This is a genomic window from Pseudomonas sp. 13B_3.2_Bac1 (genome assembly GCF_025466205.1).
In the GTDB taxonomy this organism is placed as follows: domain Bacteria; phylum Pseudomonadota; class Gammaproteobacteria; order Pseudomonadales; family Pseudomonadaceae; genus Aquipseudomonas; species Aquipseudomonas fluorescens_H.
In genome coordinates this window covers 57672-115342 of the sequence record NZ_JANLOG010000046.1, presented here as the reverse complement: position 1 = coordinate 115342, position 57671 = coordinate 57672, and the positions used below count along the sequence as shown (strand labels likewise).

Annotated in this window: 55 protein-coding genes (2 of these 55 cut by a window edge); 22 read left to right on the top strand and 33 right to left on the bottom strand. The window is 60.3% G+C overall.

Translation table 11 applies throughout. The features are described from left to right. From NTD85_RS07115 to NTD85_RS07080, 8 genes are all read right to left on the bottom strand, one after another. On the bottom strand, window positions 1-314 hold the 5' end (the start) of the coding sequence (locus NTD85_RS07115; RefSeq protein WP_003225006.1) for an HlyD family type I secretion periplasmic adaptor subunit. The gene continues 1036 nt to the left of window position 1, outside the view; the window shows 314 of its 1350 coding nt (coding positions 1-314); the start codon lies at window positions 312-314; its stop codon lies off the left edge, out of view. Continuing rightward, window positions 311-2086, bottom strand: coding sequence for a type I secretion system permease/ATPase (locus tag NTD85_RS07110; protein WP_262141798.1), 1776 nt, complete (start codon window positions 2084-2086; stop codon window positions 311-313). Before NTD85_RS07110 ends, NTD85_RS07115 begins: the two co-directional genes overlap by 4 nt. Window positions 2087-2290: 204 nt before the next feature. Further along, entirely contained in the window at window positions 2291-2719 is a 429-nt protein-coding gene (locus NTD85_RS07105; protein WP_158547274.1) for an AprI/Inh family metalloprotease inhibitor, read from the bottom strand. 93 nt (window positions 2720-2812) lie between these two features. Further along, entirely contained in the window at window positions 2813-4276 is a 1464-nt protein-coding gene (locus NTD85_RS07100; protein ID WP_003225012.1) for a serralysin family metalloprotease, read from the bottom strand. A gap of 460 nt (window positions 4277-4736) precedes the next feature. Next, window positions 4737-5822 (bottom strand): polyamine ABC transporter substrate-binding protein, encoded by a 1086-nt coding sequence (locus NTD85_RS07095; RefSeq protein ID WP_262141797.1) that lies wholly within the window; start codon window positions 5820-5822, stop codon window positions 4737-4739. 55 nt (window positions 5823-5877) lie between these two features. Further along, window positions 5878-6222, bottom strand: coding sequence for a cupin domain-containing protein (locus NTD85_RS07090; RefSeq protein ID WP_003225018.1), 345 nt, complete (start codon window positions 6220-6222; stop codon window positions 5878-5880). A gap of 31 nt (window positions 6223-6253) precedes the next feature. Then, entirely contained in the window at window positions 6254-7660 is a 1407-nt protein-coding gene (locus NTD85_RS07085; protein ID WP_103483489.1) for an NAD(P)/FAD-dependent oxidoreductase, read from the bottom strand. Between the two features lie 52 nt (window positions 7661-7712). Further along, window positions 7713-8528: a helix-turn-helix domain-containing protein gene (locus NTD85_RS07080; protein ID WP_262141796.1), complete on the bottom strand. Its 816-nt coding sequence runs from the start codon at window positions 8526-8528 to the stop codon at window positions 7713-7715. Between the two features lie 263 nt (window positions 8529-8791). Here NTD85_RS07080 and NTD85_RS07075 point away from each other — a divergent pair, with 263 nt between their 5' ends. Beyond that, a complete protein-coding gene (locus NTD85_RS07075) occupies window positions 8792-9064 on the top strand; it encodes a DUF1652 domain-containing protein (RefSeq protein ID WP_045122460.1) in 273 nt (90 codons plus the stop codon). Window positions 9065-9121: 57 nt separating this feature from the next. Here NTD85_RS07075 and NTD85_RS07070 read toward each other — a convergent pair whose 3' ends face one another. Beyond that, the gene (locus NTD85_RS07070) at window positions 9122-11596 is read right to left on the bottom strand and encodes a UvrD-helicase domain-containing protein (protein WP_262141795.1); all 2475 of its coding nucleotides are present in this window, start codon (window positions 11594-11596) and stop codon (window positions 9122-9124) included. Window positions 11597-11875: 279 nt separating this feature from the next. On the opposite strand from NTD85_RS07070, the gene NTD85_RS07065 reads away from it, so the two are divergent. After that, window positions 11876-12571 (top strand): pirin family protein, encoded by a 696-nt coding sequence (locus NTD85_RS07065; RefSeq protein ID WP_262141794.1) that lies wholly within the window; start codon window positions 11876-11878, stop codon window positions 12569-12571. A gap of 186 nt (window positions 12572-12757) precedes the next feature. On the opposite strand, the gene pgm is transcribed toward NTD85_RS07065, so the two are convergent. The 4 genes from pgm to NTD85_RS07045 all read right to left on the bottom strand — a co-directional run bounded on the left by pgm (window position 12758) and on the right by NTD85_RS07045 (window position 18980). Continuing rightward, window positions 12758-14404 (bottom strand): phosphoglucomutase (alpha-D-glucose-1,6-bisphosphate-dependent), encoded by a 1647-nt coding sequence (gene pgm / locus NTD85_RS07060; protein ID WP_262141793.1) that lies wholly within the window; start codon window positions 14402-14404, stop codon window positions 12758-12760. Window positions 14405-14500: 96 nt separating this feature from the next. Next, window positions 14501-15901: a PLP-dependent aminotransferase family protein gene (locus NTD85_RS07055; RefSeq protein ID WP_262141792.1), complete on the bottom strand. Its 1401-nt coding sequence runs from the start codon at window positions 15899-15901 to the stop codon at window positions 14501-14503. Window positions 15902-15949: 48 nt separating this feature from the next. Continuing rightward, a complete protein-coding gene (locus NTD85_RS07050; RefSeq protein WP_262141791.1) occupies window positions 15950-17410 on the bottom strand; it encodes a hypothetical protein in 1461 nt (486 codons plus the stop codon). Window positions 17411-17957: 547 nt separating this feature from the next. Continuing rightward, complete coding sequence (locus NTD85_RS07045) at window positions 17958-18980, bottom strand: zinc-dependent alcohol dehydrogenase family protein (RefSeq protein WP_103483494.1); 1023 nt, start codon at window positions 18978-18980, stop codon at window positions 17958-17960. 270 nt (window positions 18981-19250) lie between these two features. On the opposite strand from NTD85_RS07045, the gene NTD85_RS07040 reads away from it, so the two are divergent. Continuing rightward, window positions 19251-20180 (top strand): LysR family transcriptional regulator, encoded by a 930-nt coding sequence (locus NTD85_RS07040; RefSeq protein WP_007963542.1) that lies wholly within the window; start codon window positions 19251-19253, stop codon window positions 20178-20180. Between the two features lie 50 nt (window positions 20181-20230). On the opposite strand, the gene NTD85_RS07035 is transcribed toward NTD85_RS07040, so the two are convergent. Then, window positions 20231-21409 carry a sugar transporter gene (locus tag NTD85_RS07035; RefSeq protein ID WP_003225034.1) on the bottom strand — a complete coding sequence of 393 codons (1179 nt, stop codon included), beginning with the start codon at window positions 21407-21409 and terminating at the stop codon, window positions 20231-20233. Window positions 21410-21683: 274 nt separating this feature from the next. Between NTD85_RS07035 and NTD85_RS07030 the strand changes: the two genes are divergently transcribed. Continuing rightward, the gene (locus NTD85_RS07030; protein WP_003225036.1) at window positions 21684-22052 is read left to right on the top strand and encodes a hypothetical protein; all 369 of its coding nucleotides are present in this window, start codon (window positions 21684-21686) and stop codon (window positions 22050-22052) included. A gap of 32 nt (window positions 22053-22084) precedes the next feature. On the opposite strand, the gene NTD85_RS07025 is transcribed toward NTD85_RS07030, so the two are convergent. Both NTD85_RS07025 and NTD85_RS07020 read right to left on the bottom strand, forming a co-directional pair. Further along, window positions 22085-22369: a hypothetical protein gene (locus NTD85_RS07025; RefSeq protein ID WP_003225039.1), complete on the bottom strand. Its 285-nt coding sequence runs from the start codon at window positions 22367-22369 to the stop codon at window positions 22085-22087. Between the two features lie 66 nt (window positions 22370-22435). Further along, entirely contained in the window at window positions 22436-22846 is a 411-nt protein-coding gene (locus tag NTD85_RS07020; RefSeq protein WP_262141790.1) for a hypothetical protein, read from the bottom strand. A gap of 99 nt (window positions 22847-22945) precedes the next feature. On the opposite strand from NTD85_RS07020, the gene argP reads away from it, so the two are divergent. Next, window positions 22946-23872 carry an HTH-type transcriptional regulator ArgP gene (argP, locus tag NTD85_RS07015; protein WP_103483496.1) on the top strand — a complete coding sequence of 309 codons (927 nt, stop codon included), beginning with the start codon at window positions 22946-22948 and terminating at the stop codon, window positions 23870-23872. A 77-nt stretch (window positions 23873-23949) separates the two neighbouring features. Here the strand turns inward: argP and NTD85_RS07010 are convergent, their stop codons facing one another. Continuing rightward, on the bottom strand, window positions 23950-24498 hold the full coding sequence (locus NTD85_RS07010) for a GNAT family N-acetyltransferase (protein ID WP_103483497.1): 549 nt from the start codon (window positions 24496-24498) through the stop codon (window positions 23950-23952). Beyond that, on the bottom strand, window positions 24495-25052 hold the full coding sequence (locus tag NTD85_RS07005; RefSeq protein ID WP_262141789.1) for an RNA polymerase sigma factor: 558 nt from the start codon (window positions 25050-25052) through the stop codon (window positions 24495-24497). The genes NTD85_RS07010 and NTD85_RS07005 overlap by 4 nt, the downstream gene beginning before the upstream one ends. Window positions 25053-25317: 265 nt before the next feature. Between NTD85_RS07005 and sctW the strand changes: the two genes are divergently transcribed. From sctW to NTD85_RS06940, 13 genes are all read left to right on the top strand, one after another. After that, window positions 25318-26427, top strand: coding sequence for a type III secretion system gatekeeper subunit SctW (gene sctW, locus NTD85_RS07000; RefSeq protein ID WP_003225051.1), 1110 nt, complete (start codon window positions 25318-25320; stop codon window positions 26425-26427). Further along, window positions 26424-28517, top strand: a complete 2094-nt coding sequence (sctV, locus tag NTD85_RS06995; RefSeq protein WP_003225053.1) for a type III secretion system export apparatus subunit SctV — start codon at window positions 26424-26426, stop codon at window positions 28515-28517. Before sctW ends, sctV begins: the two co-directional genes overlap by 4 nt. Window positions 28518-28529: 12 nt before the next feature. Then, entirely contained in the window at window positions 28530-29462 is a 933-nt protein-coding gene (locus tag NTD85_RS06990; RefSeq protein WP_103520932.1) for an FHA domain-containing protein, read from the top strand. Beyond that, entirely contained in the window at window positions 29462-30817 is a 1356-nt protein-coding gene (locus tag NTD85_RS06985; protein ID WP_262141788.1) for a FliI/YscN family ATPase, read from the top strand. Before NTD85_RS06990 ends, NTD85_RS06985 begins: the two co-directional genes overlap by 1 nt. Further along, entirely contained in the window at window positions 30804-31256 is a 453-nt protein-coding gene (locus NTD85_RS06980; protein ID WP_262141787.1) for a type III secretion protein, read from the top strand. The genes NTD85_RS06985 and NTD85_RS06980 overlap by 14 nt, the downstream gene beginning before the upstream one ends. Next, window positions 31253-31804, top strand: coding sequence for a type III secretion system HrpP C-terminal domain-containing protein (locus NTD85_RS06975; protein ID WP_262141786.1), 552 nt, complete (start codon window positions 31253-31255; stop codon window positions 31802-31804). Before NTD85_RS06980 ends, NTD85_RS06975 begins: the two co-directional genes overlap by 4 nt. Before the next feature lies 1 nt (window position 31805). Continuing rightward, the gene (gene sctQ / locus NTD85_RS06970) at window positions 31806-32837 is read left to right on the top strand and encodes a type III secretion system cytoplasmic ring protein SctQ (RefSeq protein WP_262141785.1); all 1032 of its coding nucleotides are present in this window, start codon (window positions 31806-31808) and stop codon (window positions 32835-32837) included. Beyond that, window positions 32834-33487 carry a type III secretion system export apparatus subunit SctR gene (sctR, locus tag NTD85_RS06965; RefSeq protein ID WP_003225064.1) on the top strand — a complete coding sequence of 218 codons (654 nt, stop codon included), beginning with the start codon at window positions 32834-32836 and terminating at the stop codon, window positions 33485-33487. The genes sctQ and sctR overlap by 4 nt, the downstream gene beginning before the upstream one ends. A 7-nt stretch (window positions 33488-33494) precedes the next feature. Continuing rightward, entirely contained in the window at window positions 33495-33755 is a 261-nt protein-coding gene (gene sctS, locus NTD85_RS06960) for a type III secretion system export apparatus subunit SctS (protein ID WP_003225065.1), read from the top strand. A gap of 1 nt (window position 33756) precedes the next feature. After that, entirely contained in the window at window positions 33757-34557 is an 801-nt protein-coding gene (gene sctT, locus NTD85_RS06955) for a type III secretion system export apparatus subunit SctT (RefSeq protein ID WP_262141784.1), read from the top strand. After that, window positions 34554-35645, top strand: a complete 1092-nt coding sequence (gene sctU, locus NTD85_RS06950) for a type III secretion system export apparatus subunit SctU (protein ID WP_003225071.1) — start codon at window positions 34554-34556, stop codon at window positions 35643-35645. Before sctT ends, sctU begins: the two co-directional genes overlap by 4 nt. A 114-nt stretch (window positions 35646-35759) precedes the next feature. Then, a complete protein-coding gene (locus NTD85_RS06945; RefSeq protein ID WP_262141783.1) occupies window positions 35760-40721 on the top strand; it encodes an AvrE-family type 3 secretion system effector in 4962 nt (1653 codons plus the stop codon). 78 nt (window positions 40722-40799) lie between these two features. Next, on the top strand, window positions 40800-41411 hold the full coding sequence (locus NTD85_RS06940) for an aspartyl/asparaginyl beta-hydroxylase domain-containing protein (RefSeq protein ID WP_262141782.1): 612 nt from the start codon (window positions 40800-40802) through the stop codon (window positions 41409-41411). Window positions 41412-41466: 55 nt separating this feature from the next. Here the strand turns inward: NTD85_RS06940 and NTD85_RS06935 are convergent, their stop codons facing one another. The 15 genes from NTD85_RS06935 to NTD85_RS06865 all read right to left on the bottom strand — a co-directional run bounded on the left by NTD85_RS06935 (window position 41467) and on the right by NTD85_RS06865 (window position 51720). Beyond that, the gene (locus NTD85_RS06935) at window positions 41467-41784 is read right to left on the bottom strand and encodes an HrpW-specific chaperone (protein WP_262141781.1); all 318 of its coding nucleotides are present in this window, start codon (window positions 41782-41784) and stop codon (window positions 41467-41469) included. Between the two features lies 1 nt (window position 41785). Continuing rightward, on the bottom strand, window positions 41786-43126 hold the full coding sequence (locus NTD85_RS06930; RefSeq protein WP_262141780.1) for a pectate lyase: 1341 nt from the start codon (window positions 43124-43126) through the stop codon (window positions 41786-41788). 132 nt (window positions 43127-43258) lie between these two features. Next, complete coding sequence (locus NTD85_RS06925) at window positions 43259-43657, bottom strand: type III secretion system chaperone (protein ID WP_262141779.1); 399 nt, start codon at window positions 43655-43657, stop codon at window positions 43259-43261. Between the two features lie 98 nt (window positions 43658-43755). Next, window positions 43756-44106, bottom strand: a complete 351-nt coding sequence (locus NTD85_RS06920; protein WP_003225079.1) for a hypothetical protein — start codon at window positions 44104-44106, stop codon at window positions 43756-43758. Further along, entirely contained in the window at window positions 44099-44293 is a 195-nt protein-coding gene (locus NTD85_RS06915) for a hypothetical protein (RefSeq protein ID WP_262141778.1), read from the bottom strand. The genes NTD85_RS06920 and NTD85_RS06915 overlap by 8 nt, the downstream gene beginning before the upstream one ends. A gap of 100 nt (window positions 44294-44393) precedes the next feature. Further along, window positions 44394-46379, bottom strand: a complete 1986-nt coding sequence (sctC, locus tag NTD85_RS06910; protein WP_262141777.1) for a type III secretion system outer membrane ring subunit SctC — start codon at window positions 46377-46379, stop codon at window positions 44394-44396. Between the two features lie 13 nt (window positions 46380-46392). Continuing rightward, window positions 46393-46803 (bottom strand): type III secretion system chaperone, encoded by a 411-nt coding sequence (locus NTD85_RS06905; RefSeq protein ID WP_003225083.1) that lies wholly within the window; start codon window positions 46801-46803, stop codon window positions 46393-46395. Further along, complete coding sequence (locus tag NTD85_RS06900) at window positions 46790-47011, bottom strand: HPr kinase (protein WP_003225084.1); 222 nt, start codon at window positions 47009-47011, stop codon at window positions 46790-46792. Before NTD85_RS06900 ends, NTD85_RS06905 begins: the two co-directional genes overlap by 14 nt. A gap of 63 nt (window positions 47012-47074) precedes the next feature. Beyond that, window positions 47075-47680, bottom strand: a complete 606-nt coding sequence (gene sctL / locus NTD85_RS06895; RefSeq protein WP_262141776.1) for a type III secretion system stator protein SctL — start codon at window positions 47678-47680, stop codon at window positions 47075-47077. Beyond that, on the bottom strand, window positions 47649-48278 hold the full coding sequence (locus NTD85_RS06890) for a hypothetical protein (RefSeq protein ID WP_262141775.1): 630 nt from the start codon (window positions 48276-48278) through the stop codon (window positions 47649-47651). The genes sctL and NTD85_RS06890 overlap by 32 nt, the downstream gene beginning before the upstream one ends. After that, entirely contained in the window at window positions 48275-49069 is a 795-nt protein-coding gene (gene sctJ, locus NTD85_RS06885; RefSeq protein WP_103483513.1) for a type III secretion system inner membrane ring lipoprotein SctJ, read from the bottom strand. The genes NTD85_RS06890 and sctJ overlap by 4 nt, the downstream gene beginning before the upstream one ends. A gap of 9 nt (window positions 49070-49078) precedes the next feature. After that, entirely contained in the window at window positions 49079-49435 is a 357-nt protein-coding gene (sctI, locus tag NTD85_RS06880; protein WP_201137602.1) for a type III secretion system inner rod subunit SctI, read from the bottom strand. A gap of 32 nt (window positions 49436-49467) precedes the next feature. Next, entirely contained in the window at window positions 49468-50385 is a 918-nt protein-coding gene (locus NTD85_RS06875) for a DNA-binding protein (RefSeq protein WP_003225093.1), read from the bottom strand. Between the two features lie 68 nt (window positions 50386-50453). Then, entirely contained in the window at window positions 50454-50660 is a 207-nt protein-coding gene (locus NTD85_RS06870) for a hypothetical protein (protein ID WP_003225095.1), read from the bottom strand. 118 nt (window positions 50661-50778) lie between these two features. Next, window positions 50779-51720: a sigma 54-interacting transcriptional regulator gene (locus NTD85_RS06865; RefSeq protein ID WP_003225097.1), complete on the bottom strand. Its 942-nt coding sequence runs from the start codon at window positions 51718-51720 to the stop codon at window positions 50779-50781. Window positions 51721-52303: 583 nt separating this feature from the next. Here NTD85_RS06865 and NTD85_RS06860 point away from each other — a divergent pair. The 4 genes from NTD85_RS06860 to NTD85_RS06845 form a co-directional block, all read left to right on the top strand. Further along, a complete protein-coding gene (locus NTD85_RS06860) occupies window positions 52304-52651 on the top strand; it encodes a hypothetical protein (protein ID WP_003225099.1) in 348 nt (115 codons plus the stop codon). 15 nt (window positions 52652-52666) lie between these two features. Then, window positions 52667-53119 (top strand): DUF805 domain-containing protein, encoded by a 453-nt coding sequence (locus NTD85_RS06855; RefSeq protein WP_103483515.1) that lies wholly within the window; start codon window positions 52667-52669, stop codon window positions 53117-53119. 273 nt (window positions 53120-53392) lie between these two features. Continuing rightward, window positions 53393-54646 (top strand): multidrug efflux RND transporter periplasmic adaptor subunit MexE, encoded by a 1254-nt coding sequence (gene mexE, locus NTD85_RS06850; RefSeq protein ID WP_262141774.1) that lies wholly within the window; start codon window positions 53393-53395, stop codon window positions 54644-54646. Between the two features lie 15 nt (window positions 54647-54661). Then, window positions 54662-57671, top strand: the 5' portion of a protein-coding gene (locus NTD85_RS06845; protein WP_003225105.1) for an efflux RND transporter permease subunit. Its footprint extends 179 nt past the window's final position; 3010 of the gene's 3189 nt are visible here — the first part of the coding sequence; the start codon lies at window positions 54662-54664; the stop codon falls past the right edge of the window.

The window sequence follows — 57671 nt, the reverse complement described above, 5'->3', positions numbered from 1 at the left end:
TGGGTCTGATCGAGGCGGAACAACGGTTGCCCCTGCTTCACGATTTCGCCTTCACGTACCAGAATCCGGCTGACCACGCCGCTGCTCATCGACTGCACAGCCTTGCGCTTGCCGGACACCACCACGGTGCCCTGCACCGGAATGCCTTGATCCAGCGGCGCCAGTGCGGCCCAGGTGAAGAAACTGCCGGCGCCGACGATGGCCAGAATCCAGCCCATGCGCGCGAAAAATTTCGCATCGCGCTCCGGGCGCTCGGTGACGTACGCGTGTTCCATGGAGGCTTCGTTTTCAGTGTTCATGCTGGCGCTGCTCATACACCCGAATTCCTTGTCGTGGGCTGGTACTGCCGGCTCATGCTGAGCCCGCCCGGTGCCTGCGCAGATTTTTCCCGTTGTTGTTCCTGGGCGCCTGACAGCGCCTTGAGGACATCCTGACTGTTACCGAACGCCTGCAAACGACCATCGTTGAGCACCAGCAACTTGTCGGCCTGGGCCAGTACCGAAGAGCGGTGCGTGACCAGCACCACGGTGGTTCCCTTGGCCTTGAGCTGGGCGATGGCGCTGGCCAGCGCGGCTTCGCCAACGGTATCGAGGTTGGAGTTCGGCTCATCGAGCACGACCAGACTCGGATCGCCATACATGGCGCGAGCCAGAGCGACGCGCTGCTTCTGACCACCGGACAGACCACTGCCGTCCTCGCCCAATTGCGTGTCGTAGCCCTGTGGCATACGCAGAATCATCTCGTGGACACCGGCCTGTTGCGCGGCGGCCACGACTTTTTCCGGGTTGGCTTCGCTGAAACGGGCAATGTTCTCGGCGATGCTGCCGCTGAACAGTTCGATGTCTTGTGGCAGGTAACCGATGTATGGGCCGAGTTCATTGCGGTTCCAGCGATGGATATCCGCACCGTCCAGACGCACAGTCCCGCCAAGGGTCGGCCACACGCCGACGAGTACCCGGGCCAGGGTCGACTTGCCGGAACCAGAGGCGCCGAGCACGCCCAGCACTTCACCCGCGCCGATGCTGAAGTTGACCATCTGCAGGGTCGCCGCGCGCTGCCCCGGAGGGCCGGCACTGACTTGCTCAAAGGCAATCTGGCCTTTCGGCGCCGGCAACGCCATGGCGTCATCGCTCGGCGGGAACGCCTGCAGCAACGAGTCCAGACGACGGTAGGCCAGCTTCGCCCCGCTCCACTGTTTCCACACGGCGATCAACTGGTCGATCGGGCTCAGCACCCGGCCCATCAGGATCGAACCGGCGATCATCATCCCGGCGGTCATGTCGCCCTTGATCACCAGCAACGCACCCAGGCCGAGCACCAGCGATTGCAGGCACAGACGCAGGGTCTTACTGATCGAGCTGATTACCGCGCCAGTGTCGCTGGCCTGATTCTGCAGGCCAAGGAAGCGCGAATGCACACCAAACCAGCGCTTGCGCAACGCGCCAAGCATGCCCATGGCCTGAATGGTTTCGGCGTTATGCAGGTGGCTGGTCGCCAGTTGGCTGGACTTCTGCGAATAACCGGCGGCTTCGCCCAGCGGCTTCTTGGTCATGTATTCGTTGAGACATGCCAGCGCGATCAGCAGCAGCGCCCCAGCGGTGGCGAGCACGCCCAGCCAGACGTTGAACAGGTAGATGACGAACAGATAGACCGGGAACCACGGTGCGTCGAAAAACGCAAACAGCGCCGGCCCGGTGACGAATTGGCGAATATGGGTCAGGTCGCCCAGCGATTGCCCGGCATTCCCCTCGCCCTTGAACAGGTTGCGTTCGAACGCTGCCTGATAGACCCGCAGGTTGAAGCGGCGCTCCAGTTGGCTGCCGATGCGGATCACGATGAAACTGCGCACTACCTCCAGCATGCCGATGAACGCAAAAAATCCAACGACCATCAAGGACAGCATCGCCAGGGTGGTTTCGTTCTGCGAAGACAGTACGCGGTCGTAGACCTGCAGCATATAAATCGAGGGCACCAGCATCAGCACGTTAATCAGTGCAGTAAAGCACCCGACGCTGATCAGAATGCCTTTATAGTCACCCAAAGCCTTGAATAAGGGAGCGGTGGCTGGGGCCTTCGCCATCTTCATTGATTATTCCTGAAATTATTCCCCGCCATTCTTTGACGAGGCGCTTCCATTAATTATCCGCGCACATGCCGGACTAGTTCTTGCAACTTTCACTGACACTTCAATAACAACTTCCGTCATTTAAACGGCCATTCGTTGTATTGAGCTGTTGCTTATAACTGCAACGCACAACCTTATATGCAACTGCTCAGTCGGTGGCGCTGTTCACGGCTGCGGCGTATGGCGCGTGAGCGTAATCACCAGCCCCGACTTCAAAGTGCTCAGATAAAGCCCATCACGTTGTCGGCTGAAGAACTGGATTCTTGAACCTTCCTTGCCGGTAATCGACAGGCCGTCCGGATCAGGAAACCAGCCGATCGGCGCTTGCTCAAGCCATGCCCCCAGGCATTCGGCGCCCTTGCCCAGCGTCTGGTTCGGTTCAAGATCGATCAGGCAGGTGTTCGACGGTTTGTCTTGCAATGCCTGCGCCTGCGGGGCGTCATCAGGCGCAGTCAATACAGCCTGCCATTGCCCGGCAAAAACCAATGGATCTTCGAGTCTGAGGCTGCTTGCCATGGTTGTTTCTCCAGAAATCATGATGAACGCCGCCGAAAGCCACGCCATTGCCTTGTAGGTAAAAGCTTTATAGATCATGAGAATATTCGCTCCGGCACGTAGCCTTGCCCAGCGGCCAGGACGATGCAAGTAAAGAAAGCGGCGCATTGAGCGCCGCTTTCCCGTTTCACATCACGCCACGATGTCGCTGGTCGCTGCCTGGCCAACGGTGCTGACCTGGAAGTCCGCCACGCCGTGCCCGGAGAAGTCCACCGACAACAGGCTGTTGCCGCCCGACGAAGTCAGGATCGCGTCGCCGGCTGCACCGGTGAAGCTGCTGACGAAGTGCAGACCGGAACCGTTGGTGATGGCGCTCAGGTCGATTTTGTCCAGACCGCTGACGAAATCGAGGATCTGATCGATGGCACCCGGCTTGGAGTCGGAGCTGGCTGCGAACACAAAGGTGTCCGAACCGGCGCCGCCCCACAGTTTGTCCGCACCACCGGCGCCGTAGATGATGTCGTTGCCGGCACCGCCCTTCAGCTCGTTGGACGCACTGTTACCGATCAGCAGGTCGTTGCCCGAACCGCCGATGGCGTTTTCGATGGTCACGCCCTTGGCGATGGACACGTTCCCCACCATGCCGCCAACGTCGGAGAACGAGGCTTCATTGAGGTTGATCTTCTGGTTCTGGGTGAAACCCGAGAAGTCGAAGGTGTCCTTGCCGCCCGCGTCCCACACCGAGAACACCAGCTTGTCGCTCGACGACGAGGCGCTGAGGAAATCGCGACCGGCGTTGGAGTTGAAGCCGTAGGTGGTGTCACCGGCACGGGTGCTCATATTGGCGCCGTACAGCTTCTGGATCGCCGCAATGTCATCCATCAGCGGGCCGGAGGCATAGGCTTCCACACCGCCCTTGCTGAAGTTCTGGGCGGTGTTGCTTTCGCTCCAGTAGCTCATGAGGCTGTAACCGCGGGTGTCCTGACCGTAGGACGCATCCTTGTAGGTCGGGTTGCCTTCGCCGGCGTTATAGTCGCCAGGGTGAGACAGCCCCAATGTGTGGCCGATTTCGTGCGTCAGGGTCTGACGCCCGTAATTGTTCACCCCCGGGGTTTTGTTGACGTCGTAGCCACTGCCGGTCAGGTACCAGGATTGACCGTCATAACCAGGCTCGGTGCCTGGCAGGAAAGCAAACGCCGCCGCACCTTCCTGGCCACCGCTGTAGTTACCGAATGTCATGTGACCGTCGCCACCTTTGGCAGCCTCGGTAAACGTGACATTGGCAACGTCAGCCCAGGATTGCATGGCGAGCACGGCCTGAGCTTTTTGCAGGGCACTGAACTGACTGAAACCGGTGACGCCCAAGCCGCTGAAGTTGGCGGTTTTGGCGGTCAGAAAGGTGTAAGTCAGTTCGATCTTGCCGCTGTTGTCGAGATCGTGCCAGGAAGCACCGTCTCGCAACAGTTGAGTAGCGGCTTGATCCACCGAGAAGGAGGGTTTGCCATTGACCGTGAGGTTGCCGCCACGATCGTACTGATGGCTGAAGCTATTGATCTGGTTCCAGGCGGAGCTGGATGCAGCCAGAGACTGCGCTGCGCCGACAGGTACGAATGTATCTGCGGTGGTATCAATAGCGTTAGCTTTTACTTTCGACATAAACACACTTCCTTGTTTAGCAATGGAACAGTTTTTGTCAGATAGCGACAATCCCTGGCGAGATCGTCCTATCACTCGCCCAATGAAGGCGTAAGAAACCTGACACAATTTGAAATCTGTCGTCTAGCGTTTTTTTGAGATCAAATTGAACTGTTGCGTAAAACTGCCGAAAACAAAGCCTGCGGGGTCGAAAGATTGTTTTACCGGGCATCACCACGCCCAATTGTCTGACGATTTTCTATTTAAATATTAAATATTGGTAAGTTGTTTTTTGTTAGACGCGTCTCACTTTCCTGCACTCTATTAGTGCGATGCCAGTGTATTGATATCAAATAAAATGCTGCGCTGAAAACACATAGTGGGAGCGGGCTTGCTCGCGAATGCGGCTTATCAATCAACATAATTGCTGACTGAACGGACGCATTCGCGAGCAAGCCCGCTCCCACAGGAATGAAGTGAATCAACTACCCGTTCGAATTTTGTTCCACACCCGCGTACGAATCCGGTCGATGTTCAGCGGCATCGCTTCCAGCGCGAACAGCTTGCCCATCATCTCCGGGCTCGGATAGACCTTGGTGTCGCTCTTGATAGCCGGGTCGATCAGACTGTCAGCCTGCTCGTTGCCGTTGGCGTAGTGCACGTAATTGCTGATGCCGGCCATCACGTCCGGGCGCAGCAGGTAGTTCATGAACGCGTAACCGGCCTTCTCGTCCGGCGCATCGGCCGGCATGGCGACCATGTCGAACCAGATCGCCGCGCCTTCCTTGGGAATCGCGTAACCGATGTCGATGCCGTTCTTCGCTTCCTTGGCGCGGTTTTCCGCTTGCAGGATGTCGCCGGAGAAGCCGACCGCCACGCAGATGTCACCGTTGGCCAGGTCACTGGTGTATTTCGAGGAATGGAAGTAGCTGACATACGGCCGCACTTTCATCAGCAGCGCTTCGGCTTTATTGTAGTCTTCCGGGTTCTTGCTGTGGGGCGGCAGCCCCAGGTAATTGAGGGCCGCCGGCAGCAATTCCGGGCCGTTATCGAGGATCGCCACACCGCACTTCTGCAGTTTTTCCATGTACTCGGGCTTGAAGATCAGATCCCAGGAGTCCACTGGCGCGTTGTCACCCAGCACCGCTTTGACCTTGGCGATGTTGTAGCCGATACCCGTGCTGCCCCACAGGTAAGGAAAGCCGTGCTCGTTGTTCGGATCGTTGACCTGCAAGGCCTTGAGCAATACCGGGTTGAGGTTCTTCCAGTTCGGCAACTGGCTCTTGTCGAGTTTCTTCAGCGCCCCGCCCTGGATCTGCCGGGCCATGAAGTGGTTGGACGGGAATACCACGTCATAACCGGATTTGCCGGTCATCAACTTGCCGTCGAGGGTTTCGTTGCTGTCGTAGACGTCATAGGTGACGCCGATGCCGGTGTCTTTCTGGAAGCTTTTCGTGGTGTCCGGCGCGATGTAATCGGACCAGTTGTAAACCTTGACCGTTTCGGCGGCATGGCTGATGGAGGCGGCCAGCAGCAGCGGCGCCAGAGCGAGGGTTTTCTGGATCATGAGGTGATTCCTGTAGTGGCTATTTTTGTTGGCAGGCAATCAAAGGATCAAACAATCAGAAAATCAGCACGTAGGTCTTGCGCACGGTCTCCTGGATATCCCAGATGCCGAGCGTATTGGCCGGCAACATCAGTGCGTCGCCACCTTGTATGTGCAGGGTTGCGCCGCCGTCGTCCGGGGTGAACGTGCAACGCCCGGAAATGAAATGGCAGAATTCCTGCGCGGTGATCTGCCGGCGCCAGCGCCCCGGGGTGCATTCCCAGACGCCGGTTTCGACGCCGTCGTCGCGTTCGACGCTGGTGGTCGAGGCAATGGCGACCGGCTCACCGAGTGGCACGGCGACCGGGTTGGACTCGTCCAGTTGCAGAGTGGCGGTGTTCTTGAACTGCGTAATGCTCATGGGGGGACCTGTCTTTTGAAGAAAACGGCGGTTAGTGCATGAAACCTTCCATGAAACCCGCGACCTGGCTGGCAAGCTTGCGCCGCCACGGTGCAGTGGCCGGGTTGGCCAGGGTCTGGTCTTCGTGGACAAAACTTTTGATGATCGCGTTGTAGCCAAGCCAGCGGCACGGCTCCGGTTCCCAGGCGCGCAGCGCATGTATCCCGCCATCCGGCAGCACCCACGGCTGATGCACCAGTTCGGTGTCACGCTCCAGAATCAGATCGGCCAGGGTGCGGCCGCCAAGGTTGCTGGCACCGACACCCTCCCCGCCATAACCGCCGGACAGCGCGATGCCATTGGCGCGATCGCAGAGCATGTGCGGCTTGAAATGCCGCGACATGCCGAGGTTGCCGCCCCAGGCGTGGGTGATCTGTACGTTTTTCAGTTGCGGGAACAATTCGCCGAACAGATAGCGGCGCAGCTCGACTTCATCGCGGGTCAGATCGAAGTTATGCCGCAGCTTGCCGGCGAACTGGTAACCACCGCGGGCGCCAAAGATCAGGCGGTTATCAGCACTGCGCTGGCCGTAGGTGACCTGGCGGCTGAACTCGCTGAAGGCCTGGCCACGGTTGAGGCCGATTTCATCCCAGGTCGCTGCCGACAACGGTTCGGTGGCGACAATCAGGCTTTGCACCGGCAACTGATAGCGGCCCAGCGGCGGCAACGTCACCGAATAACCTTCGACGGCTGGCACGATCCAGCGACTGCGCACACTGGCCTTGGCCGTGCGCAGGCTGCCGGACTGCCAGTGCGTGACCGGGCTGTTTTCGTAGATCTTCACGCCCATGTTCTGCACGGTGCGCGCCAGACCGCGCACCAGTTTCGCCGGGTGAATGGTCGCCACATGCGGCGCATAGATGCCGCCGTAGGGTTTTGCCACACGAATCTGTTGCGCCAGTTGCTCGGGGCTGAGCCAGCGATAATCGTTGTCGGTCAGGCCCTGAGCATGCAGTTTGTCGAGGTATTCACGCAGGCTGGTTTCCTGCTCCGGATAGCGTGCGGCGCAGTACAGCACCCCGCCTTTGCGGTAATCGCAGTCGATGCCCTCACGTTCGAGCACAACTTCCACTTCATCGGGGATGCTGTGCAGCAGATCGAACGAAGCGCGGCGTTGTTGTGGCGAGAGCCCGGCAAGCAGTCGATCCTCGCCCAGCAGGTTGCCCATCAGCCAGCCGCCATTGCGCCCGGACGCACCGAAACCGGCGGTTTGCGCCTCGACGATGGCGATATCCAGACCGGGAGCGAGTTTTTTCAGGTAGTACGCGGTCCACAGCCCGGTATAACCGGCGCCGATGATTGCCACGTCGACATCCAGATCCCGCTCCAGCGCTGGCCGCGCGGTTAGCGGCTCGTCGAGTTGATCCATCCACAAACTGATAGTGCGCCACGCCGGCATGCAAGACTCCGCCACTGAAAACCTTCGATGGCGCCGATCCTAGTGCGTGCCTTCAGCGAATGTCTTGCGCGCGTGCCCGCAAAGAAATTTGTTTGGCGTAAGCCTTGGGGGATTGGCCGGTGTGCTGGCGGAAACAGCTGTAGAACGCTGACAGCGAGTTGAAACCGGCCGCAAACGCCAGCTCGTCGATACGCAGCGGCGGCGTGGCCTGATCCAGTGACTTGAGCAAGTGCTGCAAGCGTGCCTGGTTGACGTAGCGATAGAAGCTCTGGCCCAACACCTGATTGAGCAGATAGGAAATCTGATTGCGGCTGTACCCGCACTCCTTCGCCACTCGTTGCAGGTCCAGTTCCGGATCGAGGTACGGCTGCTGGCGTTCGAAATACTGCTGCAGATCCTCGGCCATGAAACTGATCTGGCGCGGCGACAAGCCCAGGCGACTCACCGCCGGGCGCTCACTCGGTGCGGCGGCGCCATTGGTTTGTGCGCGAACCAGCGAAGCGTATTCGTTGACCCGCCAGATCAAGCCGTCCTTGACCGTGAGAGCTTCACTGGAACGGAACGACACCAACCCGTCACCGCCGCGCAGGGTCACTTCGTACTGAATGAACGCAGTGTTGCCATCCACGCGGATCCGGTCGCAATGCTCCAGCGCTTCGTCGGATTCTCGTGGCATGCTCACGCGCACGTACTCGCGCAGTTCGTCGAGGCCGAGGACCCGGTTCTGAAAGAAATCGTTGTACTGGACGTCCGGGTGATACAGCGCCATGACGCTGTCCAGATCGCGGTGCTTCCAGCTCAGGTGGTAGCGCATGACCGTGGCGGCCGTGGCCGGGGTCTGTTCGGGGCCGTCATCGTCGGCGTGCATAAAGGGCTCGATGCAAAAGAGTCGAGCTTGCCCAACTTCATGAAAACGATCAACGAGCAAACCGTAGTGGCCTTTTGGCGATCACTGACCAGAGCGTGACTTACATCAAAAAACGCGAAGCAATCGCAAAATGAACTGAAAAATCTCACAGAGATTTCACATCCGGATGCTACTTTTAAAGTCACTGAACGGTTGAGCCAATGAAGGCTCTTCCCACCTAACATGAGCAAAAGGAAGCGCTCGATGAAGAAGGCGGGCAACACATGAATAAAGCTTCGAGCAAAGTCACCTTCCCCAACGCGTGCCAGCTGATGCGCTGGCACTTTCATCCCATGGGTTTCGAAGCAACGATGGATGCACCGGGCAGCATGATTGCCCGTCTGTTTGATCGCGCCAGCGGTGAAACCATGATCGCTATCGCCGGCATTCCATGTGCCACGGTGATGAACGCGGCCGATGTCGAGCGCATTATCGAGGCCGTAGAGGATGAGCTGGAGGCATTCATTCCTCCGGAATCTTTCAGGAGTTACGCATAAGTTGTTGTTTTGAATAAAAAAGCCCGCCGTAAAGGCGGGCTTTTTTGTGCGCGGCGGTTATCCGGTTTTTGCTTGCGAGCGGTGATCGACAAAGAACGCCTTGCCCTGCGCAACCCGATCGGACGCCCTCGGCATGTTTACTGCCTGGTTGTCCTGCGGTTCGACGTACCAATAGCAATGGCTGACCGCCCGAGTGATGCCGACATAAGCCAGACGCAGGATCTCGTCCTTTTGCGCCGTGTCATAAGGCTCGCTGTCACCGGCCTTGCCCAGCCCGGCCATGCGGTACACCTGATTCTTGTACGGCGAACTGGTCAGGTGCTGGCAATCACCGAGCAGGAACACGGCGTCGGCTTGCAGACCTTTGGCGCTGTGATAGGTCAGTTGCTTCAGGCGTCGAGCCTCGTAGGGCAAGCTCGAATCCACATTAACTACAGACTGTATATGCTGTTCTATCAATGACTTATCACTGCTTTTTCGATAAAGCATCAAGATTGAATCGCCGCGATTGTAGTGTTCGGCCAGGCGCTGACCCAAAGCCTGATCATCGCGCTCCAGCACATTTACCGGCTGCAATGCCTTGGCTGCGCCACTGGCCTTGGCCTTCTTGCCCGGAATTGCCGGCGCGGCGCGGACGATGTGTTCGGCGGCATCGATGATGTGCTGATGGCTGCGGTAATTGTCACTGAGCATCACCCGCGTGGTGCTCGGCGACGGGAATTCCTTGTTGAACTCCATGAAGTAACTCGGCGAACTGCCCCGCCAGCCGTAGATCGACTGCCAGTCGTCACCCACGCACAGCAACGACGAACGCTGTGCGCCCCGCCCGACATGCATGGCCGGGCCACGACTGCGGATTTCCGCAAGGCTGGCGCGGATCCATGAGACGATTTGCGGCGATACGTCCTGAAACTCGTCGATCATCAAGTGCGACATGGGCCGCAGCAGCTCATCACTCAGCAGCTTGAGATTTTCCGGCGAGTGTTCGCTGAACAGCGCGAACATCCGGTTGTAGGTCATCACCGGCGGCTTCTGATCAAGCAAATGATCTTCCAGGGCACGCCAGAACAGGCTCAGCGCCTCGAAGAAAAACCGATCCGGATCATCCTTGGCAAAACTCATACGACCGACAGCGTCCGGCACATCCAGCCCGAGGTTTTCGATGAAACCGGCCGCCGCAACAAAACAGTCCAGCAGCGGCGCTGAGACCAGTTCACCTTTGACCTTGTAATCGAACCCGGGACCCGCGCTCGCATCGCCGGCCAACGTCGACAGAACTCGCTTTGACATTTCATAACTATCTAGCCAAATCAATGGCTTACGGCAGAAAGCTTGAAACAGGGTGCGTTTTACAGCCCACTCGGCGCGTACGCTGAGCTTGGCGTTGGGCCGGCAGATCTGCGGGTTTTCCCGGGGATCGAAGCCAAGCACCACCCAGGCATCGAGGCTGGGGATGTAGCCATGACAATGAAAGGTCGAACCGTTGATCTCGAACGTCTGCCGGTTGGGCTCAATGCCTTTGATCGGCCAGGCACCGGCGCGAAACCACAGGTCTTCGATGGCGTCGCACAGTTCTTCGTCGCGTTTGGATGCCAGTTCGGTCACCGCCATGCGCTTCTGCACGTCCGGGTGATCGCGCTCCAGTTCCTTCAACTGCAAGGCAGCCTTGGCCAACGGCTGAATCAACGGGCGAAAACGCTCGTCTTCATTGAATAACCGGTGGTAGCAGGCGTTGAGCTGCTGGCGCTGGGCATCGTTGATCCGCAAATCGAACGGGTTGCTGTCGACGTCCTCGTCAGCCCCTTGTGGTCGATTGCTGAGGTTTTCAAAAGCCTGCAAACGCTCGAAGCCCGGCAGGCTGCGAACCATCGGCAGAATGCGCGAGTGAAAGGTCCGCACCAGATCCCGCGCCTGTTTCAGACTCAATATCTGTCCCCAGAGCGCGAACATCTCGATCAGTTTATTGATGAAATCCTTACGTGATTCGCGCGTGAAGGTCACCACGGTCATCGAGTCGAGTTCAAAGCCCAGATAATGCGTGAGCAACAGAATACGCAGCACCAGCGTCGTCGATTTACCCGCACCGGCCCCGGCAATCACCGAGGTTGAGGGTGTATCACTGAAAATCATCTTCCATTGCGCGACGCTTGGCTGGGCGTGCTCGGGCAGCAGGCGTGCCACATCGGCCTTCATGCGTTTTTTCAGTTCGGCGCTGAGTGGCAGACGCCAATCATCGAACAGATGGTTGTCGACGCTCGGCGGACGATGCTCGGTGCTGCGGCTGTCACGAATCAGCAGGACCTGGCGACCTTCCTCCAGCCCTTCGAGTTTTCCTTCTTTGAAACCGTACTCCACACCCGCGGTGTGCCCGCTGCGAAACCCGTCAGCCTGACCGTGCAGCCAAGAGGCACGGTGCTGGGCGCGCAAACGCGTCAGGCCATGGCCGAAGAAACGCGCGGCCAGACGTTTGAACCAAGGCATCTCGGCCAATGGACGCAGTTCGGGAGGAAGATCGGGAGTGTGTTGCGCCACGCTGATGGGCTCCAGGGTGTGAGGCTGTTGGGGGCTATGGTGTCTTTATTTGCCCATGAGTTCTAGCGAAATGCTTACAGGTCATTGGTTTAGGCGATGAACTGAAAGTTGGGTGAGATCGTTTCGAGCCTGTTTCCCATCAATAGATTCGATGAGAATGCCGCACTTTTTACGCTTTTTCTCGATGATTGACTGAAGGATGATGCCCGTCATTAACCAACGGTCTCGCTTCGTGGCTCTGGCGTTGCGCCCCATGACGAACCTTTTGAGGAGACGATCATGCTTGAACTCAGACCTTTCAACACGCTGGGCGGCGCTCATCACGGCTGGTTGGATGCCCATCACCACTTTTCGTTCGCCGAATACTATGACCCGCAGCGCATGAACTGGGGCAATCTGCGGGTGTGGAACGATGATGTGATCGCCGCCGGCACCGGGTTCCCACAACACCCGCACCGCGACATGGAAATCATCACTTACGTTCGCGAAGGTGCGATTACCCACCAGGACAACCTTGGCAACAAGGGCCGTACCGAGGCTGGCGACGTACAGGTCATGAGCGCCGGTACGGGCATCGCTCACAGCGAGTACAACCTGGAAGACCAGGAAACGCGGATTTTCCAGATATGGATTCTTCCAACCGAAACCGGTGCACCACCATCGTGGGGCGCCAAACCGTTCCCCAAAGGCCAGCGCGAAGGGTTCGTGACCCTGGCCAGCGGCAAGGACGGTGACGACCAGAGCCTGCGCATTCGCGCCGATGCGCGGCTGGTCGCGGCGAATGTCAAGGCTGGGGAAACGGCTGAATATCGTCTGGATGCCGGACGCCGAGCCTATCTAGTGCCTGCCACCGGTTTGATTGAAGTCAATGGCTTGCGTGCGCAAGCTCGAGACGGTGTTGCTGTGGAACATGAGTCGGTGCTGACCGTGACCGCGCTCGAAGACAGCGAAATCGTGTTGGTGGATCTGGCTTGATGGCATGAACTGCAGGCGAAAAAAAGGGGCGACCGTCATGGTCGCCCCTTTTTTGTAACCTTTGTGGCGAGGGGATTCATCCCCGATTGGCCGCGAAGCGGCCCTTCTTTACCGTTGGAGCGGACGGCTACGCAGTCCATCGGGGATGAATCCCCTCACCACAGAAAGAACTCACCTCCCTGAAGATCACTTGTTGCTGATTGCGCCATCCACCAGCGTTTGCGCTTCGGCCACCAGTTGCTTGAGGTGATCGTCGCCAATGAAGCTTTCGGCGTAGATCTTGTAGATGTCTTCAGTACCCGAAGGACGCGCGGCGAACCAGCCGTTTTCGGTCATCACCTTCAGGCCACCAATGGCCTGATCGTTGCCCGGCGCGTGGCTGAGAATGCTCTGAATCTTCTCGCCTGCCAGCTCGGTCGAAGTCACTTGCTCCGGCGACAGCTTGCTCAGCAGTGCTTTCTGCTCAGGGTTGGCTTTGGCATCGACGCGCACCGAGAACGGTTCGCCCAGTTCATCGGTCAGGGCGCGATAGGCCTGGCTTGGATCACGGCCGGTACGGGCGGTCATTTCAGCCGCCAACAACGCCGGAATCAAACCGTCCTTGTCGGTGCTCCAGACGCCGCCATCCTTGCGCAGGAACGAAGCGCCAGCACTCTCCTCGCCACCAAAACCCAGCGAGCCGTCAAACAGGCCATCTGCAAACCATTTGAAACCGACCGGTACTTCGTACAGACGACGTCCCAGACGCTTGGCCACGCGATCGATCAGACCGCTGCTGACCACGGTTTTACCCACGGCGGCATCGGCGCGCCATTGCGGACGATTCTGGAACAGGTAGTCGATGGACACCGCCAGGTAGTTGTTCGGCGCCAGCAGACCACCCGAAGGGGTGACGATGCCATGACGGTCGTGATCCGGGTCGCAGGCGAAGGCCACGTCGTAACGTTCCTTGAGACCGATCAAACCTTGCATGGCATGGCTGGACGATGGGTCCATGCGGATCTGCCCGTCCCAATCGACCGTCATGAAACGGAAAGTCGGATCGACCTGCTTGTTCACCACGTCCAGATCAAGACGGTAATGCTCGGCAATCGCCGACCAGTAGCGCACCCCTGCTCCGCCCAGCGGATCGACGCCCAGACGCAGCTTGGCGTCACGAATGGCATCGAAGTCGATCACGTTGATCAGATCGGCAACGTAGGTGTTCAGATAATCGTGACGGTGAGTGGTGCTGGCCTTGAGCGCCTGCTCGTAGCTGATGCGTTTGACGCCGGCCAGTTTGTTGGCGAGCAGTTCGTTGGCCTTGGCTTCGATCCACTTGGTGATGTGGGTATCGGCCGGGCCACCGTTGGTAGGGTTGTATTTGTAGCCACCGCTTTGCGGCGGATTGTGCGACGGCGTAATCACGATGCCATCCGCCAGGCCCGAAGTGCGGCCACGGTTGTAGCAGAGAATGGCGTGCGAGATCGCCGGGGTTGGCGTGTATTCGTCACCTTCGGCGATCATCACGGTCACGCCGTTGGCCGCCAGCACTTCCAGCGCGCTGGCCCCGGCCGGGGTCGACAGTGCGTGAGTATCAATGCCCACAAACAACGGGCCATCGATGCCCTGGGCTTCGCGGTACAGGCAGATCGCCTGGCTGATCGCCAGAACGTGCCACTCATTGAAACTCAGGTCGAAGGAGCTGCCGCGGTGCCCGGAAGTACCAAACGCCACACGCTGGGTGGAAATCGAAGCGTCCGGTTGGCCGGTGTAATAAGCCGTTACCAGTCGCGGGATGTCGACCAACAATTCTGCCGGTGCCGGTTTGCCCGCAAAAGGACTGATAGTCATGCAAAACCTCTGAAATAGAGTGGTTCAGGAAATACAGCGCAGTTTACTGGCAGTTTGACCACAGCGCGACGGGATCTATCCGACAGATTTCAACGTTCATTCAAGAGGTGCCAACCGCAGTGCATCGCCCAGCAGTGCAATCGCCCCCGCCAAACCGCTGTCACTATGATCCAGCAGGTTCAGGCGCAGATGACGACGGTGCAATCCCTGCAAACTGAACAGTTCGCCCGGCGCAATCAATATCTGTTGCCGGAGCAGGCGCTGGAACACATCGCGCATGTCCACCGGACGCAGTGCCCGCACCCAGACGGTCGCCCCGCCTTGCGGTTCGACGACCTGAAGTACATCGCCCAAACGCTCGCGCAGCAAGTGAATCATCGGGGTCCGACACTCCCTGAGGAGCCTGCGAAGTACATGCAGGTGCTGGTCGATCCGGCCGTTTCCAAACAGTCGGGCAATGGCTTTCTGACGAATCGGGGACAGTCGGAACGATCGCATCAGAAAATGCCGCAGCATTTCGTTTTTCCATTGGCGCGATAACACGAACCCGTAAGGCGCCTCGATGCCAATGATTTTCTCGAAGGAGGAGAAGATCAACAGCCGGTCAGGATCCAGCCGATCACGCAAGCGCTCGCCGTCCACTCCCTCGCCAAGCTCGCCATAGCAATCATTTTCCAGCACCCAGGTGCCATGCTCGCGAAGCAGTCCGGCAATGATGTCGCGGTTATCCGCAGGAACCTGCGTGCCACGGGGCATGCTCAGGCCCGACGACAGGAGAATCAGCCGCACGCTTTCAGTCTTGAGCAGTGTTTCCAGAAGTTGCGGCTCCAGCCCGCCACAGGCCAGCAACGGCAGCTCGATCACGCGCACCTCTGCCGCCTGCAGCAACCGCAGTATCAACCAGTCACAAGGCGACTCGACCAGAACGGTTGCGTGTTTGAGTTGCAGAACGGCAACCAGGATTTCCAGTACCCCGCGCAGATCCGCACCGATGTAGACATCCTCGGCATGCCAGCATTGCCTCGGCGAGGTGGTGTAGCGGGCCGCCAGCGCAGCGCGCAACTCCGAGTCACCACAGGGCTGACCGAGCAACAGTGGCTGCCGGGGGTACTGGCGCAGCAGTTCGCGCTCCATCAACAGCAAAGGGCTGTCCAGCGATTGGAGTGAAACCGGATCTTCGGCACTCAACAATCGCATCCCCGGGCGCCGCGCATTGACGTAGACCGTTTCGAGCAGATCATTGCCAAACGCTGGCTGCGTAACCTGCGCCACCGCCCGGGCGTAGTACCCGGACTTGGCGACTGAATAGATCCTGCCTTCCTTCTCCAGCAACGAATACGCGTATTGAATGGTCGAGATCGATACGTTCAGACGATTGGCCAACTGGCGCAACGACGGCAGTCTGGCATTGCCGTCGCCAGCCGACTCCGCTATCAGCCGCATCAGGTAGCGATAGACCGCCTGATAAGCAAAACCGGGCTCCCGCGCAGTCTTCATGAGCCCAATACCGTTGACACAGATGCGCCGAAGAATGGAGCGCTCACCTCAACGTTCCGCTGATCTCTCACCCACACTGGCGTCGATAGCCGTTTGGTGTACGGCGTCTGCTGCGTGCGGGGCGGCGCCACGCACCGGCAATGACTCCATGGCGTAGAGACGACTGATCAGCCTGACCGGCAAACCACTGACATCCGTCATCCATTGCAGCACTTGCTCCGGGCCGTGCAGACCCTGCATGGCACGATGCAAATCGGGCATCGCCACCAACATGCCGGGATGACAACGGCGCAGGAACCGCTCGAGGCCGGCACCACGGTCAATGAACGGCGTGAACAACAGGCAGACCCATTGGGTTTCATTCAAGCCGTAGGTCGCGTGAATGCAGTTCGCCGCGGCCTCGCGCAGTTCATCCAGCGCCGGGTGTTGCCCCAATCTGGCAATCATCTGCTCGCATACCGGTTCCGGCACCCGTTGCTGCTGCATGGTCGCCAGCATGTGCTGAACATGTTGGGAAAACCCGGTTTCATAGCTGCGGCCGTCGAGGAACTCCGCCTCCAGGCCGCGCAAATGGGCCTCGATCAACGGGTCGGCGTATTCGCCCTCGCCCTGGTGGAACACCCACTCCTCTGCCTGAAACCCGAGAAACTCGCTGAGCAGTGGCCAGCGTTCTTCCAGGTTGCCCACCGCCATGTCGTGAATGTCGACAAACGTTGTACGACGGCATGACTCGAACCCGTCTTCCGGACGCCAGCAGCGGCGCTCGGATTCGGCGTAAAAACCACGATATAAGTCCCCTCCCAATCCGTCGAGCAAGGCGAACAGCTCATCGAATGTTCCGGCATTGGGCGGCAGCGCACCGAGACCCGCCTTTTGCACCGCCCGATCGAGGTTATCGATGAATTGCTTTTGTCGACGCGGCGACTCGCTGGCAACCCAGGCGTCGACACCATTGCCCCAGCGGGCGATCTGGCCGCAAAACTCCGCCCAGGCCAGGCATGCGTCATCCCACAACTCAAGCTTTTCGTCCGAGGCCCGTCGATGCCCCATCATCAGAAGGTTGGTGCGATTGGCTTCCGTACTGTCCTTGTCGGGTGGCGCCAGGTGATTGAATGGCAACACCTGACGATGATCCACCATCAGCAACTCGACCCGGGGATCGTCGTACAGAAACAGGGCGGCGAAGCTGCGGTGCATATTTCCGGGCGCCGCCCCCGCTCCGCTCCAGCGCAATGTGGCCACACGCAACTGAAAAGTGGCCGGCGCTCGACCAGCGATACTCAGCTGCGCGGCGCGCAGCAACGCCAGGGTATAGCAACTGTCACGGGTACCGGACGGCGTCACCATGACCTTGTATTCACCCATGCGCTCCATTCCACCGGCGGCGACCACCAGCCGCTGAATCAGCAATTGCAATGCTGTACGTTCGGCTCTGGAAAAGAAGCTCAGCAGACGCTGCAATACTTGCTGATAGACATAGTTCATTGCCTGATCATGGATCGTGCTCATCAGTACTTTACCCGGCGTAAAAAATTCATATCGCGCATCAGCAGTGAAGCTGGCGCAATAAATTCATCAATAAGTAATAGACGATCAAATACTAACACTTATGCTTTTGAAGTTATTTGAAACACTTGACGCATGGAAGTCGATATCTTCGCCACTCTAGGTGACGTAAACCCGCGTCACCATTGAGTTTTTCCTGAGCGAAAAATATCTGAGGAAACTTCTTACAGCGTCCCACGAACATTGAGTACAAGAAAAGCAGAACGACAATAGGAAATAACCTACAGCCATTAAACAGAAACCGGTATATCGCCCACAGGAGGAAATATTAAACACGGCAAACAAAACAGAATGCACAGACATGGCTCATTCCTTGAGATGAAAGTAATCATTCAATTATCAGGGCTTAAATGCCGATTAGAAGATACAGATAGCGGACAAAAACCGGTTCAGATGCACAACCGGCCACGCACCCTGTCCGGTATGTCTGATTATTGGCGAGGGATACAACGCAAGAGTCCGTGGGGCCACGGACTCTGTTTGGAGGGCGTTACGCAGGTTCGACCTGAAGGGCGACCCGTTCGCGGCATGGGCATTCGTCCATGTAGCGATGTGCTTCGACGAACTCGTTGAACGGGAAGACCCGAGTCTTGAGTGGCAGCAGTACGCGGTCGGCGGTGAGCTGATTGATGTCACGCAGGGCACGCTGCAAGGCGACGTGGTCCTGGGTGATGCCCAGCTCGGGCTTACCGGTGAAGTTACCGATGCAGTGTACGAAGAACTGAATGTTTTTCTGGAACGCCGCACACGCCGGGAATGGTGTCTGGTTACCACCCTGCAGACCGTACAGAACCAGGCTGCCACGTGGCGCGAGCACATCGCCGAGCAACGACATCTGCGGGCCGCCGAGACCATCGAATACCACGTCGACACCACGGCTGTCGGTGATCTTGTTGATGCGCATCAACAGATCTTCTTCCTCGGTGACGATGACTTTCTCGGCACCCAGCGACAGCAGATATTCGCGCTCTTCAGCGGTTTTTGTCGCCGCGATCACCCGCACACCCAAGGCTTTGCCCAACTGTACAAAGGACGGGCCGGCGCAATGGCTGGCGTCAGTGACCAGGGCAAACTGCCCGGGTTTGACCCGTGCCAGATCGGCGTAGGCAAAATAGGCGATCAACAGCGGTGTGTAATGCACGCTGGCTTCTACCGGGCTGAGCACATCCGGATAGCGGGTCAGCGCGGTGCGTGGCAGCACGATCTGCTCGCCATACACCGGATAGTCGTTCGGACTTTGCGCCGGGAAACTGGCCACCTTGTCGCCAACCGACAGATCGCCGATACCGTCACCGACGGCGGTCACCACACCGGCCATTTCATGGCCGAGACCAGACGGCAGGCGCGCCTGGGACGAGGCCAGGTTCTGACGCCAGAGAATGTCGTACCAGCTGATGCCGATCGCTTCGACACGCACCTGCACTTCGCCGGGACCTGGCTGAGCGGCCGCATGCTCTTCGCATTTGAGCACCTCGGCCGGACCAAACTTGTGAAAACGGATCGTGCGGGACATCGCAAACCTCGTCAAAGTAACCTCTAATGCCCTGAACTCTATCTGGGCTTTTGACCCAAGACTATCAGTGGCTATTAATAGTCGACATGCCTGTCATTGATTCCGCAGTATGGACGGCATTGGCAAAATCGATGAAAAAAATACCGCAACCGGCTCGGTAAAGCTGAATTTAGCGGTGCAGAGTACCAGCCTTTCCCCGTAATATTCATGCCGGCCATTGTTCTCATATGGCCGCTCTCGTCAAGCTTGATGACTCTGCCAGGACTCCAGATGAATCGTAATGACCTGCGTCGTGTCGACCTGAACCTGTTGATCGTATTCGAAACTCTGATGCACGAACGCAGCGTGACCCGCGCCGCCGAGAAGCTTTTTCTTGGCCAGCCGGCAATCAGTGCGGCGCTCTCGCGCCTGCGCAGCCTGTTCGATGACCCGTTGTTCGTGCGCACCGGGCGCAGCATGGAACCGTCCGCCCGCGCGGTGGAGATCTTCGCCCTGCTCTCCCCGGCGCTCGACTCGATTTCCACCGCCGTCAGCCGTGCGGCTGAGTTCGATCCGGCCACCAGCACTTCGGTATTCCGTATCGGCCTGTCCGACGACGTCGAATTCGCCCTGCTGCCAATGCTGCTCAAACGTCTGCGCGCCGAAGCACCGGGCATCGTGCTCGTCGTGCGTCGGGTCAACTACATATTGATGCCGGGGCTGCTGGCTTCTGGCGAAATCTCCATCGGCGTCAGCTACACCACTGACCTGCCGGCCAACGCCAAACGCAAGGTACTGCGTCGCAGCCAGCCGAAACTGCTGCGCGCCGACACCGTGCCCGGACCGCTGAGTCTGGATGACTATTGCGCGCGCCCGCATGCGCTGGTGTCGTTCGCCGGCGACCTCAGTGGTTTTATTGATGAGGAACTGGAGAAGCTCGGGCGCAAGCGTCATGTGGTGCTGGCCGTGCCGCAGTTCAACGGTTTGAGTACGTTGCTGGCCGGCACCGACATCGTCGCCACCGTACCGGATTACACCGCCGATGCACTGACGGCCGCCGGTGGCGTGCGGGCGGAAGACCCGCCGTTGCCGACGCGCACGTTTGAGCTGCACATGGCGTGGCGCGGGTCGCAGGATAATGATCCCGGGGAGCGTTGGTTACGGTCGCGGATTCAGATGTTCTTCGGCGACCCGGACAGTCTCGAGTTGCCTGCGCATTGAGCAGGCAACGTTTCAAATGAAATGCGCCCGGCGGCTTGTAGTCCTTGAACTCAAGCCACGGACCGGGCCAAGCGATACAGCGACAGGCAGTAAAACGCCAGCGCCGACGCCGCCAGCATCCCGCCCACCACCCCAATGTAAGCAAAGCCAAACTGACTCCCCACCCAACTCCCGACCAGTGCCCCGCCGCCGATACCGATGTTGTAGATCCCGGAAAACAACGCCATCGCCACGTCGGTAGCGTCCGGAGCCAGCACCAGGACTTTCGACTGCAACGCCAACCCGAAGCCCATGATCGCCATCCCCCAGAACACACTCAGCACGCCGAGGTATGAGACGTTGCCGCTCAACGGCAACAGCGAAGCCAGGCACAAGGCGAGCAACGACACGCAGATGATCAGAAAGCGCTGCGGGTTATAGCTGTGCAGGTAGCTGAACAGCAGCGAGCCGAAAATCCCGGCGCCGCCGAATAACAGCAGCAGGAGCGTCACCACATCGCCGCTCATGCCCGCCACAGTCAGAACGAACGGTTCGATGTAGCTGTAGGCGGTGAACTGTGCCGTCACGACCAGCGCCGTCAGGACATAGATGGCCACCAGTGCCGGCCGCTTCAACAACACGGGCAGACTCTTGAGCGAGCCGGAGTTCTGACTGGGCAGCAACGGCAGCACCTTCGCCAGACAGAACACCAGCGCCGCCGCAAAGCCGGCGATCACGATGAACGTGGTGCGCCAGCCCATGGCCTCGCCCAACAAGCGGCCGAGGGGAATGCCCAGCACCATCGCCAGCGAAGTACCGGTTGCCAGCAAACCCAAGGCCTGAACCTGTTTGCCCGGCGGCGCGAGGCGTACGGCCAGAGACGCGGTGATCGACCAGAACAGCGCATGCGACAGCGCCACACCGATCCGGCTCACCAGCAACACACCGAAGCTGGTCGCCAGACTCGACAGAATGTGACTGGCGATAAACATTCCAAACAGCACGATCAACAGCCGTCGGCGCTCGACATTGCGTGTCAGCAGCATGATCGGCAGCGACGTCAAAGACACCACCCACGCATAGATAGTCAACATCAGGCCAACCTGCGCGGTCGACATGTCGAAGCTGCTGCCGATCGAACTCAACAGACCGACCGGTACAAATTCGGTGGTGTTGAACACAAACGCAGCCAGTGCCAGGGCAATCACTGCGTACCAGTTGCCGTTGTTTGTCGCCGTAGAATCACTCATTTAAACGTCGTATTACTCTTCGATGATCGTGCGTAATTGTACGCATGCGATCCGTGCCCATCTGTCGGTTTTTTGTACACCCATTGCCGAAAAGCCTCATACGACAGGTGGTTCGATGACGACTGTACTATAAAGATTTGGTGACTTGTCCAACGGGTTGAAGCGCTCGACGTTCACTTTCGAGTGTCCCCTCGATCCCTCAAGCACGGGCATCAGGCCAGCGGACCAGGACGTGCAGCCCCTGAATGTATGACCTCACTTCCTGGAAATTCCCATGAAAACGCCTCATACCTGCGCTGCACGCGTCATTCCCCTCCTTTTCCTGACATTCAGCGCTGCCGCCACGTTAAGCGGTTGCATGAGCGCTGAACAACAAGCGGCTGAAGACCGTCAGACATGCGCCGGTTACGGCTACGTGCAAGGCTCTACCGAGTTTGCAAACTGCATGATGATCTCCGACCAGAAACGCAAGAAGGCCGTTGCCGATTGGCAAGCCCAGCAAGATCGGGAGTGGCAACAGAAAACCGCGAAACCCGCCATGCAGGAATGTAATACCACCGAAAGCGTCGACGTTCAGGGGGACGCGTCAGCCGATGGCCAAACCACACGAACCAAGTCCAACACGGTATGCATCGGTCAATAAGGCGAGGTCTTGAATGAGACCATCTCCCTCGCTCATTGCCCTGAGTAGCCTTTGACGCGCATGCAATCATTCGTCAGGTCGATCTGTTTTTCCGCAATGACGATCCCGTCACCCACGGCACTGCCCATGCCGTGGGTTGTATCGTTTGCAGCAGGGCTTGAATGGTAGCTGGCGGTCGCGGCCTTGGCCTGGTACTGGCATTCAGCTTTGTCGTGCTGGATATCGGCGGCACTCGCGCCGGGCCTGGACCAGTCATGCACGGATGTCACACAGGCGCTCAACAGCGTCGCAAGCAACGCAATCATCAATAACTTCATGGTGTGTACCGCCGATAGATTAAAAGTTGCAATGTTCCTGGCTGGCTCGAATCGCCGAAACAGCGATCACTTGCAGACGAATGTCACGTTAGCCACGTCATTCCCGGGATCGAGCGGCAAGCGCGATTGCACGTCAAACACGTCGATCTGCTTGCCGAGCGAAGCGCACTTCTTCCCGGCGCCGCTAAGCGCCATCCGACGGGCCTCTGAATGAGTGTGGCGGGACGGCTGTGTTTTTGCCGAGACCTGATACTCATAAGGACCGAGTTTCAGGTCGTGGGATTGCCAGACATAGTTGCCGACCAATGCAATGGCGCTCACAGCGATGATCATATTGAGTTTCATGGCAAGTATCGGACGCTGCATATTTGAATGCTCATCACGCCCACCTTTCTCTGTGAATAAAGCCTCATTGCTGTCATTCGGAAAATCGGATGACACCCGGTGCAGTGTGTTGCGCGGGCTGAAACCGCTCACTGTCGCCGCCGAGCAATGATTGAGCAGCGCTATGTTTAAGTGAAGAAAAACGCAGTATCTTTCAGTAACGATTAGAAATACTTAACCAGAGCGACAGCCATGCAACTCGACGCAAAACAGATGCAGGCGTTCCTCGCCGTAGTCGACAGCGGCAGTTTCGAGAAGGCTGCGGAACGTCTTAACGTGACGCCGTCGGCGGTGTCGCAACGCATACACGCCCTTGAAGTTCGCTTGGGCAGCTCGGTGGTGGTTCGCGGACGCCCGTGCGAGCCGACGCTGGCGGGACGAAAACTGATGCTCTATCTGCGCCGTGCAACCGTGCTCGAAGAAGAACTGCTGAACGAGCTGACCGGCGATGAACAGGATCACCTGCGCGTGGTCATTGCCGTCAATGGCGACACGCTGGCGACATGGTTCTTTCCTGCACTGGCCGAGATATTCGTCAGCGAAAACATTTTGCTCGACGTCGTGGTCGACGATCAGGATCACACCTATGCCTTGCTGGAAAGCGGCCAGGTCATCGGCTGTATCGGCACGCGTTCGCAGCCTATGCGCGGTTGTTTCGCTGAGCTGCTGGGTCCGGTGCGTTACCAGTTGGTCGCATCGCCAGAGTTTCAGCAGCGCTGGTTTGCCAAAGGCCTGACCCGCGCGGCGGCACGCAAGGCGCCGGTATTTGCCTATTCGCGCAAAGACACCCTGCAGTCGGAGTTCATGCAGTCACGCTTCGGCCTGCACGCAGACGCTTACCCCACGCACTACCTGTCACTGCCAGAGGCTCGTCTGAAAGCCATTCGCCGCGGACTCGGCTACGGCATGGTGCCGTATATGCAGGTCAGCGATTTGCTGAAAAGTCGCGAACTGGTGGATGTGGCGCCGGGGCATTTCACCGATGTCGAGCTGTACTGGCATGCGTGGGCGTTGCAATCACCGCGCATGGAAATGCTCTCCGAGCGCGCCGTGCACGCAGCACGACGGATCTTGAGCAGCAAAGGACCGGTGAAGCGCTCGACCATGTCTAGGAAGTAACCAGCGCCGCTGCCGAGGCTGCCCTCGGCAGCGGCGACGCGAGTCACCGCTGCACAGCAGCAAATGCACATCTGCCCTCAGTCCGGCCCCGCCTCAAACAACGGTAGACCAAACAGCAACACGTCCGCCCGCTCCTCGCCAAACCGGGCGATACCTGGCAAGCGGGCCCAGAGTACCGCGCCGATGGATTGCACGATGTGCTGGCTAGGCACGTTGGCGGCCATGATCCAGGCGACCAGGGTTTCCAGGCCGAACTGACGCCCGAGGATCACCGTCGCATGGCCCAGGCGCACGCCAATGCCACTGCCGTAGCGATCGGCGCGCACATAAATGGCGGTTTCACCGGTGTTGCGGCAGGCCTGGGTGCCCCAACTGAAGCGGTTGATCGACAGCCAGCCGACCACTTCGCCGCCGCGTTCAAGCACGTAGACGGGCAGGCCATCGCGCTTGTACAGATTGATATAGAAAGTCACTTCCTCAAGCGTCATCGGCCGGGTCACTGGCGAGTTGGCACCCGTGCCGGCGGTTTCGTTGAAGATCTCCATCATCGCCGGCAGGTCGGCATCGCAGGACTCACGCACACCGCGTGGCAGGGTCATGGGTTGGCTATGACGAAATCCGTTCATGCGCTGGCCCTCCCGGTGTAGACACTGCACTTCAACTGGCCCCGGGCCCTGGCCAGACGTGAACGCACCGTGCCGATGGGCACGCCCAGTTGCTGCGCGGCGTCCTGATAGCTGATGTCGGAATCCACCACCAGATCGATCACCGCGCGCATGTCCACCGACAAGTCGTCGATGGCCTCCAGCGTGCGCCTGAGCAGGCGCTGGTGCTCGCTGACCTGGCTCGGGTCGTGGCCATATTCCAGACTTTCGATGCCTGCCTCTTCCAGCACCGCGCACTGCGGCCGGCGATAGAAGTTCTTGAAGTAGTTGCTGACCAGGTTAGTGGCAATGCCGAACAGCCAGGTTTCCGGTTTCGACGCCCCGGTGTACTTGTGCTGGTTGCGCCAGGCTTCCAGATAAGTCATCTGCATCAAGTCATCGACATCGGCCGGGTTGAACACTCGCTTATTGATGAAACCGCGCAGCTTTTTCTCGCTGCTGTGTGCCAGCCCGCCCAGGTCCAGTTCGATGGCGGCAATGACTTTCGCTTCCGTTTGAACACTACTCGATTCCACGCTTGTTCCCTCATCACTCACGCTATGCCGACAGTGGCGGGAGGGATAGAGAGCAGCGAGCGTACCAACCTTGGTACTTTTACAACTTGTTGTTTTTAAACACTTTTAAAAAACGAAAAGCGCGTTTTTTGCCATTTGTTGCACTTTCGACAAAATGCTTGTGCCAGTTCTTGCACAGTCAAACGGGCCGCTTCGCGCCCAGGGAACCGGACGCCGGCAAACGCCACTCACTGCACACCTGAATAGCGGTGGAACGTGCGCCTCCATGAAAATTTCCAACTACAACGATGCCCTGCCACTGGACTTGCTGCCGCGTCCGCTGTTTGGCACCGAAGCCACTGCGGCCACGGCGAAGAACCCGCTGATCGACTCCATGGAAGAGGTGGCCCTGAAGTTCAGCGAAAGCATCGAGCGCCACAGCAAGAGCCTCGACGAGCGCCACATCAGCGATGCTTCCCGAGGGCAGCGCGTGGAGCGCATCGAGAAGCTCGTCGAGCTCTATCGCCTGCTTGATCACGGCGACCAGCCGAGCCTCGAACAACAGGCGCGGCGCATGCAGCAGCAACTGCAACAGCAGCCGTCGCTGCAGGCGGCGCTGAGCGTCGCGGACAACGATCCGGCGCGCACCGACATCCTGCTGCAACAGGCGATGCGCCTGTCATTGGCTGAAGGTCTGGACGGCGAGGCGCAGAATACGCGCGAGCTGATCGACGAATTGCGTCTGGTGCACGGTGACAAAATCCGAGCGGGCTTCAATACCGCCAGCGCCATCGCCCTGTTCAGCCGCGACCCGCAGCAACGGGCGGCGATGCGTCAGCTCTACTACAAAGCCATCGTCGGCCAGCAACCCTTGGCCAGCCTGCTCGAAGCCCTGCTCGAACACTTCAGTGAAGAGCAATTCGCCCGCGGCCTGCGCACCTTGCAACGGGCGCTGGCGGACGACATCGCCGCCCTTTCGCCCTCGTTGCCCGGTAACGTTCTCGGCTCGATGTTGCGCGGCTTGGGCTCCTGCGGACAGCTCAACAATCTGATCAAGGCTTGCCACGACCTGTTGCAGCGTTTGAGCCAGAAACAACGCCGCGAAAGCATGACGCCGCTGGCCATGAGCAAACGGCTGCTGCGCTTTTGTGCCAACGGTTTCTTCGCCCGCGACCTGACGCTGCTCAGCGATGACACTTTGGACAACGCTCCGCACTTGCAGCCGCTGTATTTCAACGGGCTCTATCCACTGCTGCAAAATCTGCCGCTGGTGTTGTGGAAGGACCTCAAGACCCGGCAAAACGGCCTGCGCCTGTTGCATAACCTGATGGAGCAACTGGCCCGGCAAGAACGCCAGGCCATGGGGCTGGTCGAGCCGGGGCGAGGTCTGCAATGAATCGCCTGATCCACGCCCTCAACCGCCTGGCGCTGGCGGTGATGCGCCGCACCGAAATTGTCGGCGCCGTGATGGTCATGGCCATCGTGTTCATGATGATCCTGCCGCTGCCCACCGCATTGGTCGACGTGCTGATTGCGCTGAACATCTGCATCTCTTCGCTGCTGATCGTGCTGGCCATGTACCTGCCGCGACCGCTGGCGTTCTCGACGTTTCCGGCAGTGCTATTGCTGACCACCATGTTTCGGCTGTCGCTGTCGATTGCCACCACCCGCCTGATCCTGCTGCAACAGGATGCGGGGCACATCGTCGAAGCCTTCGGCAGTTTCGTGGTGGGCGGCAATCTGGCGGTGGGTCTGGTGATCTTCCTGATCCTGACCATCGTCAACTTTCTGGTGATCACCAAGGGCTCGGAACGGGTGGCCGAAGTCGCCGCGCGCTTCACCCTGGATGCCATGCCCGGCAAACAGATGTCGATCGACAGCGACCTGCGCGCCAACCTGATCAACGTGCGTGAAGCCCGTCAGCGGCGCGAGCAATTGTCCAAGGAAAGTCAGTTGTTCGGTGCCATGGACGGTGCGATGAAATTCGTCAAAGGTGACGCCATCGCCGGTCTGGTGATCGTCTTTATCAACCTGATCGGCGGCTTCTCCATCGGCGTGCTGCAAAACGGCATGCAAGCCTCCGACGCCATGCACCTGTACTCGGTGCTGACCATCGGCGACGGCCTGATCGCGCAGATTCCCGCGCTGCTGATTTCCCTGACTGCCGGCATGATCATCACCCGGGTAGCGCCGGACAGTCAGGCCGGCGACGCCAACATCGGCCATGAAATCGCCGAACAATTGACCAGTCAGCCCAAGGCCTGGGTGTTTTCCTCGATCGGCATGCTCGGCTTTGCCGCGATCCCCGGCATGCCCAGTCTGGTGTTCATCAGCATCAGCCTGATTTGCCTGTTCAGTGGCCTGATTCAGCTGTGGCGCATTCGCCAGAAGCAGATTCTCCAGGATCACGACGGCGCCACCCGCAATGGCGCGCCCGAGCTCAATGGCCGCGAAGACATCCGCCGCTTTAATCCGTCCCGCGCCTATTTGTTGCAGTTCCATCCCGCCCACAAAGGCAGTGCGGCGCTGGAGCGTTTGCTGCACGGCATTCGCCAGCGACGTAACACCCTGGTGCACCGTTTCGGCTTGACATTGCCTTCGTTCGATCTGGAGTTCAGCGAGGATTGCGCCGAAGACGAATTTCGATTCTGCGTCTACGAAGTGCCGCTGATTCGCGCCACCTGGAGTGAAACCCTGCAAGCCGTGCATCTGCGCCAGTGCGGGGAGCTGCACGACGGCGAGCCGGGGCGCGCGGAGCGTGATGAGAGTGAATGGGTGTGGTTTGCCCCCGACCATGCGCTGTTGCGCATGAGCAGTGTCGAGCCGGTCAGTGCCGAGGAACTGATCCTCGAACGCATGAGCCGCGCCTTCCAGGCCACCGGCCCGCAGTTCATTGGCCTGCAGGAAAGCAAGGCGATCCTCGGCTGGCTCGAAAGCGAACAGCCGGAGCTGGCGCAGGAGCTGCAACGTACCCTGCCCCTGGCGCGTTTCGCCGCCGTGCTGCAACGGCTGTCCGCCGAGCTGGTGTCGCTGCGCTCGGTACGGCCGATTGCCGAGACGCTGATCGAACAAGGGCAACACGAACGCGACCTGAACGCCCTCACCGATTACGTGCGCATCGCCCTCAAGGCACAAATCTGCCACCAGCACACCGAACAAGGTGCGCTCAATGCGTGGCTGATCACCCCGGAAACCGAAGTGCTGCTGCGCGACGCCCTACGCCAGAGCCAGAACGAAGCCTGGTTTGCCCTCGAACCGGAACTGGGCAATGCCCTGCTCGAACAACTGCGCCACGCTTTCCCGCTGCGCTCGCGACCGGCGCCGGTGCTGCTGGTGGCGCAGGACCTGCGCAGCCCGTTGCACGGTTTGCTCAGGGATGAATTCAACCATGTTCCGGTGCTGTCCTTCGCCGAGTTGCTGTCCTCGGTGCAGGTACAAGTGCTGGGACGCCTCGATCTGCAAGAAGCCCATGCCTTGATGGCCTGACGGAGTGATGCGATGAAACCCGAGATGATGTATGAGCTGCGCGTGCTCACCGGTTTGCACCGGGGTGCGGCGCTGCCGTTGAGCGGTGGCGAATGGTGCATCGGTTCGGCCCAGAGCGCCGACCTGGCGTTGTACGACCCCGGCATCAAGGATCGCCACTGCCTGCTGCGGCTGGTCGACGACACCTGGTCGCTGGCCCGCAAGGACGGCCCGGTCACCGACAGCGAGGGGCACAAGGTCGATGCCATCGCCACCCTGCAACCGGGCACGCCGTTTGCCCTCAATGGTGTCTGGCTGTCGGTGGTCAGTGCCAACACCGAATGGCCCGCCGAGGACGAGCCTGAAGATCAGCCGCAGGCATCGACAGAAACTCCATTGCCGCCCATGAATGCGGAGCGCGACGCTGACATAGCCGCCCCGACACGCTCGCGTTCGCTGCTCGGCCCATTGCTGTTGCTGGGTGCGCTGTTGCTGTTTCTCGCCACATTGATCTGGGGCATCAACACCCCGGCGCAACCGCCGACGCCGCTGCCAGTGCCGGGCCGAACCGCGCTCAAGGATGCCGCCGAAGTCCGTCAGGTTCTGCAAGACATGCTCAAGGAGCGTGAGTTGCAGAGCCGGATCAGCCTCGTCGAGCAACCGGGCAAAATCCTGCTCAAAGGCCGTTTCGACGAGGACGATCTGCTGCAATCGACCGAACGCATGCTGCTGCGTTTCGAGCAGCAGTATCGCAGCCCGTTGCAGGTGCTCAGCGACCTGCCCGAAGCCACCCCGCTGCTGCCGTTCAGCATTGTCCAGATCAGTCTGGCGCGCTTGCCCAACGTGTTGACCAGCGATGGCCGGCGCTTGTTTCTCGGCGACGAAGTGGCTGGCGTGCGGCTGGTCGGCATCAGCGAACATCAAGTGGTGTTCGAAGGTGATCGGCGCATCGAGGTGAGCTGGTGATGCAGGATGCCATCGCACAGTTGCAGCAATGGTGCGGGCAACATCGGCAACGGATCGAACACTGCGCACCGGTAGCGATCCACGGGCGCATCACCGGGGTCAGCGGCATTTTGCTGCACAGCCGCATGCCCCGGGCGCGGATCGGCGATCTGTGCCAGATCCAGCGTGCCGACGGCAGCGAGGTGATGGCCGAAATCGTCGGGTTCGACCGTGAACACACGTTGCTGGCGGCCCTCGGCGCGCTGGACGGGATAGCCATTGGCGCGCGAGTCACACCACTGTTCCAGCCGCACAGTCTGCTGGTCGGCGATCACCTTTTAGGCTGCGTGCTCGACGGCTTTGGCCGCGCGCTCAACGGCGAAGGCCTGCAGGCGTTTGCCGAGGCCGGGGCGATTGGCGCGCTGCCGGTGATTCGCGATGCCCCTGCCGCCAGCGAGCGCCCGCGAATCGAAGCACCGCTGGCCACCGGACTGCGCGCCATCGACGGTCTGCTGACGCTGGGTGAAGGCCAGCGGGTGGGGATATTCGCCGGCGCCGGCTGCGGCAAGACCACCCTGCTCGCCGAACTGGCACGCAATACCCCGTGTCAGGCCATCGTGTTTGGCTTGATCGGCGAGCGCGGACGCGAGCTGCGTGAGTTTCTCGACCATGAACTGGATGCCGAACTGCGCAGCCGCACCGTGCTGGTCTGCGCCACCTCCGACCGCAGCAGCATGGAGCGCGCCCGCGCTGCGTTCACCGCCACGGCGATTGCCGAGGGCTTCCGCCAGCAGGGCAAATCGACGCTGCTGATCATTGACTCGCTGACCCGCTTTGCCCGTGCCCAGCGCGAGATCGGTCTGGCCAGCGGTGAGCCGGCCGGGCGCGGTGGCTTGCCGCCGTCGGTCTACAGCCTGTTGCCGCGTCTGGTGGAACGCGCCGGGCGCACCCACGACGGCGTCATCACCGCGCTGTATTCGGTGCTGATCGAACAGGACTCGATGAACGATCCGGTCGCCGACGAGGTGCGCTCGCTGCTCGACGGCCACATCGTGCTGTCCCGGCGCCTGGCCGAACGCGGGCATTACCCGGCAGTGGACGTTCTCGCCAGCCTGAGCCGGACAATGAGCAATGTGGTGGGAACCGAACAGCAACACGGGGCCACACAGTTGCGCCGACTGATGGCTGCTTATCAGCAAGTGGAAATGCTCATCAAGCTCGGCGAGTACCAGCCTGGCAACGACCCGCTGACCGATTGCGCCGTGGACGCTCGCGCCCGCATCGAGGCCTTCCTCCAGCAATCGCTGCGCGAGCCGGTGACGCTCGATGAAACCCTGGATCACCTTCTGCAGGTAACCGCCCATGCTCCAGTCTGATTCCGATTACCAGACCCCGGCCAATGCCGACCTGACACCGACGCTCGATCTGCTACTGCCGATCCGCCGCCACCGTTTGACCATGGCCGAACAAGCCTGGCAACGCCAACGCTCGGTGCTCAGCGCCTTGCACGGCCGGCTCGAACAATTGGCCGGTGAGCTGCGCGAGCTGCGTGACCAACACCAGCAAGGCCGCATTGACCAACGCGACGCCCACGTCAATCGGCGTCTGCTGCTCACCGAGATGAACCAGTGGCTGGTCGGCGAACAGCAGGCTCTGCGCAAAATCGAGCGGGTCGAGCAAAGCTATCAGGCCTTGCAGGACGAACATCGGCAACAGCAGCAATGGACGGAGGACAGCGAGCAGCAACTGCGGCGGCGCCAGCGCGATGTGGAGAAACTCGACTATTTGCGCGACCTCGCACGGGATGTCTCATGAATCCGCGCCACGCCACACTCAAACCGCCACCGCGTATGCCCGAAGCCCCGCGCCCACGTCAGGAAACCACGGCCTCGGCCTGGCCCACCAGAACCGAACGGCGGCAGGATCTGCGCGGTGAAATCCGTGACGAGAGCGAGCATTTCGAACACTTGCTGGATACCCTGGGCAACCTCGACCGAGGCCTGCTGGCCGACTTTGGCGGTGCCGGTTTTCAGGAGCCGCAGCAGCAGAATTCCGGTTCCTCCGCAGACAGTGCGGCGGCACCGGAGCAGCGCGACATCGATTGGTGGCAAGCACTGCTGGAACGTCTGGAGCAGCATCTGGATGATCCGCAACCCGGCGTACTCGAAGCGCATCTGGAGCTGCCCAACCTTGGCCCGGTCAAGGTCAATGTCATCCACCACGGCGCGGCGCTGGAAATCGCCGTGCACATGGCTCCGGATGCGTGGCGCCAGGTCGAGCCGCTGCAACAGACCAGCGCGGCGTGGCTTGCCCGGCAATTGGGACGCGCGGTGCGCCTGCGGTTGCACCGGGAGGGCGTTTGACATGACCGTGCAAGCGTTGCGCCTGCGCAACCTGTCGTCGGCCGAAGCCCAGGTGCGCGAGCGCCTGGGCGCGGGCCTGTGCCTGAACCTGACGCAACCGGCGCCCACGTCCCTTCATCTACGGCTGGCCCCGACCGCCTTCAATAGCGAGCCCGCCACAGCGCTCGAATCAGTTTGCGGCCGGTTCTGGCTGGACAACGCAGAACCACTGCTGAGTGCGATCTCCGCATGCCCGGCGATCCTTGCCGACCCACTGACTGCCAGCACGCAATGCTCCTGGTACTGGCCGCTGTACAACCAGTACCTGGCCCCTGAACTGCAGGCGATATGGAGCCCGTTGCAAACGGTCATTGCACCGCCCGAGCCGGGGCTGGACTGTCTGCTGGAGCTGCGCGGCGCGACGCTGGGCACCCACACCAGCCGTCTGCGAATCAGCGCCGAGACCTTGCTGCGCTGGCTCGAAAACGCGGCCTGGCAAAGCAATGCCGGCAACGATAACGACCCGATCTGGCCCGTGCATATCCCGTTGCTGCTGGGACATTGCAGCCTGAGTCGCGGCGAATTACTCGGCCTGCAACCGGGTGATGTTCTGCTTATCCACCAGGCCCTGTTCAGCGCCGACGGCCAGGGCAGCCTGCAGATCGGCGCCTGCCGTCTGCACCTGCGTCAATTGCCGGGCACTGCCCTGCACTTCACCCTCACCGAACTGGAAGACCTGACGATGAATGCCTCTCTGGATCACTTCGCCCTCGCCGATCAACCCGTGCCCAGCGAGGTACAGCCCTCAGCGCCGGGTGCAGAATCCACGCGCTTTGACGACCTGCCGCTGGCCCTGACCTTGCGTGCCGGCAGCCTCCACTTGAGCCTCGGCCAGTTGCGTAATCTGGGGGTCGGCTCGGTGCTGCGATTCAACGGCTGCACCCCGGGGGAAGCCACGTTATGTCACGGCGAGCGGGTGCTGGCGCAGGGCGAACTGGTCGACATCGAAGGCCGTCTGGGCTTGCAGATCACCCGGCTGGAGCCGCGCCTGTGAATGTGCAGGATGTCGACCCGCTGACCCTCGCCCTGTTCCTCGGCGCCCTGTCGCTGGTGCCGCTGCTGATGATGATCTGCACCGCGTTCCTGAAGATTTCCATGGTGCTGCTGATTACCCGCAACGCCATCGGTGTGCAGCAGGCACCGCCGAACATGGCGCTGTACGGCATCGCGCTGGCGGCGACGCTGTTCATCATGGCGCCGGTGTTCAACGACATGGGCCAGCGCTTCCGGCAGTTGCCGCAACGCATGGACAACTTCAGCGCCATGCAAAGCGCCGGCACCCAGGTGCTGGAGCCGTTGCGCCTGTTCATGTCACGCAATGTCGATCCCGACATCCAGACCCATCTGCTGGAAAACACTCAGCGCATGTGGCCGGCGCCGATGGCGGCCAAGGCCAGCCGCGACGACCTGCTGCTGATTGTCCCGGCGTTCGTGCTCTCGGAATTGCAGGCCGGGTTCCAGATCGGTTTTCTGATCTACGTGCCCTTCATCGTGATCGACCTGATCGTCTCCAACATCCTGCTCGCGCTGGGCATGCAAATGGTGGCGCCGATGACCATTTCCCTGCCGTTGAAGATCCTGCTGTTCGTGCTGGTCGATGGCTGGACACGACTGCTCGATGGCCTTTTCTACAGCTACCTGTGAGGGCGCCATGGATACATTGACGCTGTTCAAGCAGGCAATGTTGCTGGTGGTAGTGCTGTCGGCGCCGCCGTTGATCGTGGCGGTGATCGTCGGCGTGCTGACCTCGTTGCTGCAAGCGGTCATGCAGTTGCAGGACCAGACCCTGCCGTTCGCGATCAAACTGGTCGCCGTGGGCATCGCTCTGGCGTTGACCGGACGCTGGATTGGCGTCGAGTTGATGCAATTGGCCAACCTGGCATTCAGCATGATCGCGCAGACGAGGGCCTGAAATGTTCCAGCCGGCCTTCACTGAAGTCTCCGAATCCATCCTCGCTCTGACGTTAGGCATGGCGCGCCTCTATCCCTGCCTGTTTCTGGTGCCGGCGTTCGCCTTTCGCGAGATCAAGGGCATGCTGCGCCACGCCATCGTCCTGGCGTTGGCGCTGGTGCCGATGCCAGGCATCCGCGCCAGTCTGACCGGTCACGACCTGGGCTGGATCGACCTTGGCGGGCTGGTCTTGAAAGAGAGCCTGATCGGCCTGCTGCTGGGCCTGTTGCTGGCGATGCCGTTCTGGATGTTTGAGTCCATCGGCTGCCTGTTCGACAACCAGCGCGGTGCGCTGATCGGCGGCCAGATCAACCCGGCATTGGGCGACAACACCTCGGAACTGGGGCACATGTTCAAGCAACTGTTGATTCTGTTGCTGATCCTCGGCGGCGGTTATGCCGCGCTGACGCAGGTGATCTGGGACAGCTACGCGGTGTGGCCGGCCAATCACTGGCTGCCAATGCCCGCTACGGATGGCTGGGATCTTTACCTGAAACTGCTCGCCAGCACCTTTCGCTGCATGGTGCTGTACGCCGCGCCGCTGGTGGGTTTGTTGTTGCTGATCGAGTTCGGCATGGCGATTCTCAGCCTGTACAGCCCGCAGTTGCAGGTGTCGACGCTGGCGATGCCGGCAAAAAGCCTGGTCGGTCTGGGCTTTCTGGTGCTCTATCTGCCGATGCTGTGCTGGCTCGGCCAGGGCCAGTTGGCGCAGTTGGGCGACTTCAAACACCTGCTGCCCTTGCTGCTCAAGGCCACGCCATGAGCGAAAAAACCGAGCAGCCGACGCAGAAAAAACTCGCCGATGCCCGCAAGAAAGGTCAGGTAGGCCAAAGCCAGGACGTGCCCAAACTGCTGATCTTCGGCGCACTGCTCGAGCTGATCCTGGGGCTGGCCGACGGCGGCATCGCCAGGCTCAAGGCACTGATGAACCTGCCCCTGCAGCAGATCGGCCGACCGTTCGGCGCCGGCGTCGGCGAGGTGTTGACCAAGGCCGGCTGGGACTTGCTGCTGTTCATGCTGCCAGTGCTGGGAATTGCCGTGGCCATGCGTTTGATCGGTGGCTGGGTGCAGTTCGGGCCGCTGTTCGCGCCCGAAGCGCTCAAGCTGGATTTCGAGCGGCTCAATCCACTGAATCAGTTCAAGCAGATGTTCTCTTCGCGCCAGTTGTTCAACCTGCTCAACAGCCTGTGCAAGGCGTTGCTGATCGGTGTGGTCCTGTACCTGGTATTGCCACCGGCGCTGGGCGATTTGATCGGTCTGGCCAGTGCCGACCTGGACACTTACTGGCAAGCCATGATCGCCCTGTTTCGCCGCCTCTCGCGTATCTGCCTGGGTTTGCTGCTGGTGCTGGCGGTGGTGGACTTCGCCCTGCAGAAGTACTTTTTCATCAAGGGTCAGCGCATGAGCCACGAAGACCTGCGCAAGGAATTCAAGCAAATGGAAGGCGACCCGCACATGAAGTCGCACCGCAAGTCACTGGCCCGGGAAATGCTCCAGCAGCCGGCCGGCGCGGCTGCGGCCAAGGCGCCGGTGGAAGAAGCCGATTTGCTGCTGGTCAACCCGACCCACTATGCCGTGGCGTTGTTCTACCGCCCGCAGCAAACCCCGCTGCCACGCATCATCGGCAAGGGCCACGATGCCGAGGCGCGGGAGCTGATCGAGCGCGCCCGGGCGGCCGGCGTGCCGGTGATTCGTTATGTGTGGCTGGCGCGCACGCTGTATCGCAGCGAAGTCGGCCAGTTCATCCCGCGTGAAACCCTGCAAGCGGTGGCTCAGGTCTATCGCCTGCTGCGTGAACTCGACGATCAGTTGCAGGAGCAGACCATTGAAATGCCCGGCACACCCTACTGAACCACCAAGGAACCAGCTCTCGGCGACGGCCACTCAGGGCAAAGGAATTTTTCCTGAACGCCCAAGGCGGACGTAACGACCCCGCCGTGTCAGTCCATGACCTGGAGCTCTCCCATGGAGTCATCGATTCAACGGACGGCGTCGCCGACGCTGGCGCCCCTCCCGCAGACCACCCACAACCCGCTGGGCCTGGAACAACAGCCGCAGGCACCGACCCAGCGCAGCAGTCACACCTTGAGAGATCTGGGTCGACGCCTGCTGAACCTGGTCGGCCATGTCAAACAGGACACCCAGGCGACGCCTCGCCTGTCGGCCCCCTCCTCCTCGGCCAGCAACGCCAATCCGTCGGCGGCAGTGGAAAGCGAACCGCAGGCCTCGTCTTCGAGCGCCGGCAACACCGGGCAAACGCCGCGACTGAGCCGCAGCAACGCCGCGCACTTCAATGGCCAAGAAGAGCGCATTCAGCGCCGCACGCCGAGCGACGACAAGTCGCCGGAGATACATCTGGATGCCAAGGGCCAGCCGCAATTAAGTGATTTCAAACCGGCTGCGGTCGCCGATCTGCTGCACAGCACCTTGACCCGATCCGGGCAGCACTATCAGGCCAGCGCCAGTGACCGCAATGGCGAGGACCATCTGCTGCTGGAGCCCCAAGGCCATTTGCTGCACATCAAACAGACTCCGACCGCCGTGACAATGCTGCGCAGCAGCCAGCCGGCCGGCCCGCAGGAAACCGGCAAAGGTCAGTCACCGACACTGGTCCTGCAAGACCAGCAAGCACGCGTCAACACCGGCAACGCTTTGGACACGATTGGCCGCGCGCATCTCGGCCATCTGACCGGAATCCATCAGGATCGCGACGGTCAGCCCCTGCGTCTGCACGAAGAAAAGCTTTACGAATTCGATCACGCCAGCCGCACCTGGAGCACGCCGCCGGGCAGCGAAGACATGCAGTTCAGCCATCTGTCGAGTCAGGGCAACGGCAAGTTGTATGGACAGATCGGCGATCATCTGGTGGACCTCACCAGCCGCGATGTACCGCACGTTGAAATTCCGCAACTCAAGGCCTTTTCAGTCGGCGTCAATCAGCATGTCGCGACCCTGAGTGGCGAGCAGAGCCGTACCCTGCACCTGTTCGATCTGGCACAGGAAACCCCGGCCACCGGCGCCGGCAAGACGCTGATCCTCAATGGCGGCCTGGCCGAAGCCAGGCACATCGGACTGAGCCCTGAGCGCTTGTTCGTCAGCGACACTGAAGGTCGTCTGTACAGCGTCAAGCGTGCGGATATCGATGCCGAATCGTCGACCCTGCAACTGATGCCCGAGGAGCACTTCCACCCCGAAGGTGAACGCCTGGGCGGCAAACATCAGGTCAGCGGTTTGCTCCATGACAATCAGGGCGGTTTGCAGGTGTTGCTCAGCGATCGCGCCGGGCAGACCCACACCCATGCGCTGGACGAGCCCAATCTGCGCCTCAAGGATGGCTGGAATCTCAGTGACGCGCTGGTGCTGGACAACAAGCGCGGCCTGCCCGGCAGTGCCGCGCCAACGCCGGCGCAGACCTTCGACCTTGATCGGCTGGGCCGGGTGGGCCTGAGCGATCAGCGTGTGCAGCGCTGGGACTCCACCAGTCAGGACTGGAAGGACACCGGCATCAAGGACGTCGAGCAGTTGCAGCGCGGTATCGACAGCAAAGCTTATTTGCTGCAGGACGGGCAGCTGAAAAAGCTCGATGTCAGCCCCCATTACAACACCGTCAACGTCGGCGGCAGCCACACCCTGAACCAGCCGCCGCGCTCAACCAAGGTTGCACTGGGCGAGCCGCTGGCCGGCCTTGAAGAGCGCCATATCACTGCATTCGCGATGCTCAACGACAAGCAGTTTGTCGCCGAGGACAGCAACCAGCGCCTGACCGCGCATCATCCCGACGGCACCAGCAGCGACCTCAGCCGCCTCGATCTGGAAGGCACCGTGGCCTCGCTGGCACTGGACGAAAATCACAACCTGCATGCGCTGACCACCGAAGGCAAACTGTTCACTCTGGCCAAGGATGACTGGCAGGCCAAGCCCGACCAGCCGCGCCCTGAGGCCAGCTGGAAACCCGTGCCGCTGCCGGCCGGGCAACGGCTGCAAAGTATCCGCACCGGCGATGACAATCGCTTGAACGTGACCGTCAGGGACAACCCCGAGCAACCGCCCTTGCAGCTCAAGGACCAGACCTGGCAACCCGTGACACCGCGCCCGGCCGACCATAACGCCCTCAGCGACTTGTTCACGCGAGTGCGCGGCGGCGAGAAAACCGCAAGAATTCCCGGTACCGGCCTCACCGCACGCCTGAATGCCAACTTCATGGGCCGTGGCAACGTGGAAAACCCCAACCGTGCGCCCACCCGTGAATTCATCCGCGCCAACATTTTCAAACCGACGCTGGAAACCCCGCGGGTACTGAAAAATATCGGCAACCACATCCAGCATCACCACCACGGCCGCGAAGGTTTGCGTCCGCTGTACAAGTCCGAAGGCGAGCTGTTCAAGCGTCTGGAAATTCTCAATCACGATCAGCCCACCGCGCCGCCGGGGCGCGATCTGAAGTCGCGGATCAGTCAGCTCGATCTTGGCCCGCAAGGCGCCGACCTGCTGCAGGATCTCGAATCCCTGCGCGGCGAGCTGGAGGACAACAGCCTGCGGGCCACCCGGCATCTGGGCCAGCAGCACGGCAAGTCGAAACTGCTGCAGCAAAAGGAGGGTTTGCTGAACATCCACGGCGAACTGGCGCCGGCATCACGACGCACGCAACTGAGCATGAAACTGGAAAACCTCGGGCAAAAACTCAATATCGCCAGCTCGGGTCATGACCTGCTCAAGGAGGTGCAAGGCGCACTCAAGCAGGTTGCACCGTCAGCGGACAATCCCACCGGCGCCCTGCTCAAGACCCTGCAGGACAACGGCATGAAGCTCTCTCATCAGAAGGCCGATATTCCCCTCGGGCAACGCCGTGACGCCAGTGACAGCCAAGGACTGACCAAAGCCCGGCTGGCGCTGGACGTGGTGACGCTGAAGGACCTCGGCGACCTGCTGGGCAGGGTGGAAATGCTCCGCCCCGACGCCGACAACAGCCAGCAGCTGGCGCAGTTGAAAAAGCAATTCAGCGATTTGCGGGACAAGACCTACGGTGAACATCCGGTGAAGCAGATCACCGACATGGGTTTCACTGATCACGCCAACCTCGAAGCGTCCTACGACGGCATCAAGGCCTTCCTCAACGGGTTCAAGAAGGAAGACCACGCCACCAGCGTCAACCTGCGGGCCGCAACCGGCAGCAAGACCCAGGCGGAACTGGCGGACCAGCTCAAGTCGGCGCTCAAGCAACTCGAACACCCCGACGACGAAATTGCCCTGCAACGCAGCTACGGACTCAACCTCAGCACGCCGTTCGTGTCGCTGGCCAACAAGGGCATGGGCCCGTGGCCCAGCGGTGCGGTGGGTGGCGGGCGCAATTACAACCTCAACGCCGAGCGTGGCGACAAAGGCGTGACCGTGTACCTGCAACGTGAAGGCTCGGGGATGGCCAGCGGTGGCGTGGGTGGCGGCAAGGACTACTGGCCGGGGTTCTTCAAGGCCGGCGAAGTGGACAAGTTCACCAAGGTTGATATCGGCAATGATCGGCAACTGACCCCGGCGTTTCGCCTGGGCGTGGACGTCACCGGCACCGCCACCCGCACTCAGCGTGACGGCGTGGTGTTCACCGTGCCTGACGAAGGCATCGATCAGTTCGTCGACAACCTGTTCAGCGGCAAGATGAGTCCGCTTGAAGTGATGAAAAAAGGCGTCGATCACGAAACCCAGAAAGGCCTGCGTTTCAACGTCGACGTCAATGCCAGCGCCAGCGCCGAGATGCGCGTCGCCCTTGGCATCAGCGACAAGGACAGCTCGCCGTTATCCGCCGCCGCACGGGTCGGTGTCGGCGGCACGGTCAACGTCAACCTGCTCAACTACACCAACTACTCCCTCGACCAGCACAGCAACAAGGGCGAGTTGCAGGAAAGCAGCCGCAACCGTCCGCGCGCGCTCAACAGCTTCGGCGGTTCACTGTTCGCCCGCGCCCAGCTCGCCGGCAGCAATGCCCAGCCGTCCGGCGCCTCGCAGGGCGTGGTCGCGCCACTGGGTGGCAGTGCGACCGTCAACGTCGACAACAAGACCAGCAAACGCGTCAAATTCACCTTCAAGGAAGCCGAACCGCTGACCAGTGCCAACCTGAGCAAACTCGGTGGCAGCCTCGGCGCCGCGTTCAAGGATCCGGCGTCACAACAGATACTGACGCGACTGGCCGATACCGCACATGCCGACTACGCAGGCCTCGGCCCCAAGGAAAAACTGCAAAAGCAACTGGACGGTCTGCAGCGACACTTCGCCGACAAACCGGCGGAAAACGACGAGCAATACGCAGCCCTGCGCGCGCTCAAGCGGGCCGGCGTGCAGCAACAGGCGGCGGAGGCCAGACACAGCCTGCTCGACGGCGGACGCTTTGAAAGCTCCTACACCAACCTCTCGCGTCTGGACGAGCAAGGCGTGGTGTCCAAGGTCATGAGTCTGGTCAGCCCGATGCACTCGCCGAGCAACGCTGAGCGCGTCTCGGCGTTGCTCGGCCAGGACCCGACGCTCAAGGCCCTGGTCAAGGATCTGCAAGGCACGCCGGGAACCCTGGCGCGAGTGCGCCTTGAACTCAAGGACTCGGTGCAGGACCGCATCGATGAAGACAGCCGCCGAGGCGACCTGTCGCAGAAGGAACTGGCGGCGCTGCTCAGCGACCGCGACAACATGCGGATCAAGGCCATCACCGTGTTCCAGAGCGTCAACCAGCCCGAGAGTTTCACCTCGCCGCTGCCCTTGGTCAGCTACAGCAGCAGTGCTTCGCTCAACGTCAACAAGACGCTGGGCAAGATCAACTTCAGCTATGGCCAGGATCAGGACACCCCCAAGAGTTACTTCCTCGACGGCGAACTCTCAAGGCCTGGGGCTTCGCTCAAGGCTACGGTGGATGCCTTGAAGAAAGACGGCCTGCAACTCAAGAGCTGAACCTGCCTGCCTTCGCCGTGGTCCGCGTGGCCACGGCTTTTTCTCCAAGCGATTATCCAGACTCTCCAAGGAGGCCACATGCGTCCTGCGTTTTATCCCCTCGACGATTTTCCGTTACTGGCCGAACTGGCCGCGCAATGGCCGTTGATGCAGCACGAGGTGCTGACGTTGCAAGCGCCGGTGCTCGACATCGACCGCACTGACAAGGCTCATGAACAGATTCACCACGAAGTCACCACGCACCTGCAACAGGGCGGCGACTATGGCTGGCTCAAAGGCTGGGGCGACGCCGGTGGTAACCGCGACTGGGTGCAATACCCGCTGCTGTTCCGCGATCAGGTACTGCCTCCCGCCCGGGCGGCACTGCCGCGCACGGTGGCGCTGCTCGAAACCCTGGCCGGGCTCAAGGTCGCCGCCCTCGCTCGACTGGAGCCTCACGCCTGGCTCAGCACTCACCGTCATCCCGAGGTCTGCGAGGAAGGCCTGCTGCAAATGCACCTGACCCTGGGCGCGGCCGCCGAACGCAACTACGCCTACCTGAACGTTGCCGGCGAGTTTTATCAGCATCGCTGCGGCACGGCGGTGATCTTCGACGGCTCGCAGGATCATTTTGTGGTCAATGCCAGCGATGCACCGCGCACGATCCTTTATCTGGAATTCAAGCAGGCACGCCTGCAGGGCCAGCACTGAAGCGCAATAAAAAACGGGCGCCTGTCACCAGGTACCCGTTTTTTTATGGTGGCCGTTAGCGGCGCGGCTGAGCGTTCGCTTCCTGCAAACGCTCAGCCAGCAAACGGACAATCCAGTAGGCCGTCAGCGCAGCTGCCTGCTGTAATTGATCCGTTGCGCCATGCGGCTGGAAATCCTGTTCCAGGCTGTCGATGTAACGCGCCAGGCTGAAGCGCTCACTGCGGCGAATCGCCGGTTTTTCGAGGCTCGCCCGCAAGCTCTGACTGACCAGAGCGATGGCCTGTTCGAACGCCTGACGCTGACGGGCATCCAGCTCGCCATTGCCATGAACCAGCGCCTTCCAACTGCTCGGGATTGAAGGCTGGGCGCTCATGTCAGACCTCCTGGAACCGGGTCGACTCGGGCAGCTTGCTGTAAGCGTTCTGCACGTTTTTCAGGTCGATGTTGTGAGTGCTGATGTTCAAACCCTCGCTGTCGCTTTTGACGAAGGAGAACTTGCCGTTTTCGGCGCTGATATTGCTCAGATTGAGGTTCCAGTTGCCCTGCTGACCACCGTTGGTGCGCATGAAGGTGCCAAAGTCCTTGGCCTTGAAGTTGTCGACATTGACGTTGGCATCGGCATTGAGCTGGAAGATCTTGTCCGCCGCGCCCTGGGCACTGCTGTTGGTGATGTTCAGGTGGGTGGTCTTGGCGCCGCCGTCCTTCACCGTCAGGGCATCTTCGCCGACATTGGTCCAGTGCACGTTATCCACGTTGACTGGCTCCTCGCCGTTTGCCTTGACGTGCACGCCATCAGCGCCGTTTTCGCCGATGATCACGTTTTTCAAAGTGGCGCCTTCAGCCAGTTCGAACAGCGGTTTCTGCGACTCGCCCTGACCACCGTCGCCCAGTGCGGCACCGGCAGTGAAGGTCTTGCCGCCGCCGTCGAACACTTCGCCCGGCCCGACCTTGATGGTGCTGTTGACCACGGTCGGGTTGCTCGAAGCGGTCGGGAACATCACCGGCGCTGCACCGCTGTTGTCCAGAACCGGTGCCCCAGCTTCCGGGTTCGGGCTGACACCGGCGTCCGACACCGGCACAGTGTTGCCGGTTACCGGTGCGCCGCCCTTGCTTGATGTGCCACCACCGTCGGCTCCCGGCGTGCCAAAGGTATCGGGGTGGCTGTCCATGAACTGGGCGATCATCTCCAGCAGCTCCTTGAGTCGATCGTCGCCGGACACTTGTCCGCCGCCCTCTGCAGTCGGACTGATCGCGCTGTTCAGGGAGCCTTCGCCAAGGCTCTTCATCAGCGTATTGACCAGATCCTCGGGGCTCGAACCAGCGCCAGCCCCTTGCGTGCCCCCCACACCCTTGGCCTGTGCGCCGTCACCGCCCTGAGCACCGTCGCCGCCGAGGATCTTCTCGAACAGTGCCATCAAGACCTGAGTCAGCAACTCTTTGGACGACTCGCCGCCACTGCCCTCGGTGGCGGTTTGCCCGTCCTTGCCCGACCCTTGCAGCTTCTGCAGCAAATCATCGCCGGCGCTCTGGTCGGAGGCGCCGGCTTCCTTGCCCGACGATGAGCCCAGCAACATCTCGGCCAGCATGCTGGCCAGATCATGCAACCCGGAAGCACCGGACGGCGCGTTCTGACCTGGCAGCGTGCTCTGATCCAGCGACAAACCGGCCACCGACCCACTCTGTGAAAGCCCTGAAAAAACACTGAAATCTGCCATCTGCATCGTACCCCGTTGCTGAGAGAGTCCGGATCGAGGCCGGGATGGCCTCCGATCCACCGTGCTCGCCGCAGCACTGTGCGGCGACACGCCCTCTGTGTGGCCGGCGCTGACAGGCAGTTCCTTCGTCGATCAATTGAGCAGACGGGCCAGACTCACACGGGTTTCCCGTACCTGGGCAATAAAGCCCTGCACCAGCCCACCGAAGGTGTCTTCATCGAGTCGAGCCAGTTCACGGGAAGTACACAGGCGCACGTCGCCCTGATCCAGGGCCAACCAGCAGCCGCGCAAAGTCGCGACATCGAAGTTCATGCTCAGCAGACGTTGCAGGTTCTCCGCCCCCGGTTGCGCAGTGCCCAGGCGACAATGCAAAACCACGGTTTCGCTGTGTTCCGGCAACTCGATGACAGCCGCTTGAATATGGTCGCGGTCATATAACGCACAGACGCCGCGCTGAAAGGTAAGTGGCGTACCCAATTGGCTGGCCAACTGGGCAATTAAACGCTGGATGATGGACTCGGAGTTCGCCATTGCTTTTCCTGTAGTTGATTTCGCCGGACAGCTGCCGGTACGAAACATGAGTGGAAAAACAACGACGAGGAGTTCCGTTCAGAACAAACATTGCGAAATCAGTGTTTCAACCCGGCCAGCGACAAGAGTTGAGCAAGTAACGCCTGTAGTTGTTCTCCTTGATATTCATTGTTGAGTTCATGCCAGACCACGAAAGTGTGCTGGCTATCCAGGCAAATGTAGTAACCGTCGTAGGATTCAACATTTTCGAAACGCCGTTTAAGCGCGTCCGAAAACAAATCGGGACGTTGTGCCTGACGCTGGATATTCAGCGCCAGCCCCCAGCCCAGACTCTCCTTGCGACACACGAACTCAATGCCCGGAGCCCATTGCCAGGCACTGGCCTGCTTCTCGCCGATACGCGCAAGAAAATCCTGTTGATCGGTACTTTGCAAAATCGTTTCAGTCATTCAGAGACACCGTACTGTATTCGCCGCCGCCATCCCGTAATGCGGGAGACCACCAGACATTCAACTCGGCAATATTGGCGCCAAGTTGCTGACAATCACCTGAACCACATGAAGCTTCTGGAATTAAAGTACAAGCGCTCAACAAAAGCAGACTCGCTGCCACAATAATGGCCTGGTACAACTTCATCTCGTCACCTTCCTTGTCGGACGCTACATCCTTTTTCGGCCACCCATTGGGCAGGACGGCGAAAAAACGATGCAGGTCTCGTTATTTTTTATAACCCCCATCACTGTGGGGGCAACATCGATATCCGTGCCGGTGTTGCCGCAGGCGTTGCAGTCGCCGTCGGTCGTAAAGCCACGAAAATCTCAGTTGATTCACCAGGTTGCAACAGGAACTTGGGCGCAACTGTTACGGCCAATGTCTGTGATCCTGAACAAGCTGCCGGGTCAATGCGCTGCGGTGTGGCACTGGTGTTTTTCACCACGCCGACCGCCACCCGATAATCCGTTGCGTTGAACCACTGCATCCGCTGCCGATCCAGCGTGAGCGTCGCTGGCACTTTACACAGGTCGCCCAAGGCCGCACCAGATGATGACTGTTTGATATCACCCGGGATAGCGCCCTTGACCAGACCGGCAAAAGTCGCGGCTATCGCTGCACGCAAAATCGCAGGTTTTCCCGGTTCACGGCCGGACGCCAGCGCCCGGTCGAGTTGCCCGCGGTTTTCACTGGCCACATAGCGCGCCGGGTCTACCTGGTCGCCAATCAGGCGTGGTGTCAGGATGAACAAGCGCTCGCGCCGCGACGTCTGGCGCTTGTTGGAGGAAAACAGTGGCCCCAGCAACGGAATCTGTCCGAGCACCGGAACCTGTTGCTGCTGGTCGCCACGCTCATCGACGTGGAAACCACCGATCACCAGCGAACGGTTTTCGGCGATCACCGCCTGAGTGCTCACCGTGCCGCGTTTAACGGTCGGCGTCTGTTGGTCGCGAACCTGCTCCAGCTGGCCATCTTCGATATCGACGATCAACTGAAAACGATTGTCGCCACCGCCGGCAATGGTGCGCGGAATCACTTGCAGGCTGGTGCCGGCCGTAACCGGTTCAATCGTCGCCACGCGTTCGCCGGTGGCGGTGATGTACTGCGTGCGGCTGAAGTCGATCACTGCCGGCTGATTTTCCAGGGTCAGCACCGAGGGACGGGCGATCACCGAGGCCACGCCCTGCCCCTCCAGTGCCTGAATCTCGGCGAAGAATCGGTCGAAGTCGCGTATGAACAAGGTCGACGAGCCACTGCCGAGCAGCGAGCTACCCGCCGTGACGCTGCCAGCACGGGCCGACCAGCGCGACTCCAGGGTGGTCAACTGACTGCGGTCGATATCAAGGATGATCGCGTCGATCTCCACCAGTTTGCTCGGCAGATCCAGCTGCTCGATCAGTTGCTGGTATTGCCCGCGCTTGTCCGGGTTGTCGTAAATCAGCACGGCGTTGTTGCGCACATCAGCGGCAACGCGCCGCTGTCCACTGGCGTTGGACTTGACCTCGGCACGGCCGCTGACCCGCTCCGTGGCCAAACGCACGATCTTGCCCCGGGCAGTATCAGCCATGCTCTGCAGCGCATTGATATTGGCCTTGGGGTCCAGCGCTGAAGGCGTCGTGGAGCGCTGGTTTTCCAGCAGCCCTTCGAGAATCGCCGCCACGCCGGGAATGCTCACGGTTTGCTCGCGGTACTGAATCTGCCGGTCGGCGACGGCCGCAAAACGCAGAGGAAACATCATCACCTGCTGCTTCTCGTCAGGCTTGATCTTCTCCTTGCTGAAGCTGCGGATCAGCTCGACATAACGCGCCGGCCCGCTGACCAGCACCACACCTTCATCGGGCAATTCGCCCCAGCCGAAACGCTTGTCCAGCAGGCCGATATCGGTCAGCGCCTGTTTCAGATCCGGCGCGGCATCGGCCGACACTTCGAGGCGCTGTGCAACCTGAGCCGATTGGGGGCTGATGTACAACTTGCCGTTGTAGACGAACCACTGAAACTGGTGTTCCAGCGCCAGTCGATCGAGAAATTCCACGGCATTGGTCGCGCGCAATTTGACGTCGAGCATACCGCTGACACCGGTCACACTCAGGCCGACCCCAAAGGCATTGGCGAAATCCCTGAGCACGGTGTCCAGCGGAGTTTGTGTGGCTTCGTAGGCGTAAGCCGATTGCCCCCAGTCAGCGGGGACCGCAGCCAGGGTCGGCAACGACAGTGCCAGTAGCAGGGACATCCCGCACAAATGCTTAAACATACCGGTGCCCCAAAGGTAGAGCGTGATGCCGAGGGCGCACCGGTGCCGGGGTATGGGCCAGCATCGCTTCCCAGACTTCACGCTGATTGGCCAAGGCTTCCAGCGCGGCGATGATCGGGCTGACACCGTCGAATGGCAGATAGCGCACCAGACACAGACGCCGCTCCTGCGGGTCCAGCGCCAGGGCGGCGCTGAAGCGTCCGAGACTGGGGCCGGACAAACGCAGAGCCGCTTCAAGGTCGGCGTCGCCACCGCGCCAGGCGACACTCAATCCGGCACAACACAGCACTCCGGCGGGTCGCCGTTGCAGGCGCACCGATTGCTGATCGATCAGCAGCGTCAGCTCGCCCTCACCACTGTCCAGCCAGCGTTGCACGGTGACGCTCAGCTCAGCGGATTTCATTGATGATTGCCTTGGCCAGGTTGTGCTTGACGACAATTTCCTGATTGGCCGCCCAACTGGCGGTGGAGGACTGGCGGATCGCCGAGTTGAACGCGTGCCAGTCATCCGGGGAAAACGCATCCAGTGACAAAGCCGCGGAATCCAGATCCTTTTGCGTGTGTTCGAAGGTGTTGTCGAGACGGCGGCGCAGTGCATCAGAAGACAGCATGGTGAGACTCCAGGTCCGAAAACTGCCCACTGAGTGGTCAGCCTTCGAGTTTGGTTCCATGCGTTATCGCACTGATTGCGCCGGGACTCGCGGCAATGGCCAGACCTGGGCGACCAGGGCGCCCCACGACAGGCTGAAATCCCCCAGCGCCGTTCGCAGGCACAGGCTGTCCGGCGGCAGTTGCGGGTCGGCGCGGACACTCCACAGCGCTTGCGTCGTCTGCAACTGGTGGCTGACGGCATCCAGCTCTGCAGGATGACAGTGCAGCACGCCTGCTTCATCCGAGGGCTGAGCTGCGGCGAGCTGGCGCAATAGCGCCTTGATACGCTCCGGTTGCACCGTTTCGCCCAACAGACACTGCATGGCCTCGCTGACCAATGTTTCGGCACTGGCGATAATGTCCGTCCACATCTGTTGCCGCTGCTGCTGCCATTCGTTGAGCAGCGCGTCCGCCTGACGCCAGACCTCGGCCCGTGCCTGCTCACGGGCCTCGTCGGCCAGTTGCGCCGACTGCCGGCGTGCCTGAGCGAGGATGCTTTCGGCATTGCTGCGGGCAGCCTCCAGCAGCTGACTGGCCAACAGATTTTGTTCGAGGATTTCACGGCGCAGAACCGGGCCGTCGGGCAACGCCTGAGGATCACTGAACGTCAGACAGCGGCGAGTCAACATGGGGCGTTCCTTGTTCATTCGGGACAGTAAGGGCGTACCAACTGACGGCCTGCCACAGGCTCGTCAGGCGTTGCCCCGGCAGCGAAGCGAAACTCACACGTTCGGCATCGACCACGCGCGAACGGGCAAACGTCAGACGCAAGCGAGACCAGGCCGACTCCCCCACCCACGCCCGCAACAGGCGCAGGCCGCGAATCTCGGCAGTGTCGGCCAACGCTGTCGGCGGCAACCAGTTTCCCGGTTGCAGCGCCTTGCCCAGACGTCGACACCAGATCAGTTCGGGCTGGCTCAAGCCCGGTGGTTGCGGGGTCTGGCTGCCCGCGCAGACCGTTGCCACCAGGTTCAACACCCGCCGCCATTGCTCACGATCCAGGCTGAGCAACGGCAACAGAACGGGGTTGGGTGTGGCGGGCCAATCGGCGCTCATGCCCAGATGCGCATCCAGCCACGGCCCCGAATGACTGCGTAAAAACGCCAGGCAGTGTGTTGCAACGTTCTGCTCGCCCAAAGCCCAATCAGCCTCGGCTTGCCGTGCGCCCTGCACCCACCAGCGCACCCAGGCCAGCGCTTGCTCCGGAGAAACCGCCGGCACAGTCATCGCGGATCGGACGGCGTCGGTCTCGCCCCGCCTACCGCTTTGCCCAGGCGCTGACGCCATTGCGGGTTGAGCACCAGCAATCCGCCCGCCAGCAATAACGCCGCCAGCACACACAGCCCGGCAAGCCACTGCCAGAACTGCCAGCGTTCCTGAGTCATGCGCAGCGGGCCGATACTCACCTGTTCCTCGGCCTCCTGATAGCTCTGGGCGGGCACGAAGATCACCGCGAGTTTCTTGTCATCGGCGCCGCTGATTCCCGGAATGCTGCTGGCAACCATGCGCCGGATGCGTGGCAGTACACTGTCCGGGTCGAGTTCCGCGCGGTGTTTGATGAACACCGCTGCCGACGCCGGTTGCACCGGTTCGCCCGGCGCCACCCGTTCCGGCAGCACCACGTGAACCCGGGCCACCACCACACCGTCGATCTGCGACAGGGTCTGCTCCAGCTCCTGGGACAAGGCATAGAGGTACCGCGCGCGCTCTTCCAGCGGCGAGGAAATCACCCCTTCCTTGCGAAACACTTCACCCAGGCTGGAGCGCGAGCGGCGCGGCAACCCCACGGCTTCGAGCGCCCGCACCGCCCGGGAAATGTCACGGGTCGCCACCAGCACCGCGACGCCGTTCTTGTCCAGCCGCTTCTGCGCATCGATGTGCTTGCCGGCCAGTTCCGCCAGCACTTCGTTGGCGTCCTGTTCGGAGAGGTCGCGATGCAGCTCCATACGCTCGCCACAACCGCACAGCAGCAGGATCATCAGCGCCGGCACAAGCCGCCTGAATGCCTTGAAATGCATGGTCTGGCCTTATTGAAGACTGGTGAGTTTTTCTACGCTCTGAGCAGCCTTGCTCACCAGTTTGGCGCTGAGCAGGCTCTCCAGATAAAACGAGGACAAGGACCGGTTGGCCTGCAACGCCTGCTGCGGATCGGTGGAGCGCGATGCTCGCTGCAAGTCTCGATCGGCCTTGTCGGCATCCTTTTGCAGGGCCGTAGAAGCCCGGGCGATCGGCGAATCTGCCGCCTCCTCGCGCGGTGGCCGGGCAGCGGCCTGCTGCATCTGTGAGTTAAACCAGGCAATGTCCGCCTCGGCAGGCGGCCTGAGCGGCAGCCCTTCGGTAACGGATAGACCCGAGTGGTTAACTGTTACCCCTGTAATCGCCATTCACGCTCTCCTGCCGGGACGAAGGTTTACAATCAGCCGCGATAGCTGGTGGAGCTTTGCTGTACCAGCACCGACAAGACGTTGCCGGCCGCGATGCTGGCGTCGGTTTTCAGGGTGTTACCGGCACCGCCGTTAAGGAAGTTCTGCTCGGCATTGGGGAACAGTCCGCCCAGTGAATTGCCTTGGGCACTGCCCTTGACCTCACCCTTGATCATGTCGATGGCTTTCTGGAACTGCTTGCTCTCGCCTTTGGACATGAACAGATCGCCCTCGGACAACTCGCCCATCCAGTCCTTGGATTTGCCGTCCGGTTTGCCGAACTCTTCCGGGTGCATGTCCATGAAACGCGCGACTTCCTTGAGCACGTCCTTGTCGTCGTTGGAGAAAGCCATTTCACCCTTCGCGTCACGCACGGGGTTGCCGGTTGGCTTGAGCAGGTTGTCGAGTTTTTCTTCGCCCAGATTGCCCAGCAACGACGACAGCAAGTCTTGGATACCGCCACTGCCCTGACTGTTGCCGGTATTGCCGGCGCCCGGATTCCAGCCGCCATTGCTGCCACCGACGTTGCCGCCGTTCTGGGTGCCGCCGCCGAGAATGTCCTTGATCAGACCTTCCAGACCTTGGGTGAAGGCCTGTTTCTCCTCTTTGTTGAGGTAGTTGTCCTCACTCAGCTCATCACGCCAGCTGCGAACCTTGCCGTTGGCATCGTCGGGTTTGCCGAATTTGTCCGGGTTCTTGTCCATGTAGTCGGCGATCATCCCCAGCAGCGGGTTTTTCGCATCACGGATGTTCGCGCCGCTGCCGTTTTTCTCGAACAGTGCCTCGCCCAGCAACGAGGCGATCTGCCCGGCGCCGCTGTCGGAGTTGCTCTGCAGATTGCCCAGGCCGGAGGTATTGAAACCGCCCTGGAACGAGGTGGTCTGGGGCATGCTTATCGAAGTGGAAAACATAGATGTGCTCCTGCTTGACTGCGCAAGTCATGGCCCTCTCGACCGGAGTCGAGAGAGCCCACGACCACTTAGTAGTTGATCGCCTTGCCGGTCTGCTGGGCAGCGTTCTGCGCTTTGGTGGCAGAGTCCTGATAGGCGCTGGCGATACCGTTCACGGTATCGGTCATCATCTTGTTGGACTGAGCCTGGGCGTTCATGGTGGTGGTTGCTGCAGCAGTGGCGTCCATCTGCGTCATGGCAGCCATCGAAGCGCCAAGGGATGCGGTACCGGCCATAGTGTTACTCCTGATAATCGAAGGTTGTTTGAACACCCCAATGGTGTTCGAACAGTGAGTGGTCGATTCTCGGAAGCGGTTCCATGAGGTCGGCAAATCGATGCGCACAAACCCGAGATCACAGCTCGGGGGAATCGATGCTCAGGCTTTTCATACGGTGGTAAAGGGTGCGTCGGGGGATCCCCAGTTCGCTGATCACCGCGTCAATGCACTTGTCGTGACGGCTGAGGCAATCCTGGATCAGGGTTTTCTCGAACAGGCGCAAATGGCTTTTGAGCGGCACGCCGGACTGGCAATCACCGAAAGGTGCATCCATCTGCAACGCAGGCATGCCCAGCACGAAACGCTCGGCAGCGCATTTGAGTTCTCGGATGTTGCCCGGCCAGCGATGGCTGAGCAGACGCTTGAGCAGGTCGGGGTCGGGTTGCGGAATCGGTTGATGGTGACGCACGGCGGCTTCATTGACGAAGCGCTGAAACAACGGCTGGATGTGTTGCAGGCCCGAGCGCAAGGTGGGGAGCTGGATCTTGATCACATTGAGGCGAAAAAACAGGTCGCGGCGAAACTTTCCCTCTTCCACCAGTTTTTCCAGGGGGGTCTGGGTGGCGACGATTACCCGCAGATCCAGCGGCACAAAGCGCGTCGAGCCCAGGCGCTCGATACCGCGCATCTCCAGCACACGCAGCAACTTGGCCTGGAGCAGCAACGGCATGCTATCGATTTCGTCGAGATACAGCGTGCCGTGGTTGGAGGCTTCGATGTAGCCCGCCCGGGACTTTGACGCGCCGGTATAGGCGCCGGCCATGACCCCGAACAATTCACTCTCGGCCAGTTGTTCGGGCACCGCTGCACAGTTGAGTGCAATCAGCGGTCCCTCGCGACAGGACAATTGATGAATACGTCGGGCCAGCGTGTCCTTGCCGGTGCCGGTTTCGCCTTCCAGCACCATATCGACCTTCAATGGCGCAGCCTTATTTATGAAAGCTTGCAGCGTCCCTGCACTGTCGAGAACTTCATGTTCCCAATGCGTAGAGTGATTATTCGAAAAACCCCCGGTCATCTTGTTCCCTCATGATGATCACTTCTGTCGGGCTCGAGGAATACAGAACGCCGCACCTTCCTCAACGCAAAACACTGGAAGGAGAATCGACGTCGCGAACGCAATGTATGCCTGCCACACCATTCTTTTTTTTCTGGACGATAGAGATCAGCAGGTACCCGGCGTTCATTTTCACAGCCAATCCCCCACTGACTGGATCTGCCCGGCAATGCTTGCATGAACGACGGCGACTTGTATTTGCGCAAATCTGCCGCGCGACTGTCAATCGAGCAGACATCCGCTGTCAGGCAGTCTATGCAGCCCGTTCGAGCCGGCAAAATTGAAATTCAACAGCTCAATCATAGGGAATATCAATAACCCTGACATCTTGACGCTATCTGCGAAAGTACACCTCAAAAAGCGCCAGAAAACTTCAGGGATCTCAAAATGAATAGCCAATGGTAATACCCGCTTACTTTCTCTCGGATTAAACATTGAGAGGCTGTTTATACAAACGCTGCATGACAAATCTTGCAATAACTATTAACTTACCGCCGCCCCGACCGATGGAGGGTCGGGCATTCGCACTCAGTTAAGGAAAACGATGGCAATGGTCTATTGTCGTGCTTGCGCCAAGGAGCTACACGAAACGGCGCTCACCTGCCCCCAATGCGGGGCTGCCCAACAGGCCTGCGTGCCGCAAACGCAAGCTGCAATACCCTGGCTGGCCATCGTTTCGTTGATCCTCGGAATTATCAGCGCACTTACCCTGTTTGATGATTCCGAATGGGACAGGGATGCGATTGTCGGTGTGGGCATTCTCAGCCTTGCGGGCCTCACTTGCGGCATTGTCTGTATCAACCAAAAACACCCAGGAAGAAACCTCGCGATTGCCGGCATTGTTTTGTCAGGCCTTGCCGCGTTCGTTTTGTCCTGTCTATCGATTGAATAATTTTAGGGAAAAAATATGAGCTTGGTTTTCTGCCGTGGTTGCGCCAAGGAGATTAGTAGTCTGGCTGTGGCCTGCCCACAGTGCGGTGCACCTCAGGCAACTCAACAGTCCTATGCAAGTGGCCCCGCGATCACCACGGGCAACCCTTACGTGGAAGCGCTGAAGAATTACGCCGAATTCAAAGGCCGCGCCACTCGCCGCGAATACTGGATGTTCGTGCTGATCAACCTGGGTATCTGCATTGTCATGGGCGTTCTCGATGCAATGCTCAACACCAAGGGCGTGCTCTACAACCTGTACAGCCTGGCGATGTTCCTGCCGAGCATTGCCGCCGGTGCGCGCCGCATGCACGACACCGACCGTAGCGGCTGGTGGTTGCTGCTGCCGATCGTCAACCTGGTGTTCCTGGTGCAAGACAGCCAGCCGGGGCCAAACCGTTTCGGGCCGAACCGCAAAGGCAACAACTGAGTCACCCCGCAGCACGTTGAACGAGACGGCCTTCATGGCCGTCTTTTTGTTTGTACGACATGAATCTGAAACGCCGCCAGATTTTTACTCGCGGCGCAACATAGATTTGTCATCAAACAGATTGATAGCCCCCTAACGAAAGGTGCATGCTAGAGGGCTCGAATCGGTCTTATATCATTCCGAATGATAGTTACCTTTGCTTCATTCGATTCGTGCCATCACACCCCCGCCGAGCATCATCCGCCCATCTTCAATACATTGGCGGATGATTCCATGGAACAGTCACTCAAACATTTGCGCTTCCCCTTGGCCCTGTTGGCCGTGCTGGTGATGAGCGCTTGCGGCAAGACTCCGGAGACTGCCGCCACCCTGCCCGCTGCCAAAGTCAGCGTGGCGAAGGTGCTGGAACAACCAGTCAACGAGTGGGACGAATTCACCGGGCGCCTCGAAGCGCCGGAAACCGTTGAAATCCGTCCCCGGGTCTCTGGCCAGATCGACGAGGTCGCCTTCACCGAAGGCGCGCTGGTCAAGAAAGGCGACCTGCTGTTCCAGATCGACCCGCGTCCTTTCCAGGCTGAGGTGCGCCGCCTCGAAGCTCTGGTTGCCCAATCCCGCGCCAACGCCACCCGCAGTGAAAACGAAGCCGGTCGTGGCGAACGTCTGCGTGCCAGCAACGCGATCTCCGCTGAACTGGCCGACTCGCGCACCAGTGCGGCACAGGAAGCCCGCGCCGCCGTTGGCGCCCTGCAAGCGCAGCTGGATCTGGCCAAGCTGAACCTGAGCTTCACCCGCGTTACCGCGCCAATCAGCGGTCGCGTCAGCCGTGCCGAAATCACTGCGGGCAACCTGGTGACCGCCGACACCACCCCGCTGACCAGCGTGGTCTCCACCGACAAGGTCTACGCCTACTTCGATGCCGACGAGCGTGTGTTCCTCAAATACACCCAACTCGCCCGTAACGGTCAGCGCGGCGCGACCACTCCGGTGTACATGGGCCTGTCCAACGAAGACGGCAACCCGCACCTCGGTCAAATGAACTTCGTCGACAACCAGGTCAACCCGAAAACCGGCACGATCCGTGGTCGCGCGGTGTTCGACAACAGCGACGGCACCTACACCCCAGGCCTGTACGCACGGCTGAAACTGGTCGGCAGCGGCACCTACAACGCCATGCTGATCAACGACGAAGCGGTCGGCACCGATCTGGGCAAGAAGTTCGTGCTGGTGATGGATGCGGACAACAAGACCGCCTACCGTCCCGTCGAACTCGGGCCGAAGATCGAAGGCCTGCGCATCGTGCGCAGCGGCCTGAACAAGGACGACACGATCATCGTCAAGGGCTTGCAGCGGGTACGTCCGGGTTCGCCGGTTACCCCTGAAGTGATCCCGATGGCCAGCGAGCAGACCATTGCCGCTCTGGCTCAACAACGACAAGCGCTGGAAGCCAGCAACCTGCCCAAAGTCGCACCCGCCAAAGGTGCACAGGGTACGGCTGTGAAGCTCGCCGCTGCGACCCCACGCGGTTAAGGGACGACAACTCCGATGAATTTTTCCCAATTCTTCATTTCACGGCCGATCTTCGCAGCGGTGCTCTCGCTGTTGATCCTGATCGCCGGTGCGATCTCGCTGTTCCAGCTACCGATCAGCGAATACCCGGAAGTCGTGCCGCCCACCGTGGTGGTGCGTGCCAACTTCCCGGGCGCCAACCCCAAAGTCATCGGTGAAACCGTGGCCGCTCCGCTGGAGCAAGCCATCACCGGTGTCGAGAACATGCTGTACATGTCCTCGCAGTCCACCGCTGACGGCAAGATCACCCTGACCATCACCTTCGCCCTGGGCACTGACCTGGACAACGCGCAGGTGCAGGTGCAAAACCGGGTGACCCGTACCGAACCGAAACTTCCCGAGGAAGTGACGCGCATCGGTATCACCGTCGACAAGGCCTCGCCCGACCTGACCATGGTTGTGCACTTGACCTCGCCGGACAAACGCTACGACATGCTCTACCTGTCCAACTACGCGATCCTCAACATCAAGGATGAGCTGGCTCGCCTGGGCGGTGTCGGTGACGTGCAACTGTTCGGCATGGGCGACTACTCGCTGCGGGTCTGGCTGGATCCGAACAAGACCGCTTCGCGCAATCTGACCGCCACCGATGTGGTGACGGCGATTCGTGAGCAGAACCGTCAAGTGGCTGCCGGTCAGCTCGGCGCGCCCCCTGCCCCGAATGCCCAAAGCTTCCAGCTGTCGGTCAACACGCAGGGCCGTCTGGTCTCCGAAGAAGAGTTCGAGAACATCATCATTCGCGCAGGCGACAACGGTGAAATCACTCGTCTCAAGGACATCGCTCGCGTCGAGCTGGGTTCCAGCCAGTACGCCCTGCGTTCGTTGCTGAACAACCAGCCTGCTGTAGCGATCCCGATCTTCCAGCGTCCAGGCTCAAACGCCATCGAGATCTCGAACGAAGTTCGCGGCAAGATGGAAGAACTGAAGAAAAGCTTCCCGCAAGGCATGGACTACAGCATCGTCTATGACCCGACGATCTTCGTGCGCGGCTCGATCGAAGCAGTGGTTCACACCCTCTTCGAAGCACTGATCCTTGTGGTGCTGGTGGTGATCCTGTTCCTGCAGACCTGGCGCGCCTCGATCATTCCGTTGGTGGCAGTGCCGGTATCGTTGATCGGTACGTTTGCAGTGATGCACCTGTTCGGTTTCTCGCTCAACGCACTGTCGCTGTTCGGTCTGGTATTGGCGATCGGGATCGTGGTGGACGACGCCATCGTGGTGGTGGAGAACGTCGAACGCAACATCGAGCTCGGACTGACCCCGGTCGAAGCGACCAAGCGGGCGATGCGTGAAGTGACCGGCCCGATCATCGCCACGGCGCTGGTGTTGTGTGCGGTGTTCGTACCGGCCGCGTTCATCTCCGGCCTCACCGGGCAGTTCTACAAGCAGTTTGCGTTGACCATTGCGATCTCGACCGTGATCTCCGCGTTCAACTCGCTGACCCTGTCGCCGGCACTGGCTGCGGTGTTGCTCAAAGGGCATGACGCGCCGAAAGACCGCTTCTCCAAAGTGCTGGACAAGATCTTCGGTGGCTGGCTGTTCCGTCCGTTCAACCGCTTCTTCGACCGCGCCAGCCATGGTTATGTCGGCACCGTGCGCCGTGTGATCCGCAGCAGCGGGATCGCCCTGCTGCTGTACGCAGGCCTGATGGTGCTGACGTTCTTCGGTTTTGCCAACACCCCGACCGGTTTCGTCCCCGGCCAGGACAAGCAATACCTGGTGGCCTTCGCGCAACTGCCGGACGCCGCGAGCCTGGATCGCACCGAAGACGTGATCAAACGCATGTCAGACCTGGCACTGAAGCAACCGGGCGTGGAAAGCGCCGTAGCGTTCCCGGGCCTGTCGATCAACGGCTTCACCAACAGCCCGAACGCCGGCATCGTGTTCGTGACCCTGAAACCGTTCGACGAACGTAAAGACCCAAGCATGTCCGCCGGAGCAATCGCCGGAGCCTTGAACGGTCAGTACGCGAACATTCAGGAAGCGTACATGGCGATCTTCCCGCCACCGCCGGTACAAGGCCTGGGCACCATTGGTGGTTTCCGCCTGCAAATCGAAGACCGGGGCAACCTGGGCTACGACGAGCTGTACAAGGAAACCATGAACATCATCGCCAAGAGCCACAACGTGCCTGAACTGGCCGGGCTGTTCACCAGCTACACGGTGAACGTGCCGCAGGTCGACGCTGCCATCGACCGCGAAAAAGCCAAGACCCACGGCGTGGCCGTCAGCGACATCTTCGATACCCTGCAGATCTACCTGGGTTCGCTGTATGCCAACGACTTCAACCGCTTCGGGCGCACCTATCAGGTCAACGTTCAGGCTGAACAGCAGTTCCGCCTCGAATCCGACCAGATCGGTCAGCTGAAAGTGCGCAACAACAAAGGCGAAATGATCCCGCTGGCGACCTTCATCAAGGTCAGCGACACCTCGGGCCCGGATCGCGTGATGCACTACAACGGCTTCATCACCGCGGAAATCAACGGTGCGGCAGCCCCCGGCTACAGCTCCGGTCAAGCGGAAAAAGCCATCGAGAAACTGCTCAAGGATGAACTGCCGAACGGCATGACCTACGAGTGGACCGACCTGACCTACCAGCAGATTCTGTCCGGCAACACCGCGCTGTTCGTGTTCCCGCTCTGCGTCCTGCTGGCGTTCCTGGTACTCGCCGCTCAGTACGAAAGCTGGAGCCTGCCACTGGCGGTGATCCTGATCGTACCGATGACCCTGCTGTCGGCCATTACCGGTGTGATCATCTCTGGCAGCGACAACAACATCTTCACCCAGATCGGTTTGATCGTACTGGTGGGGCTTGCGTGCAAGAACGCGATTCTGATCGTCGAGTTCGCCAAGGACAAACAGCTGGAAGGTCTCGATCCGCTGGCGGCGGTTCTGGAAGCCTGCCGCCTGCGTCTGCGGCCGATCCTGATGACCTCCTTCGCGTTCATCATGGGTGTGGTGCCTCTGGTGTTCTCCAGCGGTGCCG

Coding starts and splice junctions, on each gene's coding strand:
- NTD85_RS07110 (WP_262141798.1), bottom strand. CDS start 2,086: ATGAAGATGGCGAAGGCCCCAGCCACCGCTCCCTTATTCAAGGCTTTG.
- NTD85_RS07105 (WP_158547274.1), bottom strand. CDS start 2,719: ATGATCTATAAAGCTTTTACCTACAAGGCAATGGCGTGGCTTTCGGCG.
- NTD85_RS07100 (WP_003225012.1), bottom strand. CDS start 4,276: ATGTCGAAAGTAAAAGCTAACGCTATTGATACCACCGCAGATACATTC.
- NTD85_RS07095 (WP_262141797.1), bottom strand. CDS start 5,822: ATGATCCAGAAAACCCTCGCTCTGGCGCCGCTGCTGCTGGCCGCCTCC.
- NTD85_RS07090 (WP_003225018.1), bottom strand. CDS start 6,222: ATGAGCATTACGCAGTTCAAGAACACCGCCACTCTGCAACTGGACGAG.
- NTD85_RS07085 (WP_103483489.1), bottom strand. CDS start 7,660: ATGCCGGCGTGGCGCACTATCAGTTTGTGGATGGATCAACTCGACGAG.
- NTD85_RS07080 (WP_262141796.1), bottom strand. CDS start 8,528: ATGCACGCCGACGATGACGGCCCCGAACAGACCCCGGCCACGGCCGCC.
- NTD85_RS07075 (WP_045122460.1), top strand. CDS start 8,792: ATGAATAAAGCTTCGAGCAAAGTCACCTTCCCCAACGCGTGCCAGCTG.
- NTD85_RS07065 (WP_262141794.1), top strand. CDS start 11,876: ATGCTTGAACTCAGACCTTTCAACACGCTGGGCGGCGCTCATCACGGC.
- pgm (WP_262141793.1), bottom strand. CDS start 14,404: ATGACTATCAGTCCTTTTGCGGGCAAACCGGCACCGGCAGAATTGTTG.
- NTD85_RS07055 (WP_262141792.1), bottom strand. CDS start 15,901: ATGAAGACTGCGCGGGAGCCCGGTTTTGCTTATCAGGCGGTCTATCGC.
- NTD85_RS07050 (WP_262141791.1), bottom strand. CDS start 17,410: ATGAGCACGATCCATGATCAGGCAATGAACTATGTCTATCAGCAAGTA.
- NTD85_RS07045 (WP_103483494.1), bottom strand. CDS start 18,980: ATGTCCCGCACGATCCGTTTTCACAAGTTTGGTCCGGCCGAGGTGCTC.
- NTD85_RS07040 (WP_007963542.1), top strand. CDS start 19,251: ATGAATCGTAATGACCTGCGTCGTGTCGACCTGAACCTGTTGATCGTA.
- NTD85_RS07035 (WP_003225034.1), bottom strand. CDS start 21,409: ATGAGTGATTCTACGGCGACAAACAACGGCAACTGGTACGCAGTGATT.
- NTD85_RS07030 (WP_003225036.1), top strand. CDS start 21,684: ATGAAAACGCCTCATACCTGCGCTGCACGCGTCATTCCCCTCCTTTTC.
- NTD85_RS07025 (WP_003225039.1), bottom strand. CDS start 22,369: ATGAAGTTATTGATGATTGCGTTGCTTGCGACGCTGTTGAGCGCCTGT.
- argP (WP_103483496.1), top strand. CDS start 22,946: ATGCAACTCGACGCAAAACAGATGCAGGCGTTCCTCGCCGTAGTCGAC.
- NTD85_RS07010 (WP_103483497.1), bottom strand. CDS start 24,498: ATGAACGGATTTCGTCATAGCCAACCCATGACCCTGCCACGCGGTGTG.
- sctW (WP_003225051.1), top strand. CDS start 25,318: ATGAAAATTTCCAACTACAACGATGCCCTGCCACTGGACTTGCTGCCG.
- sctV (WP_003225053.1), top strand. CDS start 26,424: ATGAATCGCCTGATCCACGCCCTCAACCGCCTGGCGCTGGCGGTGATG.
- NTD85_RS06990 (WP_103520932.1), top strand. CDS start 28,530: ATGAAACCCGAGATGATGTATGAGCTGCGCGTGCTCACCGGTTTGCAC.
- NTD85_RS06985 (WP_262141788.1), top strand. CDS start 29,462: ATGCAGGATGCCATCGCACAGTTGCAGCAATGGTGCGGGCAACATCGG.
- NTD85_RS06980 (WP_262141787.1), top strand. CDS start 30,804: ATGCTCCAGTCTGATTCCGATTACCAGACCCCGGCCAATGCCGACCTG.
- NTD85_RS06975 (WP_262141786.1), top strand. CDS start 31,253: ATGAATCCGCGCCACGCCACACTCAAACCGCCACCGCGTATGCCCGAA.
- sctQ (WP_262141785.1), top strand. CDS start 31,806: ATGACCGTGCAAGCGTTGCGCCTGCGCAACCTGTCGTCGGCCGAAGCC.
- sctS (WP_003225065.1), top strand. CDS start 33,495: ATGGATACATTGACGCTGTTCAAGCAGGCAATGTTGCTGGTGGTAGTG.
- sctT (WP_262141784.1), top strand. CDS start 33,757: ATGTTCCAGCCGGCCTTCACTGAAGTCTCCGAATCCATCCTCGCTCTG.
- sctU (WP_003225071.1), top strand. CDS start 34,554: ATGAGCGAAAAAACCGAGCAGCCGACGCAGAAAAAACTCGCCGATGCC.
- NTD85_RS06945 (WP_262141783.1), top strand. CDS start 35,760: ATGGAGTCATCGATTCAACGGACGGCGTCGCCGACGCTGGCGCCCCTC.
- NTD85_RS06940 (WP_262141782.1), top strand. CDS start 40,800: ATGCGTCCTGCGTTTTATCCCCTCGACGATTTTCCGTTACTGGCCGAA.
- NTD85_RS06935 (WP_262141781.1), bottom strand. CDS start 41,784: ATGAGCGCCCAGCCTTCAATCCCGAGCAGTTGGAAGGCGCTGGTTCAT.
- NTD85_RS06930 (WP_262141780.1), bottom strand. CDS start 43,126: ATGGCAGATTTCAGTGTTTTTTCAGGGCTTTCACAGAGTGGGTCGGTG.
- NTD85_RS06925 (WP_262141779.1), bottom strand. CDS start 43,657: ATGGCGAACTCCGAGTCCATCATCCAGCGTTTAATTGCCCAGTTGGCC.
- NTD85_RS06920 (WP_003225079.1), bottom strand. CDS start 44,106: ATGACTGAAACGATTTTGCAAAGTACCGATCAACAGGATTTTCTTGCG.
- NTD85_RS06915 (WP_262141778.1), bottom strand. CDS start 44,293: ATGAAGTTGTACCAGGCCATTATTGTGGCAGCGAGTCTGCTTTTGTTG.
- sctC (WP_262141777.1), bottom strand. CDS start 46,379: ATGTCCCTGCTACTGGCACTGTCGTTGCCGACCCTGGCTGCGGTCCCC.
- NTD85_RS06905 (WP_003225083.1), bottom strand. CDS start 46,803: ATGAAATCCGCTGAGCTGAGCGTCACCGTGCAACGCTGGCTGGACAGT.
- NTD85_RS06900 (WP_003225084.1), bottom strand. CDS start 47,011: ATGCTGTCTTCTGATGCACTGCGCCGCCGTCTCGACAACACCTTCGAA.
- sctL (WP_262141776.1), bottom strand. CDS start 47,680: ATGTTGACTCGCCGCTGTCTGACGTTCAGTGATCCTCAGGCGTTGCCC.
- NTD85_RS06890 (WP_262141775.1), bottom strand. CDS start 48,278: ATGACTGTGCCGGCGGTTTCTCCGGAGCAAGCGCTGGCCTGGGTGCGC.
- sctJ (WP_103483513.1), bottom strand. CDS start 49,069: ATGCATTTCAAGGCATTCAGGCGGCTTGTGCCGGCGCTGATGATCCTG.
- sctI (WP_201137602.1), bottom strand. CDS start 49,435: ATGGCGATTACAGGGGTAACAGTTAACCACTCGGGTCTATCCGTTACC.
- NTD85_RS06875 (WP_003225093.1), bottom strand. CDS start 50,385: ATGTTTTCCACTTCGATAAGCATGCCCCAGACCACCTCGTTCCAGGGC.
- NTD85_RS06870 (WP_003225095.1), bottom strand. CDS start 50,660: ATGGCCGGTACCGCATCCCTTGGCGCTTCGATGGCTGCCATGACGCAG.
- NTD85_RS06865 (WP_003225097.1), bottom strand. CDS start 51,720: ATGACCGGGGGTTTTTCGAATAATCACTCTACGCATTGGGAACATGAA.
- NTD85_RS06860 (WP_003225099.1), top strand. CDS start 52,304: ATGGCAATGGTCTATTGTCGTGCTTGCGCCAAGGAGCTACACGAAACG.
- NTD85_RS06855 (WP_103483515.1), top strand. CDS start 52,667: ATGAGCTTGGTTTTCTGCCGTGGTTGCGCCAAGGAGATTAGTAGTCTG.
- mexE (WP_262141774.1), top strand. CDS start 53,393: ATGGAACAGTCACTCAAACATTTGCGCTTCCCCTTGGCCCTGTTGGCC.